A 48197-nucleotide genomic window follows, 5' to 3' on the forward strand; every position below is an offset into this window, starting at 1 on the left:
ATCGCAGCAAGACGCAGGGCTTCGCGTGCAACGGCATCGGTTACACCGTCGATTTCAAACATGACACGACCTGGCTTGACCTTGGCCGCCCAGAAATCAACTGAACCTTTACCTTTACCCATCCGAACCTCGGTGGGCTTCGATGTGACCGGGGTATCCGGGAAGATACGGATCCAGACACGGCCCTGACGTTTCATGTGACGGGTCATTGCACGACGGGCTGCCTCGATCTGACGGGCGGTGATGCGGTTAGGCTCCACTGCTTTCAGGCCGTAAGTACCAAAGTTCAGGGTCGAGCCGCCTTTGGCCTGACCGTGAATCCGGCCCTTGTGCATTTTGCGAAATTTAGTGCGCTTTGGCTGTAGCATTTTTCAATACCTCCTTAGCGACGGCCGCCGGCACCACGAGGTGCAGGGCCTTGCTGGAGTTGCTCTAACCTACGGTCACGCGCTTGGGGATCGTGCTCCATGATCTCGCCTTTGAAGATCCAGACCTTGATCCCGATGATGCCATAGGCAGTCATCGCTTCTGCGTGTGCGTAGTCGATGTCGGCGCGCAGGGTGTGCAGCGGCACACGACCTTCACGATACCACTCGGTGCGGGCAATCTCGGCACCACCAAGACGACCGGCAACATTCACACGGATGCCTAGGGCCCCCATGCGCATGGTGTTTTGAACCGAACGCTTCATCGCGCGACGGAAGGACACACGGCGTTCCAGCTGCTGGGCGATATTCTCGGCAACCAGTTGCGCATCCATTTCCGGCTTGCGAACTTCGACGATGTTCAGGTGCAACTCGCTGTCGGTCATTGCGGCCAGTTTTTTACGCAGAGTTTCGATGTCTGCGCCTTTCTTGCCGATGATAACGCCGGGGCGTGCTGTGTGAACCGTAACGCGGCATTTCTTGTGCGGACGCTCGATGATTACACGGCTGATACCAGCCTGCTTGCAATCTTCTTTGATGAACTCGCGCATTTTGATGTCTTCCAGAAGAAGATTACCAAAATCCTTGGATTCCGCGTACCAGCGGCTGTCCCAGGTGCGGTTGATCTGCAGGCGCATGCCAATTGGATTAACCTTCTGACCCATTATGCTTGCTCCTCAACTTCGCGAACCAGAATAGTCAGCTCGGCAAATGGTTTTAGAATTTTGCCAAACCGGCCACGCGCCCGAGGGCGACCGCGCTTCATGGTCAGGTTTTTACCAACCCAGGCTTCGGCAACGATCAGCTCGTCAACGTCCAGATTGTGATTGTTTTCTGCATTCGCGATAGCCGACTGAAGACATTTCTTCACATCGTCCGAGATCCGCTTTTTGGAAAATGTCAGGTCTGACAGGGCCTTGTCCACTTTCTTGCCGCGGATCATTTGTGCGACCAGATTCAGTTTCTGCGGGCTTGTACGAAGCATACGGGTTTTGGCCATTGCTTCGTTGTCTGCCACGCGGCGTGCGTTTTTTTGCTTACCCATGACTAGCTCCGCTTCGCTTTTTTGTCGGCGGCATGGCCACGATAGGTCCGTGTCGGCGCATATTCACCGAACTTCTGACCAATCATGTCTTCGCTGACGTTTACGGGGATGTGTTTACGGCCGTTGTAAACGCCAAACGTCAAACCCACAAACTGGGGCAGGATCGTCGAGCGGCGTGACCAGATCTTGATAACTTCGTTGCGACCGGATTCTTTCGACGCTTCGGCTTTCTTCAGCACATAAGAGTCGACAAACGGGCCTTTCCATACAGAACGTGCCATATTTAACGCCCCTTCTTCTTAGCGTGACGCGACCGGATAATCAGGCTGCTCGACGCTTTTTTCTTGTTGCGGGTCCGCGCACCTTTGGTGGGCTTGCCCCAAGGCGATACAGGATGGCGACCACCCGATGTACGACCTTCACCACCACCGTGGGGGTGATCAACAGGGTTCATGACAACACCGCGAACAGAGGGGCGGATGCCCTTGTGACGGTTCCGGCCAGCCTTACCAAAGTTCTGGTTGGAATTGTCGGGGTTCGAAACGGCACCAACGGTGGCCATACATTCCTGACGCACCATGCGCAGTTCACCCGAAGACAGGCGGATCTGTGCGTAGCCACCATCACGGCCAACAAACTGGGCATATGTACCGGCAGCACGGGCGATTTGACCGCCTTTGCCTGGCTTCAGCTCGATGTTGTGGATGATTGTGCCGATGGGCATGCCGGAAAAGGGCATTGCGTTGCCGGGCTTTACGTCGGCCTTGGCCGAAGCAATCACCTGATCGCCAACTGCCAGACGCTGAGGGGCCAGGATATAGGCCTGCTCGCCGTCTTCATATTTGATCAGTGCGATGAATGCTGTGCGGTTCGGGTCATATTCGATCCGTTCAACCGTTGCGGCAACATCCATTTTGTTACGTTTAAAATCAACAATCCGGTACAGACGCTTTGCGCCCCCACCTTTGCGACGCATAGTGATCCGTCCGGTATTGTTCCGGCCGCCTTTTTTCGTCAAACCCTCTGTGAGGGCCTTGACGGGGCGTCCTTTCCAAAGCTCCGAACGGTCGATCAGAACCAACCCACGTTGGCCTGGCGTCGTCGGTTTATACGACTTTAGTGCCATGCTTTCTGTCTTCCGTTAGCTTTGAGACCTTGATTTTCATACAAAAACCTTGGCCTCGGTTACAAATAGACTCAGCCCCGAGCGAGTCGGGGCTGAGCTAGATTCGGTGCTTACTATCAGAGGCCTGTAGAGACGTCGATAGTGTTTCCCTCTTCAAGGGTCACATAAGCCTTTTTGATGTCTTTACGTGTGCCCAGCTGCCCGCGGAACCGCTTGACTTTGCCTTTGGTGATGGACGTATTCACGGCCTTCACCTTGACACCAAACAGGCTTTCGACGGCCTCTTTGATTTGCGGTTTGTTGGCGTCGATCGCCACTTCAAAAACAACAGCGTTATTTTCAGACGCCATAGTTGCTTTTTCTGTGATGATCGGCTTGCGGATCACATCGTAATGTTCTGCCTTCGCGCTCATTTCAGTCGAGCCTCCAGTGCTTCGACACCTGCTTTGGTCAACACCAGGGTGTCCCGCTTCAGGATGTCATAAACATTTGCGCCTTGCGAAGGCAGGATATCCAGACCTTCGATGTTGCGTGCTGCCTTGGCAAAGTTTTCATTTACTTCGGCACCATCAATCACCAGCGCGCGCTTCCAACCCAGTTCCTTGATCGCTTTGGCCAGAACCGAAGTTTTTGCATCCTTCAGATCAGCCGTGTCGATCACAACCAGTTCACCCGCTGTCGCCTTGGCAGACAGTGCGTGACGCAGACCCAGCTTGCGGAATTTCTTCGTAAGCTCGTGGCCGTGGCTGCGAGGGGTTGGACCTTTGTAAACACCACCACCGCGGAAGATCGGTGCCGAGCGAGCGCCGTGGCGTGCGCCACCGGTACCTTTTTGGCGATAAATCTTCTTGGTCGAGTAGCTTACTTCAGACCGTGTTTTCACCTTGTGAGTGCCGGCTTGCGCGTTGTTACGCTGCCAGCGCACCACACGGTGCAAAATGTCGGCACGTGGTTCCAGACCGAAAATCTCGTCGCCAAGATCAACAGAACCGGACTTTTTGCCATCAAGTTTGATTACGTCAAGTTTCATTCTTCAGAACTCCCCTCGGCTTGCTCTTCAGCAGGTGCCTCGGCAACAGCGGCTGATTTCAGCGCTGCTGGAAAAGGAACACCCTCGGGCAGTTTCTTTTTGACGGCGTCTTTGATCGTGACCCAGCCACCTTTTGAACCCGGAACAGCGCCTTTGACCATGATCAGGCCACGGTCGGCGTCTGTGCGAACAACTTCAAGGTTCTGCGTGGTTACACGGGCAGCACCCATGTGACCGGCCATCTTCTTGCCTTTGAACACCTTGCCAGGATCCTGACACTGACCGGTCGAACCATGCGAACGGTGGCTGATCGACACACCGTGAGTGGCGCGCAGCCCCCCAAAGTTGTGACGCTTCATAGCACCAGCAAAGCCTTTACCGATCGATGTACCGGATACATCGACTTTTTGCCCTTCAACGTAATGGTCGGCGGAAATTTCCTCGCCAACACCGATTAGGTTATCCTCGGATACCCGGAATTCGGCGATCTTACGCTTGGGCGCCACTTTGGCAGCTGCAAAATGGCCGCGCATCGCTTTGGATGTGCGTTTTGCTTTTGCCGTGCCGGCACCCAGTTGAACAGCCGTATAGCCATCTTTTTCAACTGTGCGGTTGGAAACAACCTGCAAGTTGTCGAGAAGAAGAACAGTCACAGGAATCTGTTTCCCGTCCTCCATGAAAAGACGGGTCATGCCCATCTTTTTTGCGATTACACCAGAGCGCATCTGTGTTGCCCTCCTTAAACCTTGATCTCGACGTCAACACCGGCCGCCAGATCGAGCTTCATCAGCGCGTCAACGGTTTGAGGTGTCGGGTCGACGATATCCAACAGGCGCTTGTGCGTGCGGATCTCGAATTGCTCACGGGATTTCTTGTCTACGTGGGGACCACGCAGAACGGTGAATTTTTCGATCTTGTTCGGCATTGGAATCGGACCGCGCACTGTGGCGCCTGTCCGCTTCGCGGTGTTGACAATCTCTTGTGTGCTGGCGTCCAGTACACGATAGTCAAACGCTTTTAGCCGAATGCGAATAGTCTGGCTTTGCATTTAATTAGCCTTTCGCGGCTCATAAGTTGATAGGAGGATCACCGGCTCATCCGGTGACCCTCGTCGAACCCGTATCGTTGGATTACTCGATGATTTTGGACACAACGCCGGCGCCCACAGTGCGGCCGCCTTCGCGGATCGCAAAGCGCAGGCCTTCTTCCATGGCGATCGGCGCAATCAGTTCGACTTCGAACTTCAGGTTGTCGCCGGGCATAACCATTTCTGTGCCCTCGGGCAGCGTTACCGTGCCGGTCACGTCCGTGGTCCGGAAGTAGAACTGCGGACGGTAGTTCGCAAAGAACGGCGTGTGACGGCCACCCTCGTCCTTGGTCAGGATATAGGCTTCGGCCTCGAACTTGGTGTGCGGATTAACCGAACCAGGTTTACACAGGATCTGCCCACGCTCGACACCATCACGGTCGATCCCGCGCAGCAGAACACCGACGTTGTCACCGGCTTCGCCGCGGTCCAGCAGCTTGCGGAACATTTCAACACCGGTACAGGTGGTTTTCTTGGTGTCGCGAATGCCGACGATTTCAATTTCGTCGCCAACATTGATCACGCCACGCTCGATACGGCCGGTTACAACAGTACCACGGCCGGAAATCGAGAACACATCCTCGATCGGCATCAGGAACGGCTGGTCAACAGCGCGTTCTGGTGTCGGGATATATTCGTCAACCGCTTTCATCAGTGCGCGGATCGAATTTTCACCGATTTCAGGATCGCGACCTTCCATGGCGGCCAGAGCCGAACCAGGGATCACAGGAATGTCGTCGCCGGGGTAGTCATAAGAGGACAGCAGTTCGCGGATCTCCATTTCAACCAGTTCCAGCAGCTCTTCGTCGTCGACCTGATCAACCTTGTTCATGTAGACAACCATGTAGGGGATGCCAACCTGACGGCCCAGCAGGATGTGCTCGCGGGTCTGGGGCATCGGGCCGTCAGCTGCGTTCACAACCAGAATGGCACCATCCATCTGCGCCGCACCGGTGATCATGTTCTTCACATAGTCGGCGTGGCCGGGACAGTCGACGTGCGCATAGTGGCGGGTGTCGGTTTCATATTCGACGTGGGCGGTCGAAATCGTAATCCCGCGCGCCTTTTCTTCGGGGGCGCCGTCGATGTCGTCATAGGCCTGAAAATCACCAAAATATTTGGTGATCGCTGCCGTCAATGTGGTTTTACCGTGGTCAACGTGGCCGATCGTGCCGATGTTAACGTGCGGTTTCGTACGTTCAAACTTTTCCTTAGCCATGGTGGCCTCCTTATATTTTACCCCTCGCTACGGCGCGGGGGACTTACCTGATTAATTCTTGAGCCAAGCTACGAAGGCGTCCGAGAAGCCGCCCAGCAATTTGTTCAAATCCTCGCCACTTTTGGCGTCCGATGCATTGCGTCCCATATTGATCAAAAGACCAATCGGAAGACCATTAAACGTGCTCTCGTTACGCTTTGCCTGATCCCAGTATCGGACCTGATCGATTTCACGCAACACACGTCCGCGACTATCCACAATCCGAACATTGGCAACAATTTCGTTTGCACCGCCAAAAGAACGCGCACCGGCTTCCTTGAGCTTCATCGAAACTATCGTCACCTGTGCCGTAGCAGAAGTAGCGCCGCCGGGAACCATGGCTGCTTTGGCCTTAAGATCTGCCTTCAGAGCAGCAATTGCAGCATCCCGAACAGCCTGATCCTCGAACCGGCCCTTAGCAGCATCCTTTGCGACAGACACCTGAACAGTACGAACTGTATAGGCCTTGACAACAGCAGGCTGTGTGACCGGCTCCGAGCCGCTCACACAGGCAGTAAGGAACATCAGAACCCCAAACAGAAACGGCATACGCATAACAGTCATTCACTCAACTCCGATTACGCGTATTTCGCTTGGATTTCTTCCGAGATATTCTGCGGAACAGGGTCATAATGGTCGAACAGCATCGAGAAGTTCGCACGGCCCGAAGACATGGACCGCAGGGTGTTGATGTAACCGAACATGTTGGCCAGCGGTACAAAAGCATCGATCGCAATCGCGTTGCCGCGTGTATCCTGCCCCTGAACCTGACCGCGACGCGATGTCAGATCGCCGATGATGTTACCGGTGTATTCTTCCGGTGTGATCACTTCGACTTTCATAATCGGCTCGAGCATCTTCGCGCCGGCCCGTTTCAGACCTTCACGCATGCACATACGGCCAGCAATTTCAAAGGCCAGAACCGAGGAGTCAACATCGTGGAACTTACCGTCGATCAGGGCAACCTTGAAGTCGATTACAGGGAAGCCGGCCAGCGGGCCGCTATCCATAACAGACTGGATGCCTTTTTCGACGCCCGGGATGTATTCCTTGGGGATCGAACCGCCAACAATGCGGCTTTCAAAGCTGTAGCCTTCGCCCGGCTTTGTCGGTGAAATGATCATTTTCACTTCAGCGAACTGACCAGAACCACCCGACTGTTTCTTGTGGGTATAGCTGTGCTCGACTTCGTGGCTAATCGTTTCACGGTATGCAACCTGCGGCGCACCGATGTTGGCTTCAACCTTGAATTCGCGCTTCAGACGATCCACCAGAATATCAAGGTGAAGTTCGCCCATACCCTTCATGATGGTTTGACCCGATTCAAAATCGGTTTCCACACGGAAGGATGGATCCTCGGCAGCCAGACGGGCCAGACCGGCCGACATTTTTTCTTGGTCGGCTTTGGTTTTAGGCTCGACGGCAATCTCGATTACCGGATCAGGGAAGGTCATTGTTTCCAGAACAACCGGATCGTTGATATCACAAAGCGTATCACCTGTGGTGGTCTGCTTCAGACCAGCCAGTGCGATAATATCGCCAGCAAAGGCTTCGTCGATCTCTTCGCGGTTGATCGAGTGCATCATCATCATCCGGCCAACGCGTTCTTTCTTGCCTTTGGTCGAGTTCAGGATGCTGTCGCCTTTCTTCAGCACGCCCGAATAGATGCGTGTGAAGGTCAGCGAACCAACGAAGGGGTCGTTCATGATTTTAAACGCCAGCGCCGAGAACGGCATGTTATCGTCCGCACGGCGGGGAATATCACGCGTTTCGGTTTCGTCTCCGGGCTTAAAGCCCATGTAATCAACAACATCCAGCGGGCTGGGCAGGAAATCGATTACAGCGTTCAACAGCGGCTGAACACCTTTGTTTTTAAAGGCGGAACCGGCCAGAATGGGGACGAATTTCATTTCGATGGTGCCCATGCGGATCAGTTTACGCAGAGTTTCGACATCCGGTTCGTTGCCGTCCAGATAGGCCTCCATTGCGTCATCGTCCATGTCGACAGCAAGTTCGATCATGGTGGCGCGTCGGTCGTTGGCTTCTTCTTGCAGCTCGGGGCGAATATCATGCAGCTCCCAAGATGCACCAAGATCTTCACCAACCCAAACCCACTCCTGCATGGTGATCAGATCAACAATGCCTTCAAGCTCGGTTTCAGCACCGATCGGGAACTGGACGGGGCAAGGAATAGCACCCGTACGGTCTTTGATCATTTCCACACAATTCTGGAAGTTCGCGCCGATTTTGTCCATCTTGTTGACGAACACAATCCGCGGAACCTTGTAACGGTCAGCCTGACGCCAAACAGTTTCTGTTTGCGGCTCGACACCGGCGTTGGCGTCCAGCAGAGCAATAGCACCATCCAGAACGGCCAGCGAACGCTCGACTTCAATCGTGAAGTCAACGTGGCCGGGCGTATCGATGATGTTCATCCGGTGCTTTTCGGTCTCTTCGGATTTGCCATCCGTGGTCCGCGCCCAGAAAGTGGTGGTCGCAGCCGAAGTAATGGTGATGCCACGCTCCTGCTCCTGCTCCATCCAGTCCATTGTCGCAGCGCCATCGTGCACTTCGCCAATGTTGTGGGATTTCCCAGTGTAATACAGAATCCGTTCGGTACAGGTGGTTTTACCTGCATCAATGTGGGCCATGATACCAAAGTTGCGGTACCGTTCTAGTGGATATTCGCGTGCCATTTTCTCGGGCCTAACCTTAAAGTTTTACCAGCGGTAATGGCTGAAAGCTTTGTTCGCTTCGGCCATTTTGTGGGTGTCTTCGCGTTTCTTGACGGCTGTACCGCGGCTGGAAACCGCGTCCATCAATTCGCCCGCCAGACGCTCTTCCATTGTGTTCTCGTTGCGCTTGCGGGCAGCGATGATCAACCAACGGATCGCCAGCGCTTCGCGGCGCTCGGGGCGAACTTCGACAGGCACCTGATAGGTAGCACCACCAACCCGGCGCGAACGAACTTCGACCGACGGTTTAATGTTGTCGAGTGCTTCGTGGAAGACCTCGACAGGGGCGCGCTTCAGTTTCTCTTCAACGCGGTCAAAGGCGTTGTAAACGATGCGCTCGGCGGCAGATTTTTTGCCGTCGATCATCAGGTTATTCATGAATTTCGAAAGAATGCGGTCGCCAAATTTGGCGTCCGGCAAGATTTCGCGTTTTTCTGCAGCGTGGCGACGTGACATCTCGCTCTCTCCTTATTTCGGCTTCTTCGCGCCGTATTTCGAGCGGCGTTGTTTACGGTCTTTGACGCCCTGGGTATCCAGCACACCACGCAGGATGTGATAACGGACACCCGGAAGGTCTTTTACACGACCGCCGCGAATCAGAACCACAGAGTGCTCCTGAAGGTTGTGGCTTTCGCCCGGGATGTAGCTGATCACCTCGAAACCGTTGGTCAGGCGAACCTTCGCAACTTTCCGCATAGCGGAGTTCGGCTTTTTCGGTGTCGTTGTGTAGACGCGTGTGCAGACGCCGCGTTTTTGCGGGCATCCCTGCATATGCAGCGACTTCGAGCGTTTTACTTTAGGCTGCCGTGGTTTGCGGATCAGCTGTTGTATCGTTGGCATTCCGGTCTATCCCCGTGTTGCAACACATTAAAAATTTCACGCGGACCGTATGCCCGCACAGCGCAAAAGCCACATGCGCCCCCAATTTCAGGGACGATATGGCGGGTACCAGAGGATCGGAGCGCCAGCCCGGATCTTGACCACTACTAGTTCTGAGTCGGGCATAAAGGGAATACACCCTGCCCAAGTGGTCGCCGTATATGGGGAGTCGCAGCGTCTGTCAACAGAGTGTGTGCAATACATTTCACTTCGTAGACCAGAAGCATAGCACCGTCACTTAGCTTTGTCATAGCAGGGGCTTATTATAATCGTTTTACTGCTCATTTAAATCGCGGGTTTTTCCCGCAATCTGAGCCACCGTTTTTTTCAGCGAGTCCGCGATGTAATTTGCTATATCAGACGTGTCCACTGCTCTCGTAATATTTAACCCACCTGTAAGAACCGCAAGCATTGCCCAAGCCCGCCCAAGACGATTTGTTTTCGACCCATCCGCAAGCCCTTCCGCAAAGATATCAGCTATTTCGCTCATCTTTAATTCATAGATTTTGCGTAGTTCTTTGCTGGCCCGCGCCATCTCGGGGGTCAGAGTGGTCATTGCACAGCCACACGCCAAATCGTCACGGTGTGGTCTACCCAAATAGTAGTCCGCAAAATCGACAACCCACGATAGGCCGGATTTGCGCTGGAATATTGGCACCTCCGCAATAACCTCGTCCAAACCCGCGATCAGCGCCTCCTGAAAGGCTGCGTCTTTTGACCCGAAATGGGCGTAAAATGCACCGGATGTCACACCAGCGGCTTTGGCAATCCCATCAACTCCTATCCCGGCATAACCCTGGCTTCGGAAACCTTGCCCAGCTGCGTCCAGAATACGGTTTCTGGTTTGCTCTTTTTTTGTAAGTGGCTGCTCCATTCGTTTCTCCGCTATATAACGATCGTTATTTTTCCTTGACAATATAACGACCGCTATATTACCACAATATAGTGATCGTTATATATCTTGATACCCAGAACTGCAATCCCGCGGATATGGCCCTGCCCAATACGGAGAACCTGATAACCACACCACCAACCCATTGGATAAATCGACGCGAAGTGTTGCACGCAGCCGCTGCAACATTTGCCACAACCACCTTTGGCACAACCCGGTCGTTCGCCACAACAAAGCAAGAGGAAAGCACAATGAAGACCAAAGCCTTTGTATATACGGAAATGCAAAACTCAGTTCCCTTTAATGATGTGCCCTGGGCCGACCTAAACGAGCAAATCGCCCAAGAACCCGGAGAGGTGGTCGCGGAAATTCGGACTAGTTGTTAAGGTGGATCGACTTATGAGAAAAACGATTCAAAATGACGAAACGAAAGAACCATTCTCCCGAATTCAAAGCCCGCGTTGCGCTTGAAGCAATCCGCGAGGAAATGACGATGGCGGAGCTGTCGAAGAAGTATGGTGTGCATCCAACCCAGATTGGCACATGGAAACGAGCAGCGATTGAAAACATGGCCACGGCATTTTCCAGACGGGGCCGTGATCCTGATCGGGTTGATGAAGCCCAGATTGAGAAGCTGCACTCCAAGATTGGTCAGCTGGTCGTGGAACGGGATTTTTTAGCCAACGCCTCGCAACAGTTGCTCGGGAAGCGAGGCAAAAAATGGTGAGCCGTGAGCATGATCTGAGTGTGCGACGACAATGCGGGCTACTTTCTCTGGCGCGCTCGAACCTGTATTACCAGCCAAAAGGCGAAAGTGCTGAAAATTTGCGGTTCATGACAATAATCGACAAGCAATTCTTGCAGACGCCGTGGTATGGATCACGGCAAATGGCCCGGCACATGCAGCGCCAAGGTTACAAGTGTGGTCGCCACAGGGTCCGCCGTTTGATGCGGCTGATGCGGTTGGTTCCGATCTACCAGACGCCCAACACGAGCAAGAAACATCCGCAGCATAAGATCTACCCGTATCTGCTGCGAGACCTGACGATTGATCGTCCAAACCATGTGTGGTGCGTAGATATCACCTACATTCCGATGCAGCGCGGGTTCCTCTATTTGGTCGCGATCATGGACTGGCACAGCCGCAAGGTTTTGAGCTGGAGATTGTCAAACAGCATGGAGGCAGATTTTTGCGTTGAAGCCCTGAAAGAGGCTATGGCCAAATACGGCAAGCCCGATATCATGAACAGCGACCAGGGCAGCCAGTTCACCGGGTTTGAATGGACGCAGGCGCTGAAAGAAGCCGACGTGAAAATCTCGATGGATGGCAAAGGTCGCTGGGTCGATAACCGGATGATCGAGCGGCTTTGGCGATCCTTGAAATACGAATGCATTTACCTCAACGCATTTGAAACGGGTTCGCAGACCCGCGCCGGGATCGGGAAATGGTTGGCTTACTACAACACCGAGCGCCCGCATTCCACCCACGGAATATTGACCCCGGATGAAGCCTATGACAGAAAAACAAAACCAATGAGTTTGGCAGCCTAAATGAAACCCTGATCCATCTTAAACTGGCTGCTGACTGGTCAAAAAAGTGGGACCACCTCTCGGATTCCTGAACAAAACATGGTTTTCAGGAGTTGGCAGTCAGGCGGTTGGCGGTATTTATTCTTTTGATAGCGTTGAAAATGCACAGCATTATTGCACCCACTTCTTTCCCGCCGTCTCCAGACAATTCGGCGTTGCCCAAACCACCCGTTTGTTTGATGCAACCATCGTAAAAGATGCCAGCCTTGATATGGGGTCACCCCATTTTGGCACAAGACCCATCCGCAAACCGGGCGCATTCGTCTATACGGAAGTTCAGGTAAATATCCCTTTCGACAAAGCACCATGGCGGGATCGAAATCCAGTGCTGAAACAGCAAAAGGGCCTGATCTCGAAGCTGTGGTTAAGCGGGTTGCACACCAACACCCTAGGCGGTGTCGATGCCTTTGACACAATCGAGAACGCGCTTGCCTTTGCTATCGACGATTTTCCAAAAACCACGGCGAAAATGAACGCAGCTTACTACACGCGGGTTTTCGACGCCAACGCGACCGAAGCGGCAAGCCGGGGCCTGAATTCTCCCTACTACCTCTAACAAATACTGTGGCGAGCTGTGGGAGACACAGCCCGCAGGCTCTACCCCCAAAGGCCACAACTATGAATGCAAAAAACGACATATCAGCACAAACCATCCCCACACGCATCCTTTACACGATGATACGCGTTGCAAACCTTGAGCACTCACTTGCATTTTACCGCGATGTTTTAGGCATGCACGAGGTGCGGCGCGAAACCTTTACAGAAGGCCGTTTTACACTTGTGTTTGTTGGTTACAGGGCTGAAACAGAAAATGCCGTGATTGAGCTTACCTACAATTGGGACAAAACAAGTTACCTGCACGGCACGGGCTTCGGGCATATCGCACTTGAAGTCCCGGACATTCATGGAGCATGCGAACGGTTTTCCCGAATGGGGGTTAAAATCGTGAGAGCGCCGGGACCGATGACCTTGGCCGTTGATGAGACCGGACATCGTGAAACGATTGCTTTTATCGAAGACCCGGACGGGTATCGCATAGAGTTAATTCAGACATGAGGCCTACCCAAATATGCATGGATTAATGGAGACACCCGCCGTATCTTATCTACAGGCGTAAATGATCCACATCACATGATTGCCCCATTGTTATTGACCGGTATAAAAACGCCATGATAAATAGGAAAAAACCGAATACAGGACGATCGCAACATGCAAGGCAGCCTCGCTCTGACAGCAATGCGCAACGAGGGGCCGTTTATTCTGGAATGGGTGGCGTGGCAAAAGATGCTGGGCTTTGAAAACATCCTGATCCTGCACAATGACTGCACCGACCATTCCCCACAATTGCTGCGCCTGCTGGATCGTGTCGGCGAGGTATCGGCCAAACGCCACACCCCGCGTGAAGGCCACACCCCGCGTGAAGGCCACAGCCCGCAGGCCGAGGCCTATCGCACGGCCCGTCGCAACCGGCTGGTAAAACAGGCAGAATGGATGTTCACCAGCGACGTTGACGAATTTCTAGTGATCCACAAAGGCAACGGCAGCATTGGCGCATTATTGAACAATGGCGACGTGCCATTCGCCGCGATGGCAATCAACTGGCGCCTGTTTGGCGGGGCAGGTCACAGGAAGTGGCAGGATGCCCTTGTTCATCGACGTTTTACCTATTCCAGCGAACCCGGTTTCAGGCGCAACAGCGTGATCAAAAGCTTTGTGCACCATCCCCGCCTGTATGAGCGCCTGAATGCCCATTGCGCCAGCAGTTGGCGCGGCAAGGGGATATGGGGCGAAGGCGGGAATTACTGGGCGCTTAGTGACGGTTCACGGTTTGACGAATTCCACCCCAACAAACACCCGCAAAACGCCGTGCCCGATGATCGCAAGCTGCATCGCATTGCCGAAGTCCACCATTATGCCGTGCGCAGTCATGAGGAGTTCAGTTTCAAAAAAGGGCGTCCTGCGGCGTCCGATTTTGCGGACCGATATACAGACACCTTTCGCAAAACGCTGGATCGAAACGAGGTCGAAAACCTTGCCGTATCGACCTATCGCAAACGGTTTGACACGGAATATGACCGCCTGTGCCAGATCCCCGGTGTGATGCGGCTGCATCATCTGTGCTGTGCCGATTACGTTGCCGGTATGTGCACGAAACGCGGCGATGATCCGGCGGCGGATGAACGCTATCTATACCACAAGGAAATGGCACAAAAACTACCTCGCAATTAGCGTTTTGCGATCTGGCGTTCCCGATAAAAGGTAAAGGCCCCCATCGCCACAACAATCGCTATGCCCAGCATGGTCAGCCCGTCCGGCCAATCCCCAAACACCACGAACCCCAGCAACAAAGCCCACAACAGGCTGGTATAGCGGAATGGTGCAATGAAACTGATTTCGCCTAACCGCATGGTCATCACGCTGCACAGATAGCCGCCGATTATGAAAAACGTCGCCCCTGCCAACAATGCGGCCGACTGCCGCTGACGGGTACCCATTCGCCCCCTATGGCGCCAATGGCGGCGAATGTCACCACACCGGTTGCGCCGATCAGGGCAATTGTGACCGAAGACACACCGGCAGACAGCCGCCGGGCGCATAGATCGCGAACAGTAACAAAGGCAACGGCAATCAGCGCGTAAAACGCATAGCTGTTAAACCCGTCCACACTGGGGCGCACGATGATCATCACCCCGACAAAGCCGATCATAATCGCCACCAGTCGTCGCCAGCCCAAAGGCTCGCCAAACAGCATCGCGCCGGTCAGGGTGACGGTCAGCGGCAACACCTGCAGAATGGCCGTGATATTGGCAATCGGCATTTCCCGCAGGGCGGTGATAAAGAAATAGGTCGCCCCAACATCCGCCATAGTGCGCAGCGCAACCAGAAACCAGTCTCGCCGTGGCAGGCGGAAATCCAGCCCGCCCAGCCAGCGCGAGACCAGCACCATGAAAAATACCGTCGCCAGACCACGCAACAGGATGGCCTGAAACAGCGGCAAATCCTTTAACACCACTTTCATGCAGGCATCGTTAAAGACAAAGGCCGCCATACTGCCCATCATCAAAAGCGCACCGCGCATATTGTCCGAGAGTGCCCGCATCACGTGTCGTCTTTCATGTCAGAATTGCAGCCGCCCCGTATTATTCGGGCCGCCCGGCGGAACTCTAGCGGGGAATTTAGCCGCTGGGTATCCCTGAAATGCAAAAGGCCCCCGCACATTCATGCAGGGGCCTGTTTGAATTTTATGCGCTGCGTTTTTACTCGCGGCTTTCCGGTGTATCCACCAGACCGCTATCAAACACGTTATCATCGTCAACAACGTCGGCACCGCCGCCAATATCTTCCGTCGGCGCAACCAATGCGGCAGCAGCTTCGGCTTCTTTGCGGCGGGCTTCGATCACCACATTATCGCGCTCTTGTGCAATCTTGCGGGTCTGCATCGTTGCCCCGCCGGTCCCGGCAGGGATCAGACGGCCAACGATCACGTTCTCTTTCAAACCGACCAGCTTGTCTTTCTTGCCCTGAACCGATGCTTCGGTCAGAACCCGCGTGGTTTCCTGGAACGAGGCCGCCGAGATGAACGAACGGGTCTGCAAGGACGCCTTGGTGATCCCCAGCAGGATCGGCTCGCCTTTGGCCTCGCGAACGCCTTTGGCTTTCGCCTTTTCGTTGGCGGCGTCAAACTCGGCCTTGTCGACATGTTCGCCTTTCAGCAATGTGGTTTCACCGCTGTCCAGGATTTCCCATTTCTGCAGCATCTGGCGCACGATCACTTCGATATGCTTATCGTTGATCTTCACGCCTTGCAGACGGTAAACATCCTGAACCTCGTCCACCATGTAGTTGGCCAAAGCCTCGACCCCCATAACCGCAAGAATATCGTGCGGGGCAGGGTTGCCGTCCATGATGTATTCACCCTTCTGGATGAAGTCGCCCTCGGCCACAGGAATGTGCTTGCCTTTGGGCACCATGTATTCAACCGGCTCCATCGTTTCATCGGCTGGTTCGATCGAGATGCGGCGCTTGTTCTTGTAGTCGCGGCCATAGCGCACATAACCATCAATTTCAGCGATGATTGCGTGGTCTTTGGGACGACGGGCTTCGAACAGTTCGGCCACACGCGGCAGACCACCGGTGATGTCCTTGGTTTTCGCACCTTCACGCGGGATACGCGCAATCACGTCGCCAGCCTTGACCTCTTGACCGTCTTCAACCGACAGAATGGCATCTACCGACATTGCATAGGTCATCGGGTGACCGGCTGCGTTGGTTACAGCTTCGCCTTTCTTGTCCAGAATGATGATTTCCGGCTTCAGGTCGTTGCCTTTGGGCGCGGTGCGCCAATCGACAACGATCTTCTGGGTCATGCCTGTGGCATCATCGGTTTCTTCACGAACGGCCACACCGGCAACCAGATCAACGTATTTCACGGTACCTGCCTTTTCGGTGATGATCGGCAGGGTGTATGGATCCCATTCGTACAGCTTGTCGCCGCGTTCGACCTTCTGGCCTTCTTTCACATGCACCTTCGAGCCGTATGTCAGCTTGTGATGGGCACGTTCCTGGCCGTTTTCGTCGGTGATCACCAATTGCATGCTGCGGCCCATGACGATCATCTCGCCATTGGCGTTTTTCAGCAGATTGGCGTTTTTCAGCAGATTGGCGTTTTTGAAACCGACTGTGCCGGCTTGCGATGCTTCCTGGAACGACTGTTGGCCACCCTGCGCAATACCGCCAATGTGGAACGTCCGCATTGTCAGCTGTGTGCCGGGTTCACCAATCGACTGCGCCGCGATAATCCCGACCGCTTCGCCCTGGTTCACCAGGGTGCCGCGGGCAAGGTCACGACCGTAACAGGCCGCACATACGCCCTCTTCCGCTTCGCACGTCAGCGGTGAGCGCATGCGGATCGAGGCCAGATCGGCTTTTTCGATCCGGTCTGCCATATGCTCGTCGATCAGCTCGTTCTTGCGGACGATCACTTCGTCGGTGCCCGGAACCAGAATGTCTTCGGCAGCCACACGGCCCAGAACACGTTCGGACAGCGTTGCAACCACTTCGCCATCATTCACAGCCGCCGATGCGGTAATCGAGTTTTCAGTACCGCAATCATGCTCCCGCACGATACAGTCCTGCGCAACGTCCACCAGACGACGGGTCAGATAGCCCGAGTTCGCCGTTTTAAGCGCCGTATCGGCCAGACCTTTACGCGCGCCGTGGGTCGAGTTGAAATACTCAAGCACCGTCAGGCCTTCTTTAAAGTTCGAGATAATCGGCGTTTCGATAATCTCGCCCGAAGGTTTGGCCATCAGACCACGCATACCGCCCAGCTGTTTCATCTGCGCGGGGGAACCACGTGCGCCCGAGTGGGCCATCATGTAAACACTGTTCGGCTCCATCTCGGCGCCCGCATCATCCACACGCATCGCCGACATTTCCGACATCATCGCTTCCGCAACTTCGTCGGAACATTTCGACCAGGCATCCACAGCTTTGTTGTATTTTTCGCCCTGTGTAATCAGGCCGTCCATATACTGCTGTTCGAATTCTTTAACCTGTTCGCGAACACCATTGACGATGTCCCATTTGTTGTCCGGGATCAGCATGTCGTCTTTACCAAACGAAATACCGGCCTTGAACGCTTCGCGGAAACCGACAGTCATGATCTGGTCACAGAAAATAACCGACTCTTTTTGACCGCAATAACGGTAAACCGTATCAATCACCTGCTGCACTTCTTTCTTGCGCAGCAAACGGTTGACCAGATCGAACGGGGATTTGGCGTTCAGCGGCAGCAAGGCCCCCAAACGCATCCGGCCCGGTGTGGTTTCAAAGCGCTTCAGCACTTCGTTGCCTTCTTCGTCGATCTGTTTGATCCGCGCGGTGATCTTGGCGTGCAGGTGCACTTCGCCCGCATCCAGTGCGTGTTGCACTTCTTCGACGCTGGCAAAGATCATGCCTTCGCCTTTCATGCCCTTACGCTCCATCGTGACATAATAAAGTCCAAGGATCATATCCTGCGACGGTACGATAATCGGCGCGCCGTTGGCAGGGGACAACACGTTGTTGGTCGACATCATCAGCACGCGCGTTTCTAGCTGGGCCTCAAGGCTCAGCGGGACGTGGACCGCCATCTGGTCACCGTCAAAGTCGGCGTTGAACGCGGAACAAACCAGCGGGTGCAGTTGAATGGCCTTACCTTCGATCAGCGTGGGTTCAAACGCCTGAATGCCCAAACGGTGTAGCGTTGGCGCACGGTTCAGCATCACTGGGTGTTCGCGGATCACTTCGTCCAGAATATCCCAAACCTCGGGGCGTTCTTTTTCGACCAGCTTTTTCGCCTGCTTCACGGTCGAGGACATGCCTTTGGCTTCAAGCCGCGAGTAGATGAACGGCTTGAACAGTTCCAGCGCCATCTTTTTGGGCAGACCACATTGGTGCAGCTTCAATTCCGGTCCGGTCACAATCACCGAACGACCGGAAAAGTCGACACGTTTCCCCAAAAGGTTCTGACGGAAACGGCCTTGCTTACCCTTCAACATGTCGGACAGCGATTTCAGTGGGCGTTTGTTGGCCCCTGTAATCACGCGACCACGGCGGCCGTTGTCGAACAGCGCATCCACGGATTCTTGTAACATACGTTTTTCATTACGCACGATGATATCGGGCGCACGCAGTTCGATCAGGCGTTTCAGGCGGTTGTTCCGGTTGATCACGCGGCGATACAGATCGTTCAGATCGGATGTCGCGAAACGGCCACCGTCCAGCGGCACCAGCGGGCGCAGCTCGGGCGGGATCACAGGCACAACGGTCATGATCATCCATTCCGGGCGGTTGCCCGATTCAAGGAAGGCCTCAACAATTTTCAGACGCTTGATGATCTTTTTCGGCTTTAGTTCGCCAGTGGCCACGGCCAAATCGGCACGCAGGGCTTCGGCTTCGCCTTCCAAATCAATCTGGCTCAGCATTTCACGGATGGCTTCGGCGCCAATGCCCGCGGTGAATGCGTCCATGCCATAGGCATCCTGCGCATCCATGTGTTCCTCTTCCGACATCAACTGACCATATTGCAGGTCGGTCAGGCCGGGTTCAATCACAACGTAGTTCTCGAAATACAGGATACGTTCCAGATCACGCAGGGTCATATCCAGCATCAGGCCGATGCGCGATGGCAACGATTTCAGAAACCAGATATGCGCAACAGGCGCGGCCAACTCAATGTGGCCCATGCGTTCGCGGCGCACTTTTTGCAGCGTCACTTCGACACCACATTTCTCGCAGACAACGCCGCGATACTTCATGCGCTTGTATTTACCGCACAGACATTCGTAATCTTTGACAGGGCCAAAGATACGCGCGCAGAACAGGCCGTCGCGTTCGGGCTTGAACGTGCGATAGTTGATGGTTTCGGGTTTCTTGATTTCCCCGAAAGACCACGAAAGGATGCGCTCGGGCGATGCCAGCGATACCTTGATCTCGTCAAACACCTTGGGGGGTGTCAGCGGGTTAAACGGGTTGTTTGTCAGTTCCTGGTTCATTTTGATACCTCAAATTGGGTTGCAGATGGGTGGGGGGATCGGGGCGCTTGCCCCTTAATCCTCACCCTCCGCATCCAGGAGTTCCATGTTCAGGCCCAAACCGCGGACCTCTTTTACCAGCACGTTAAAGCTTTCTGGCACACCGGCTTCAAAGTTGTCTTCACCTTTGACGATGCTTTCGTAAACTTTGGTCCGCCCTGCAACGTCATCCGACTTGACTGTCAGCATTTCCTGCAGCGTATACGCCGCACCATATGCTTCCAGCGCCCAGACTTCCATTTCCCCGAAACGCTGGCCACCGAACTGGGCTTTACCACCCAGAGGCTGCTGCGTGACAAGGCTGTAAGGACCGGTCGAACGCGCGTGAATTTTGTCATCCACAAGGTGATGCAGTTTCAGCAGATACTTCATGCCAACCGTCACAGGGCGCGCGAATTGCTCGCCTGTGCGGCCATCATAAAGGATCGACTGTGCACTGCTGGTAAAGCCGGCCCGCGCAAGAGAATCGTTGATGTCCTCTTCCTTGGCACCATCAAATACCGGCGTGGCAATCGGCACACCGCGGGTCACGTTGCCTGCCGCTGTAAGCAGTTGATCCTCATCCATATCCTTGATGCCTTCTTCGTAGGCACCTTCGCCATAAGCGTTTTTCATGGCTTCACGAACCGGGGTCAGATCGCCGGAACGGCGATAGGCCTGCAGCGCGTCATCAATCTTCAGACCCAGACCGCGCGCGGCCCACCCCATGTGGGTTTCAAGGATCTGCCCGACGTTCATACGCGACGGCACACCCAGCGGGTTCAGACAGAAATCAACCGGCGTCCCGTCTTCAAGGAACGGCATGTCCTCCATCGGGACAACGCGGGAAATAACACCCTTGTTCCCGTGACGACCAGCCATTTTATCACCCGGCTGCAGCTTGCGCTTGACCGCGATGAACACCTTGACCATTTTCATCACACCCGGAGGCAGATCATCGCCACGGCGAACCTTTTCGACCTTGTCTTCAAAACGGGCATCCAACACGCGTTTCTGCGCCTCGTATTGCTCGTTCAGGGCTTCAACCTCGGCGGCGTCTTTTTCGTCGCCCAGTGCCAGCTGCCACCACTGGCCCTTGGACAACATGCCCAACAGCTCTTCGGTGATTTCAGACTTGGGTTTTACACCTTTGGGGCCTTTCACAGCCACTTTGCCCAGAATCATGCCTTTCAAACGCGCATAGGTGTTGCGGTCCAGAATGCCCAATTCGTCATCACGGTCACGGGCAAGGCTTTCAACCTCTTCCCGCTCGATCTGCAAGGCGCGTTCATCTTTTTCCACACCATGGCGGTTAAACACGCGCACCTCGACAACCGTGCCGAAATCGCCAGGTTTGACCCGCAGCGATGTATCGCGAACGTCGGATGCCTTTTCCCCAAAGATGGCCCGCAGAAGTTTTTCTTCGGGTGTCATCGGGCTTTCGCCCTTGGGGGTGATTTTACCGACCAGAATATCGCCCGGCTGAACTTCGGCGCCGATATAAACGATACCGGCTTCGTCCAGATTGCGCAGGGCTTCTTCGCCAACGTTCGGGATGTCGCGGGTAATTTCCTCGGGGCCGAGTTTCGTATCGCGTGCGGCGACTTCGAATTCCTCGATGTGAACCGAAGTATAAACATCGTCACGAACGATACGTTCCGAGATCAGGATCGAGTCCTCGTAGTTATAGCCATTCCACGGCATAAACGCGACCATGATGTTTTTGCCCAGTGCCAGTTCCCCCATATCGGTGGACGGACCATCGGCGATCACTTCGCCTTTGCCAACCTTGTCACCCACTTTGATCAGCGGGCGCTGGTTGATGCAGGTGTTCTGGTTAGACCGCTGGAATTTGCGCAGACGGTAAATGTCAACACCCGGATCACCGATTTCCAAATCCTCGGTTGCGCGGACCACGATACGCGTAGCATCGACCTGGTCAATCACACCACCACGACGGGCCATAATGGCCGCGCCGGAATCGCGGGCAACGACTTCTTCAATCCCTGTGCCAACCAAAGGCGCTTCGGCCCGCAGCAGCGGCACAGCCTGACGCATCATGTTCGAGCCCATCAGCGCACGGTTGGCGTCATCGTTTTCAAGGAACGGAATAAGCGAGGCCGCAACAGATACCAGCTGTTTCGGGCTAACGTCGATCAGGTCCACGTTTTCACGCGGACTAAGCAGGTAGTCGCCGGATTTACGGCTGGAGACCAGATCGTTTTCGAACCGGCCTTCGGCATCCAGATGCGCGTTGGCCTGCGCCACGGTGTGGCGCATTTCTTCGGTCGCGGACATGTATTGCACTTCGTCCGTTACCTGCGCATCGACAACCTTGCGATAGGGGGTTTCGATAAAGCCGTATTTGTTCACACGCGCGAAGGTGGCCAGAGAGTTGATCAGACCAATGTTCGGACCCTCGGGTGTTTCAATCGGACACATGCGGCCATAGTGGGTTGGATGCACATCGCGCACCTCGAAACCGGCACGTTCGCGGGTCAGACCACCCGGCCCAAGCGCGGACAGGCGGCGTTTGTGCGTCACCTCGGACAGCGGGTTGGTCTGGTCCATGAACTGCGACAGCTGCGACGAGCCGAAGAATTCGCGAACCGCAGCCGCGGCCGGTTTGGCGTTGATCAGATCCTGCGGCATCACTGTGTCGATTTCAACCGACGACATACGCTCTTTGATTGCGCGCTCCATGCGCAGCAGACCAACGCGGTACTGGTTTTCCATCAACTCGCCAACGGAACGGACACGACGGTTTCCAAGGTGGTCAATATCGTCGACCTGACCCTTACCGTCGCGCAGTTCAACCAGCGCCTTGATGCAGGCAATGATGTCTTCGCGGCGCAAGGTGCGCTGGGTGTCGTCAGCATCCAGGTTCAGACGCATGTTCATTTTCACACGGCCAACGGCGGACAGATCGTAACGCTCGCTGTCAAAGAACAGTGTGTCAAACAGGGCCGAAGCGGATTCAACGGTGGGCGGCTCGCCGGGGCGCATCACACGGTAGATGTCCATCAGCGCGGTGTCGCGACCCATGTTTTTGTCTACCGCCAGCGTGTTGCGGATGTAGGGGCCAACATTGATGTTGTCGATATCCAGAACCGGAATATCGGTGATACCAGCATCCAGCAGTTCCTTCAGGGTGCCGCCAATGACTTCGCCTTCTTTATCCAGCTCTTGCGTCAACTCGTCCCCGGCTTCGACGTAAATCGCACCGGTTTCTTCATTGATGATGTCCTTGGCAACGAATTTGCCGACAATCTGGTCAAACGGCAGCAACAGGTTTGTGACCTTGCCTTCGTCAATCAGCTTTTTCACTGCACGCGGGGTGACCTTTTTACCGGCTTCGGCAATAACCTTGCCGGTTTTGGCATCCACCAGATCAAAGGTGGGACGTGTGCCGCGCACACGGTCGGGGAAGAACTTGGTGACCCAGCCCTTGTTCTTCTTCAGTTTGTAATCAACGGTGTCGTAATAGGCATCCATGATGCCTTCCTGATCCAGACCCAGCGCATACAGCAGGGTTGTCACGGGCAGCTTGCGACGACGGTCGATGCGGGCAAAAACGATATCTTTGGCATCGAATTCGAAATCCAGCCACGAACCGCGGTAGGGAATAATGCGGCAGGTGAACAGCAGTTTGCCCGACGAATGGGTTTTACCCTTGTCGTGGTCAAAGAACACACCGGGCGAACGGTGCATCTGCGAAACAATCACCCGTTCAGTGCCGTTCACAACGAATGTGCCGTTCGGAGTCATCAAGGGCATGTCACCCATGAACACGTCTTGTTCCTTGATGTCTTTGACCGATTTGGCGCCTGTATCTTCGTAGATATCAAACACGATCAAACGCAGAGTGACTTTCAGCGGGGCCGAATAGGTCATATCGCGCTGCTGACATTCCTCGACATCGTACTTTGGCTTTTCCAGGTCGTATTTCACGAATTCCAGAATGGCAGTTTCGTTGAAATCCTTGATCGGGAAAACCGACTGGAAAACACCGTTGATGCCTTCACCGTCCATCGGTTCCAACTGATCGCCGGACTTCAGGAACAATTCATAGGAAGATTTCTGAACCTGAATCAGGTTCGGCATTTCCAGAACTTCACGGATTTTGCCGTAATATTTACGCAGCCGCTTTTGGCCAAGATAAAATTGCGCCATTTGTATTGTCGCCTTTCAATTTGCTCGCGGGTGCGCTGGCTGTCTGGGCCACAGCAACGCGCCGCACATGCAACTGGATCACGGTCTATTCTCGCAAGCCTCCCATTGGCTTGCTCTCGTACCTTGAACCAAGTCTTGGAAAACGCTTTGGACAAAAGCCCTTTCCAAGACAGGTTCGGCTGAACCCGGATTTCTCCGGATTCAGCCAGATCTAAATACCAGCAGACCGCCGCAGCGCCCTGCCCTGAATTACTTCAGTTCGACTTCGGCGCCAGCTGCTTCCAGCTTGGCTTTGATTTCTTCGGCTTCGGCCTTCTCGACGCCTTCTTTGACAGCTTTGCCGCCAACTTCGACCAGGTCTTTTGCTTCTTTCAGGCCCAGACCAGTGATGGCGCGGACTTCTTTGATGACAGCAATTTTCTGACCGCCAGCGGCAACCAGAATAACGTCAAAGTCGGTTTTCTCTTCTGCAGCAGCGCCACCAGCGTCACCACCAGCGGCCATCATTACAGCGCCACCAGCAGCAGGCTCGATGCCATACTCGTCTTTCAGGATAGTTTTCAGTTCTTGTGCCTCGAGAAGGGTCAGACCCACAATCTCTTCAGCCATTTTTTTCAGATCAGCCATTTTACTGTTTCCGTTCGTTTAAGATGTGTTCCAACGTCATGGGATATCCATACGCCGGTCTTACTTTGTTGCTTAGGCAGCCTTGTCTTCGATTGTAGACAGGATACCGGCGATGTTGCTTGCAGGCGCGCCAATGGCACCGGCGATGTTGGAAGCAGGCGCCCCAATGCAACCCGCGATCGAGCTGATAAGCTCTTCGCGCGAAGGCATGGCAGCGACGGCCTTAACACCGGCGACGTCCAGAACGTTTTCACCCATAGCCCCGCCAAGGATTTCGAACTTGTCGTTCTCCTTGGAATAGGCTTGAGCAACCTTGGCCGCAGCCACAGGATCCTCGGAATAGGTTAGAACGGTCATACCCGTCAGAAGGTCGGCAATGCTTGCGCAGGGCTTTCCGTCAAGGGCGATTTTGGCAAGCCGGTTTTTGGCAACACGCACATGGCCACCAGCTTCGCGCATTTGCGCCCGCAAGGTTTCCATATCCGCAACTGTAAGACCCGCGTAGTGGGCAACCACTACAACGCCAGAGCTTTCAAAGATTTCGCCGAGTTCAGCGACTACGGCTTCTTTTTGTGCTCTATCCACAGTTTCACTCCAATTATGGAAGGGTTTCCCCTTCCGGCTCAGTTTGTGCCCCGTATCAGTGGGGCGTTTCGGGTCCAATTCAGGGTCCCGAGGCCAAAATCACCCGAGGAAACACTCCCCGTGAAATTCGTCTCGTTTCCCATCTCGGGAAGGACTTCCAGAAGCCGGATCAAATCCGGCTCATGCCCTCCGTCTCGGACAGAACAGAACCTTTCGGCCCTGCTATCTGGCAGCCGCGAACGCCTGCCAAATTTCGTAGGGCGGGGTTCACCCCGCCGTAAATCTTAGTTGCCGGCAGCGTTGTCGATGTTCACCGACACACCAGGGCCCATGGTCGAGCTCAACACGATTTTCTTCATGTATGAGCCCTTCACACCCGAGGGACGGGCCTTTTGAACGGCATCCACAAAGGCGCGAACGTTTTCAACCAGCTTGGCTTCGTCAAAGGACGCTTTGCCAACACCGGCGTGAACAACACCTTCTTTTTCCGCCTTGAACTGCACTTCACCGCCTTTGGCAGCTTTAACAGCAGCCTCGACATCCATGGTTACCGTGCCCACTTTGGGGTTCGGCATCAGGTTGCGCGGGCCAAGTACCTTACCCAGACGGCCAACGATCGGCATCATGTCGGGGGTTGCGATACAACGGTCGAATTCGATCTTGCCGCTTTGAACGATTTCCATCAGATCCTCGGCACCAACGATGTCCGCACCGGCCTTCTTGGCTTCTTCGGCTTTGGCGTCACGGGCGAATACAGCTACACGAACTGTTTTCCCTGTGCCGTTCGGCAGACCGATAACACCGCGAACCATCTGGTCGGCATGGCGCGGGTCAACACCCAGGTTCATTGCAATTTCAACCGTTTCGTCAAATTTTGCAGTTGCGTTGGCTTTCACCAGTGCAACAGCTTCTTCAACACTCAGGTTTTCTTTACCGGCGAATGCCTCACGGGCTGCCTTGATACGTTTTCCAAGTTTAGCCATGATTATTTCACCTCGATGCCCATGGACCGTGCCGAGCCCATGATGATTTTGATCGCAGCTTCGATATCGTTCGCGTTCAGGTCTTTCATTTTCGCTTCGGCAATTTCCTTCACCTGAGCGACCGAAACAGTTGCCACGGTTTCGCGGCCAGGCAGGCTTGCGCCGGACTTCAGTTTCGCAGCTTTACGCAGGAAATAAGACGCAGGCGGCGTCTTGATGTCCATGCTGAACGACTTGTCCTGATAATATGTGATCACGGTCGGACACGGTGCGCCCGGCTCCAGATCCTGCGTTTTGGCGTTGAACGCCTTACAGAATTCCATGATATTGATGCCGCGCTGACCAAGCGCCGGACCCACGGGGGGGGACGGGTTTGCTTGACCTGCAGGCACTTGCAGCTTCATTGTGCCAGCCAGTTTTTTAGCCATCAGGCTTCTCCTATTTCAACATTCCCACCGACGCGTCGGCAGGGGTTAGGGTTGCGTGGTCCGGTTTGATGGGCGCGCCCACCGTTCCTCCCACATGCTTCTTGCTAGGTCTCTTTTTTGACCTGCGTGAATTCCAGTTCAACCGGAGTTTCCCGGCCAAAGATCGATACAGTCACCTTCAGGCGCTGGTTGTCTTCGTCCACTTCTTCGACCATGCCGTCGAAACCTTCAAACGGGCCGTCTGCAACGGCAACTTTTTCGCCAATTTCGAAAAAGATCAGCGTGCGTGGTGATTCGGCCGTTTCCTCGACACGGTTCAACAGCGCGTTGACCTCGGCATCGCGCATCGGCATCGGTTTGCCTTGCGGACCCAGAAATCCGGTGACGCGGTTGATCGAGTTGATCAGGTGATAGCCCTGGTCCGACATTTCCATCCGCACCAGAATATAACCGGGCATAAAGCGGCGTTCGGTCGTAACCTTCTTGCCGCGTCGCACCTCGATCACCTCTTCGGTGGGCACCAGAACTTCTTCGATTTCATCTTCAAGGCCCGCTTCAATCGCAGCAGTTTTTACCTGCTCGGCAATCTTTTTCTCGTAATTCGAGAGAACGCTAACCGAATACCACCGCTTCGCCATCTTGCCTTAGCCCTTGTGCCAGCCGCACCGAAGCGCGGTAAATTCCAAATATTTCAGACGGTTAACCCGCCTACATCCAAAACAAAAAACAGCGCGCAACCCGAATCGCTGCACGCCTGTCATTGTGGTGCCGCCCGCTCTACAACTGAAACCCAACCTTTTCAAGTGCGTAGACGGCAGTTTTTATTAACCGAACATTCCCAGAACCGCGGTCAGGGCCGAACGGATCGAAAGATCAACGATCGAAAAGAATATAGCTGTCAGCGCCGCCATGATGAAAACCATGATGGTTGTCAGCATCACTTCGCGGCGGGTTGGCCATACAACTTTGGCAATCTCCGCGCGGACCTGCTGGAAAAACTGGATAGGACTGGGGATTTGTTTGGGTTTAGCCATCGAGCTGCCTGCCTTTGAATTGATCTGGTTGCAGATACGCGCAAACTGGGGGTTTTTCAAGGTGTGAATCTCGACAGGCTATATTCAGCCCTATTCTTGCCGATAAAGCCGCTATTCGCCTTGCCCAGCAATCACAACTTCAACCCTCGCAACCCCAAGCGCCTGCGCCAGATCAGCGGGCGGAGCCGTATCACAGACCAGACGGTTTATACTGTCTAGCGAACACACCCCGAAAGACGCCATCGCTCCAAATTTGCCGTGATCCGCAAGAACAGTCACCGAACCGGCCCGCGCGATCATCGTCTTGGCCACTTGCGATTCTTCCAGATTGTAATCGGCCACACCCGTATCAACACCCAGCGCCCCAACTGTCAAAACCGCGTGATGGGCATGAAATCCGTTAATCTGCTCAAGTGCCATTGTGCCGACTGTTTGCCGATTGTCCGCACTGAATTGCCCGCCCAGCAGGTAGGCCCCAGATTGCCCGCCCGCCGAAATCGCCGCCGCCACATCGGTGGAATTGGTGATGATATTCACCCCCTGCACCTGTGCCATCTGCTCCGCGAAATACTGGGTGGTTGATCCGGTATCGACTAACAGGGTTTCACCTGCATGAAACAGTGCGGCTGCCGTTTTGGCGATGCGCAACTTGGCGTCGACATTCTCGCTCATCCGCTGTTGTAGCGCCCCTTCCCCGAACAGGCGCGGCAACATCGCCCCGCCGTGGAACTTGCTGATTTTCCCTTGCCGCTCCAGATCAGTCAGATCGCGCCGGATGGTTTCGCGCGATGCCCCCAGAAGTTCAGCCAGATATTCCACCGTCGCCTTTTCACGGCTGCGGACTTCGGCAAGGATACGAGACTGGCGGTTCTGGACTTTCATGGTCATACTTTTATTTTGACTGTTAGGGCATTTATAATTACTGAATAGTCAAAATCAACTCTAACCACAAGAACCCGATTCCCTATGAACACACCCTCCTCCCCCTATGACGTCGCCATCATCGGTGCCGGTATCGTTGGCTGCGCCATGGCGCGGCGGTTCACGCTGGAAGGGGCGCGGGTGGTTCTGCTGGAAAAAACCACCGACATTCTGGATGGCGCCAGCAAAGCCAACAGCGCGATCCTGCACACGGGGTTTGACGCGCCGGTTGGTTCAATCGAGGTTGGCTGCGTGCAGGCCGGTCACGAGGAATACCGCCAGATTTACCGCGATTTTGGCCTGACGCTGGACGAATGTGGCGCGCATGTTGTTGCCTGGAGCGATGAAGAAGTGGCCAAGCTAGAGCAAATCCAGCAGCAGGCCGTTGATAACAACGTCATGGACACCCGCCTGATCACCGGCGACGAGTTGCGCACAGTCGAACCAAACCTGTCCGACCGCGCCCTTGCCGCCATTGCGGTCCCGAGCGAAAGCCTGATTGACCCATGGTCCTCGCCCTATGCCTATTTGCATCAGTCGTTGATGAATGGCGGCGAGGTGATGTTGTCTTGCGAAGTGACCGGAGGGCGGTTTGACGGTAACGGGTGGAAACTGGAAACCACGCAAGGGCTGGTGTGGGCAAACCATGTAGTCAATTGCGCCGGTCTATATGGTGATCTGGTCAACAGTTCCGTGTTCGGACAAGCGTCGTTCACCATCACCCCGCGCAAAGGCCAGTTTGTGGTTTACGACAAAGCGGCCAGCCGGTTGGCCCGTTCGGTTATCTTGCCGGTCCCCACCGCCCGCACCAAAGGCATCGTGCTGTTTCGCACCGTATTCGGCAATCTGGCCGTCGGCCCCACCGCCGAGGATCAGCAAAGCCGCACGGATTCCTCCATCGACACCGAAACCCTGCAAAGCCTGATGGCGGCGGGCGAGGCAATCATGCCCGCCCTGAAAGGAATGCCTGTAACGGCCACCTACGCGGGGCTGCGGCCCGCAACGGAATTCAAGGATTACCAGATCAGCGCCGATGCGGCGAACAACTGGATCACGGTGGGCGGCATTCGCTCGACCGGCCTTAGCGGGGCACTGGGCATCGCACAGTATACCTATGGCCTGTATCGCGACATGGGGGCCGACCATACAGCCCTGACCGATCCGGCAATCCCCACCGCCCGCGTGCTGACCGACGTTGCCAATCGCGACTGGAAGGAAAAGGATCACGGCGAAATTGTTTGCCATTGCGAACTGGTCACCCGCCGCGAGATCGAAGCGGCGCTAAGTGGGCCACTGGCCGCAAAATCACTGGCCGGGTTGAAACGGCAAACACGGGTAACGATGGGGCGTTGTCAGGGGTTCTTTTGCTCGGCCCGTCTGGCGGAACTGACCGAAGGGCATTTTGCGATCCCGATGGCCGAGGGGGTAGACAAATGATTGACCTGACCACCCCGATCGACGTTGCCATCATCGGCGGCGGCCCCTCTGGTCTGGCGGCGGCAACCACGCTGAAGGCCGCAGGCGTGACCCGCGTGGTTGTGCTGGAACGCGAATCCGATGCGGGCGGCATCCCGCGCCATTGCGGCCATCCGCCGTTTGGTGCGCGGGAATTCAAACGCGTCTACACCGGCCCGTCCTATGCCCGCAAACTGGTGCAAACCGCCCTTGCCGCCGGTGTGGAAATTAATTGTCTGACCACCGTGGTTCAGGCCCGTATCGGGGGCGAACTGCTGTTGGCAGTACCCGAGGGGCAGCAGGTTATTACAGCCCGCCGCGTGATCTATGCCACCGGCGTGCGCGAAACCCCGCGCTCGGCCCGATTGCTGGGCGGGATGCGGTTGCAAGGCGTGGTGAACACTGGCGCGTTGCAATCCATGGTGTTTCTGAAACACATGCGTCCGTTCAAACGCCCCGTGATCGTTGGCACCGAACTGGTCGCCATTTCAGCCGTTTCCACCTGCGCCCACGCCGGTATCCGGCCCGTGGCAATGGTGGAACCCGACCCGCGCCCGACCGTCCGCTGGCCCTTTACCTTGTACCCGCGCCTGAAAGGCGTGCCGCTGCATCTGAACACCCGCCCCGTGGCAATCCATGGCGATAAAACCGTATCCAGCCTTGAAGTACAGGATGCTGATGGCACCCGCAGACGTATAGGCTGTGACGGGGTGATCCTGTCTGGCATGTTCACACCGGAATCCACCCTTGGCCGCATGGGTCATCTGGAAGTTGACCCCGCAACCGGCGGTCCCGTGGTGGATCAGTTCGGGCGTTGCACAGACCCGGCCTATTTTGCAGCAGGCAACCTGCTGCGGCCTGTGGAAACGGCAGGCTGGAGCTGGAACGAAGGATGCCTGACCGGTGCGCGTGTGGCGGATGATCTGGCAGGGAAGCTGCCTGAAGGCATGGAAACGGTACCTGTTTGCGTCGAAGGGCCGGAGTTGAAATATGTCATGCCTCAACGTCTGAACCTTAAGACTTCCGGCGGTATGTATACCCTGCAATTACGCCTGAACGACATTGCCAAAGGGCATATAATCGCCACCAGCAATGGCAAGGTCGTCGGGAAATGGCCTGTAAACAGCCGCAAGGAACGCCGTATATTGTTGCCAATCAGCGAACTGGACCAAGCGGCCATTACCGGCCCCGTAACCCTGACATTTGCACTGGAATAATCCGCACAAATTCCATCCCCTAACAGAATAGTCCCACAACCGTGGGTTTTTCCGGTATACTTGCCCAAGGGAAACAATAATCCGAACAGGGAGAAAAACATGTGCGATATATGTGTAATGAACGCGGTGAAGGGTAAAATGCTGTCACGCCGCAGCTTTTTCAAAACAGCCGCAGGTGCGGGTGCGGCGGCAACCGTTGGCGCGTCCATGACGGGCACGGCAGCAATGGCGGCGGGGCATGAAACGGTTATGGATTTGACGCATACTTATGATGCCGAATTCCCGACCTATTTTGGCGCGCCCGGGATCAGCGAAGAACAAATGTTCAACTTTGCTGAACACGGGTTCAACCTGAAAGTGCTGACCGTAAATGAGCACACCGGCACACATATCGATGCCCCCTTGCACTTTTCTGCGGACGGGGCCTCGGTTGATGAAATTCCGGTCAACAATCTGGTTGCGCCGCTTTGTGTGATCGACATCGCCGCCCGTGCAGCGGATAACGCGGATGCGCAAGTCACGCCGGATGATATAAAAGCATGGATCGCGACAAACGGAGACATACCGGACAATGCCTGTGTGGCCATGCATTCGGGTTGGGCCGCACATGTCACCAGCGACAAATTCCGTGGCTTTGACGGCGAGGCACAGCATTTCCCCGGCTTCCACGTCGATGCCGTAAAGATGCTGATGGAAGAGACCGGTGCAATGTCGATCGGGGTGGATACTCTATCACTGGATTTCGGGAAATCCGCCGATTTTGCGACACATTATGCATGGTTGCCATCGGGGCGTTTCGGCATCGAAAACCTGCTGAATCTGGACAAAGTGCCCGCAGCAGGCGCAACCCTGATCGTTGGTGCACCAAAACACCGGGGCGGCACTGGCGGCCCCTCACGCATTTTTGCGATGGTATAGCTGTCTTGTTCCCTCCCCCGTGAACGGGGGAGGGTTGGGATATTATCCTTTGGCCCATTCCCAATACAGATCCCGCGCCAGTTTCGTCACCGGCCCGATTTCAAACTCTGTATCCTCGATTTTTACAATCGGTGTCACCTTGGAAATATTGCCGGTCAGGAACACCTCGTCCGCGCCCTCGAAATCCTCGAATTTCAGCGTGCATTCCTCGATCGTCTTGCCCGCATCGCGCAACAGCCCGATAATCCGCTGACGGGTGATACCGTTCAAAAACGTCCCGTTGGGAACCGGTGTTTTCACCACCCCGTCCTTGACCATGAAAATGTTTGCTGTGGCTGTTTCCGCAATATTGCCCAGCGCATCCTCGACAATCGCATTGTCATAGCCGCGCGCCTGTGCCTCGCGGATCATCCGGCCGTTATTCGGATACAGACAAGCCGCCTTGGCATTGACCGGTGCCATACTTTGCATCGGGCGGGTGAACTGGGTTTTGCACAGCGATTGTGCCGCATCGGCCGGTGCCATCGGGATTTGCTCAAGACACAGACAGAACACGGTCGACTCGGGATCGGGGATAACCACGCCTTTGCCGCCCTCTTTGGACCAGTACATCGGGCGGATGTAAACGGCGGCGTCATCATCGAACTTGTCCAGCCCTTCCAGCACCAGTTCTTGCATTTCAGCAACACTCAGGGTCGGCTTTAGCCCCATCACATAAGCGGAATCATTCACCCGCGCGCAATGCGGTTCCAGATCAGGCACCAACCCTTCAAACTTGCGTGCGCCGTCAAACACCAGCGACCCCAGCCATGTGCCGTGATCGGCGGAATTCATCACCGGCATATCGCCCTGATGCCATGCCCCGTTGAACCACGTCCAGATTACGCTTCCGACTGCCATATTCCTAATTCCTTATTTACGGGATCAAAACGGTTGATCCGGTTGTCTTTCGCCCCTCAAGCGCGATATGCGCCTCGGCTGCTTTGGCCAGAGGGTAACGCTGATTGACGTTGATCTTCAATGTGCCATTTTCGATCATCGAAAATAAATCCGCCGCAGCGCTTTCCAGATAGGCGCGATCCGCCGTGAAGTGGAACAACACGGGGCGGGTGACGGTATAAGAGCCAACCGCCAGATCGGACAGTTTGAAATCCAGATAGGGGCCGGATGACTGACCGAAATTCACCAGCGTGCCAAAGGTTTTCAGACAGCTCATGGACCCGGCAATCGTGTCATGCCCGATGCTGTCATAAACCGCATGCACGCCTTCGCCGCCGGTGATCTCTTTAACCCGCTCGACAAAATCCTCGGATTTATAATCAATCGTGTGGGTATAGCCATGCTGTGCCGCCAGCGCACATTTCTCCGGCCCACCAGCGGTGCCGATTGCTGCCACCCCCTTGGCCGCCAGCCATTGCCCCGCGATCAGGCCAACGCCGCCCGCCGCTGCGTGAAACAGAACCGTCTGGCCCTTTTCTACCTTGAAGGACCGGTGCAACAGGTAATGCGCCGTCAGCCCCTTTAGCATGGCGGCCGCTGCCACCTCGTCGCTTACCCCGTCGGGTAACCTGACCAGATGCCGCGCCTCGATCACCCGTTCGGACACATAGGCACCATTCGGAATGGTATAGGCCACGCGATCACCCACGGCGAAATCCGTCACCCCGTCGCCCAGTGCGGTAACAATTCCGGCGGCTTCGCTGCCCAGCACCAGATCCTTATCCACCGGCCACGGATACAGCCCGCTGCGAAAATAGGTGTCGATAAAATTCACGCCGATGGCGTTGTGTTTCACCAGCACCTCGCCCGCCTTGGGCGCGGGCGTTGGCAGGTCGATTTCATGCAGAACATCGGGACCGCCCGCTTTGGCGGCAGCAATGGCTATGGGCATCTTTTATTCCTCGCCAACGATAAACACAGGATCAACCGGCACCTGCATCGCATTTGACAGGTGGTTGGTTTTGGCAGCCAGCGACACGATCTTCAACACCTCGGCATGCTGGGCCGGTGTCATTCCCTTGGCCCGCGCGGCGGCAGAATGAGAATGGACGCAATATTCGCAATTGTTGATGATCGATACCGCCAGATACAGCAATTCCTTGGTCAGCGGGTCCAGATCGGACGGGGTAGCCATCACCGCCTTGACCTCTTCCCAAGTGCGCTCCAACAGATCCGCGTCAAACGCCAGGTAGCGCCAGATGTTGTTGATGAAATCCGAATTGCGTGTGGCGCGGATGTCGTCGAATACGGCTTTGACGCGCGGGTCTGATTCCGGATCTTTGGGGGGCTGGACGGCAGGCATGTCATGGTTCCTTGTCATATGTGTTCTAATGATAACTTGTCGGGTTTTGACCGAAAATTCAAGGTTTCTATCCGGATTGACAGGATCGCACCATTAAACCGGTTTAATCCCTGCGCCTGCCGCGCTACCCTTGGCGCAAACCCACAGGCGAAATGGATCCAACCCATGCCCCACATCATCGTTATCGGCGCCGGTCAGGCCGGGGCCTCGCTTACTGCCAAACTGCGCACCCTTGGTTATGAGGGCGACATCACCCTGATCGGTCAGGAACCCGTGCCCCCCTATCAACGCCCACCACTGTCCAAGGCCTATCTGCTGGGCGATATGGAGCGCGAGCGGCTGTATCTGCGGCCCGAACAATTCTATGCCGACCAGAATATCACCCTGCGGCTGGGGGAAACCGTGACCGCGATTGATGCGGACGCGCAAACCGTGACTGTGGGCGGAGACGTATTGGCCTATGACGAGTTGGCCATCACCACCGGTTCCACCCCGATCCACCTGCCCAATGCCATCGGCGGCAATCTAGGCGGGGTGCATGTAGTGCGCACGCTGGCCGATATTGATACGCTGGAGCCGGAATTCGCCAAGGGCCGCAAGGTTCTGATCGTTGGCGGTGGCTATATCGGGCTTGAGGCCGCAGCGGTGGCCGCAAAACTGGGGCTGGATGTGACACTGGTGGAAATGGCCGACCGGATTTTGCAGCGGGTGGCCGCACCCGAAACCTCGGACTATTTCCGCGATCTGCACACGGCCCACGGGGTAAAGATCATCGAAGGGGTCGGGCTGGACCATCTGTCGGGCGATACCCGTGTGACAAGTGCCACCCTGACCAACGGCGATGCCTTGCCGGTTGATTTCGTGATCACCGGCATCGGTATACGCCCCGCCACCGCGCTGGCCGAAGCGGCGGGAATAACGCTGGACAACGGGATAAAAACCGATGCACAGGGACGCACTTCGGCCCCGCATATCTGGGCAGCCGGCGATTGCGCATCCTTTCCGTACAAAGATACCCGCATCCGGCTGGAAAGCGTACCAAATGCGATTGATCAGGCCGAAGTGGTGGCCGAAAACATGCTGGGCGCGGGCAAGGATTACATCGCAACCCCGTGGTTCTGGTCGGACCAGTTCGACGTGAAACTGCAAATCGCGGGGCTGAACACCGGCTATGACAAGGTGGTCACGCGGGCAGGGGACAAGGAAGGCACACAGTCGCACTGGTATTACGCTGGCAACACGTTGCTGGCCGTGGATGCGATGAACGACGCGCGGGCCTATATGATCGGCAAGCGGCTGATCGAAGGCGGTAAATCCCCCGCGCCCGATGTTGTCGCCAACCCCGAAACCGAACTGAAATCCCTGCTGAAGGCATGAGGATCATTGCCGGACAGCATCGCGGACTAACGCTTGCCTCGGTCGGCAAGGGGGATACGGCGGCGCATTTACGCCCCACCTCGGATCGGGTGCGCGAAAGCCTGTTCTCGGTGCTGCTGGGCGGGGCCTATGGCGATCCGGTGCGTGGCGCAACTGTGCTGGACCTGTTCGCAGGCACCGGCGCGCTGGGGCTTGAGGCCCTATCACGCGGGGCGGCGCATTGCACCTTTGTCGATGACGGGCGCAAGGCCCAAAGCCTGCTGCGTGAAAACATCAACCTGACCCGCCGGATGGACGACACAACTATCCTGAAAACCAGCGCCACCCGCCTGCCCGCCAAGAAAAGCCCCGCTTGCACACTGGTCTTTATGGACCCGCCTTATGGCAAAGGGCTGGGCGAACAGGCCCTGCTGTCGGCGCGTGATAACGGATGGCTGGCCGATGGCGCACTGATCGTCTGGGAGGAAAACAGCGCACAGTTTCCACCGGACGGGTTTGAATTGCACGACCAGCGGCGGTACGGGGATACATGGGTAACGATTGTGGAATTGGTATGACGGATGTAATCGAAATCAAACGTGACTGGGGCAAGATCAAGCGCCCGCAAATTGCCCGGTTTTTGACCAGACGGTACTATAGGCTATGGCCAAGCCTAGCTATCTGGGGTGTGGCTTTGGCGGTGCTAATGGGCGGAATGCAGATTGTGGATCACCTGCTGCCCAACCGCTATCAGCAACACAACTGGCTTGCCGCAATAGCCCCAATGTATTTTGCGTTTCTCGCTATGACCATTCTGAACGGTATCTGGAAAAAACGTCTGTTTCATGAAATTACACAAGCCCCTTTACGCCGCAAAAACCGCGCTGTGTTTCTGTCTAAATACGGTGTGTCCGACTTTGGCCCGCCACAAGAAAACAACCTGATCTGGGATTACATCACCGAGGTCGTCCCCTACAAAAACCTTGTGCTTTTGCTGCTGTCCCCCGTCGAGTACATACCGCTTCAAATGGACGGACTGCCCGATGGGATGACCCGTGAATCACTGCTTGAACAGATTGAGAAATGGCGGAACACCTCAACTCTAAATGAGCGCAGTTAATACAACCGACGCTTTACCGGCAATTTACGACACATCATTCCATGGCAATCACGCTTATTGCAAGGATTGCGGCGTTAAACCCTTTACATACACGCGCCCCGCAAGGTTTACTGTGCCCGAACAATGAATTTTCACCTAGGGAGAGACTAAATGAAGAAACTACTACTTGCCTCGGCGATGATGGCAGCCAGCATGACAGCAAGCAGTGCGTTTGCTGAATGTGGCAGCATCAAAATGGCCGAATTTAACTGGGCCTCTGGCGAATTGATGGCCAATGTCGACAAAATTATCCTTGAAGAAGGCTACGGCTGCGAAATCGAACTGGTTGTCGGTGGCACATCGGCAATTTTCACATCCATGAACGAAAAAGGCGAACCGCAAATCGCGGGCGAGCAATGGGTTAATGCCCTGCGTGACGTTCTTGACCCTGCCTTGGAAGAAGGCCGCATTCACGCCGTGAACAAAGGCCCGATCACTGGCCTGGGCGAAGGCTGGTGGATCCCGCCATATACCGCTGAAGCGCATCCTGAATTCAAAACAGCACTGGATATCATCGAGCACCCGGAATTGTTTCCGGATTCCGAAGACCCAAGCAAAGGCGCATTTGTCGGCTGTCCTGCCGGCTGGGGCTGTCAAGCTGTGAATGCCAACCTGTTCAAAGCGTTTGACATGGAAGCCAAAGGCTGGAAGCTGATTGATCCGGGTTCGGCTGCGGGTCTGGACGGCTCTATCGCCAAAGCAAACGAACGTGGCGAAAACTGGTTCGGCTACTACTGGTCACCTACCGCCATTATCGGCAAATACAACCTGCATTCGGTGCCATTCGGTGTGCCCTTTGTCGGCAAAGAGGAATGGACCAACTGTATCGCAAAAGAAGATTGCCCCAATCCTCCGAAATCCGCCTGGATCAAATCCGAGGTCTTTACACTTGTGACTGACGATTTTTACAAAGGCAACGCGGATATCAATGCATATCTGGAAGCCCGCGTATTCCCCGGTGACGTCATGGGCGCAATGCTAGTATACATGGCTGACGAACAGGCCGACGGCGGAGATGCCGCGATCGAGTTCCTGACAAAATATCAGGACGTCTGGACCAAGTGGGTTTCACCAGAAGCCGCTGAAAAAATCAAAAGCTCACTTTAAGAGCTGATTAAGAACAAGGCTGAGCCGCTCAATCTGGGCGGTTCAGTTTTTTGGAAGACAAAAATAGGGGATGGGGAATGTCACTTAAGGACATGCTACCCGACTATCTGGCCGAATTTCCCAAAATGGGACGCGCCGATCTACGGGATTTGAAAAAGGGGATTGATGAATCATTTCGAGTTTTCACCCGCGAAAACGGCGAAGCGATCGAGAATTTTTTCTATCCGCTAAAGATGTTTATGGTGTGGTTCGAGAAATTGTTGCTGGGAACACCCTGGCCTCTGATGATCGCGGTATTGTGCCTGCTGGTCTGGTTCGGCGCCCGTAGCATTACAATGGTAATCGGAACAGCCGTCGCATTATTGCTGATCGGGTATCTTGGTATGTGGGACGATACCATGCGCACGCTGGCACTGGTTTCGGTTTCTACATTCGTCTGCATCGCTATCGGTATACCGGTTGGAATTCTAATGTCGAAATCCGACCGCATTCAGGCTGTGATTGTGCCCATTCTGGATATCATGCAAACCATTCCGGCCTTTGTGTATCTTATCCCCGTGCTAATGCTTCTGGGGATCGGCAAGGTGCCGGGTCTGATTGCCGTTTGCATCTATGCCATTCCGCCGGTTGTTCGGCTAACCAATCTGGGAATTCGGCTTGTGGACAAAGATGTGCTTGAAGCAGCAGATGCCTTTGGGGCCTCACCAAGGCAAAAGATGATGAAAGTGCAACTGCCGCTGGCGTTGCCCAATCTGTTTGCCGGTGTGAACCAGACAATTATGATGGCCTTGGCGATGGTTGTTGTAGCGTCACTGATCGGGGCGCACGGGCTTGGCTCGAATGTGTTGAAGGCAGTGAACAACCAATATCTGACCCTTGGAATGATGAATGGCCTTGCCATTGTTGCAATTGCAATTGTGTTTGACCGCGTCAGCCAGAAATTCGGCAAACGCCTGCAAAAACATTCGGAGACGATCCATGGCTGATAACAGTATCGAGGTTAAAGGCCTTTACAAAATCTTCGGGCCGCATGGCGAGAAGTATATCCAGATGGTCAAGGACGGCATGTCCAAGGATGAACTGAACGCCAAATACGGGCATGTTTTGGGCCTGAAGAACATCAATATCAAAATGCCATCGGCCAAAATACAGGTGATCATGGGGCTGTCGGGGTCAGGAAAATCAACGATGATCCGCCATATTAACCGCCTGATCGAACCCACTGTCGGCGAGGTGATCTATCAGGGGCAGGACATTTGTAAAATGTCCAATTCCGACCTTCTGGCATTCCGCCGCCATAAAACAGCGATGGTATTTCAGAAATTCGCCCTGCTGCCGCACCGCACAGTGATTGACAATACCCTTTTCGGGATCGAGCTACAGGGCGTTGACCGCGGCGAAGCCGAAGAACGTGCGCGTCACTGGCTTAGCCGTGTGGGACTTGACGGGTTCGAGGACAACTATCCCAATCAGTTGTCCGGCGGCATGCAACAGCGTGTGGGCCTTGCCCGCGCCCTGACCAATGATGCCGACATCCTGCTGATGGACGAAGCATTTTCAGCGCTGGACCCGCTGATCCGCATGGATATGCAAACCATCCTGCTGGAACTACAGGACGAATTGCACAAGACCATCGTCTTTATCACTCACGATCTGGATGAAGCCCTGCGTCTTGGTGATCGCATCGCCATCCTGCGTGACGGCGAGGTGATCCAGCAAGGCACGGGACAGGACATTGTGTTGAAACCGGCAGATGCCTATATCGCGGATTTTGTAAAAGAAGTGAACCGAGGGCGGGTGATCAAGGTGGATACGATCATGTCCCCCAAAGCATCATCGTCAGCATTGCAGATACCGACCGGTAGCAGCCTCGAGTTCGCAGCACAAAAACTGACGTACTCAAATGAAAACGCGGCTGCGATTACCAATACATCAGGAGCAGCAATCGGCGAGATCACCATGAAGGCTGTTATTGACGCAATGGTAACACCGGCAACCCACTAACAAATTGCCCATCATGTCTGCGGATGTGGTGGGCGATTTTCCTTGGTATTCACCTGCGCTCTTGGGCAACAGCGGCACAAGGGTGCCGTCTGCGGCGGCGATGCGCGGGGTGATGATATATATGGGTTTTCTCGGGCACCCCCACACGGCACTTGATAAAAGAACGCCGAACGAGGCGTACTTTGATAGCAATGAATTGAAGAAAACGGCATGAAAACCAAACTGGATACTCCATAACTCGGCCGCAACCCTGTTCGTGAAGAGCTATGCCCAAAAGTTGGTGACGCAGTAATCAGGCGGCATGTTTTTCCTGCTTGATCCCGTCCTTAAATTCAACCCCTTCGATGATTTCCGGCAATCGGAATGCGCCGTCGAGTTTACGCCATTTCTTCTTTGCCGACATCATCAGGCGGAAGGTCATTGCCAAGGCGGTCTTGCGCCCGAGGCAGCCTTTGGTCTTCTTCGTTCGGTGCCGCACGGTGGCAAATATGCTTTCGATGGGGTTGGATGTGCGGATGTGTTTCCAGTGCTCGGCAGGGAAGTCGTAGAAGGTCAGCAGCACGTCCCGGTCCTTGGTCAGCTTCCCCACGGCACGCTCGTATTTCACGCCATAGGCTTCGATGAAGAAATTGAACGCGGCCTCGGCGTCCCGTTTGTTCTCGGCCATCCAGATGTCCTGTAGATGGCCCTTGGCTTTGGCTTGCAGCGACTTCGGCATGGCATTCAGGACGTTGCCGGTTTTATGCACCCAGCAGCGCTGCTCCCGGGTCTCACCGAACACCTCCCGCAAGGCGTTCCAGAAGCCGAGCGCGCCATCACCAACGGCCAGATCAGGGGCTTTTCTGAGGCCACGACGTTGCAAGTCCAGCAGCAGTTCACGCCAGCTCTGGCTGCTTTCTCGATACCCGTCCACGAGGCCCAGAACATCCTTGTTACCCCACTCGTCCGCGCCGATGATCACCAGCATGCATTGCTTGTCAGCATCCGTGCGCGGCTTGAAATAAACCCCGTCGGCCCAGAAATACACATAGCGTTTGGCCGACAGGTCACGCCGGTTCCAACGCTCGTATTCTGCCCACCACTCCGCCTTCAGGCGCGAAATCGTGCTCGATGTCAAACCACCCGCATCAGGCCCCAGAAGGGCCGCCAGTGCTTCGCCGAAATCACCCGTGGAAATACCTTTGAGATAGAGCCAGGGCAACAACTCCTCGACCGACTTTGCCCGGCGCAGATACGGCGGCAGAAGCGTCGAGGTGAACCTGATCTTCTCCGCCCCCGTGCCACGATCACGCACCCGAGGCACATTCACCGGGACAGGGCCGATCCCCGTCATCACCTCGCGCTCCGGCAGGTATCCGTGGCGAACAAGGCGCTGGCGACCGGCCGAATCCCTCAAATGCGCGTGTTGCGCCATCAGATCACAAACCTCGGCCTCGACCGCCTGTGCCAACAGATCCCGCGCGCCTTTGCGCAAGATATCCGTCAGCGGATCAGGTGAAATTCCGGCTGGATCGGTAAACTCCAAAATAGTATCGTCTTCCATGTGGCATATCCTTTTCTCTCTGAGAATCGCGGCGCGTCAACACCGCCATGATATGCCACCCAATCACCCCATCACCAACTTTCGGGCATTACTCGTTCGTGAAGGCGGGCCACTTCAATGAATTATCTAAGTTTTCCCATTCAGAAAGGTAAAACTCACCATCAATCCACCGAGTTTCTCTGATTTATCCAAAACCAATTCCTGCCCGTATGATTGCAAAAGGTCTGAAGCAATAGATAGCCCTAATCCATGACCCGGTTTGCCAACGTCCAATCGCTCGCCCGCCATTATAACTGTCTTCGCACTTTCTTTTGGAATACCTGGCCCGTCGTCTTCAATCATCACAATATTATTGTTGTCATTCTGAACAGCGGAAATTGATACGCTTTCATCGCACCACTTGAGGGCATTCTCAAACAGATTGCCAATAATCTCTTCAAAATCTTGCTGTTCCGCAAGAATGATGAGGTCCTCGGCAACATCTATTGGGAACCTCTGTAAATTCCCGTTTTCGCCTTCTTCGCGGCGGGGTGGACGGTTTTTCGCCTGTCCCGCCTGATTGCTTCGGATCATAAACCCATTTTCACCGGTTTCAAGCCGGTTTTGGGTATTTCAGGCACACCTCACCCCATGAACCCTTATCCCGGCGCCGCCAGGCCGCATTCGAACTGGACGAAGCGCTTCATGTTGTAGACCAGGTTCATCATCCCGATGCGAAATCGCGCCCGCTTCAGGCCGATGGAGCGGATCAGCTTGCCGCCCATGGAGCGCTCCTGAAAAGCGAATACATGCTCGACCCGGACCCGCACTTTCGAGCGCCTCCGGTTGGCCTTTTGCTGGCGCTCGCCAAGCGGCTTGCCGCGCCTGCCCTTGTGATGGATATGGCTGTGAAGCCCCCGCTCTTCCAGCTCGCTTTCGATCTTTTGCGAGCGATAGGCGCTGTCGGCCCACAGGTCCGATGAGGTGTTGCTCGCATCAATCAGACCGGCAAGCGCCTGGCTGTCATGCACGGCGGCATCGGTGACATCATAAGCGCGGATGAATTTGTGCCGCCGGTCGACATTGATGTGGTTCTTGTAGCCGTAATAGCTCTTGCCGTGCTTCTTCGTCCAGCGCGCATCCACGTCCTTCTGGCGCTTCTTGTGGGGTTTTTCCTCCCACTCTTCAGGCGTTTCGCCCGCCTTGATTTTCTCGTTCTCGTCCCTTTTGTTGTGCTGGCGCGGCGCCGGAACGATGCTCGCATCAACAATCTGCCCGCCCATCGCCAGATAGCCCTTTTCGCGCAGAAAGGCATCGAACTTGTCAAACAGCTCCTTCATCTTCCCGGCCCCGGCCAGCCTTTCACGGTAGGCCCAGATGGTCTTGGCGTCAGGTACGCTGTCTTCAATGCCAAGGCCGAGAAACCGCATGAACGACAGGCGGTCGCGGATCTGATACTCGATCTGATCGTCAGAGAGGTTGTAGAGCTGCTGCAAAACCATCGTCTTGAATATCAGCACCTCATCCCAAGGCGGGCGGCCAGCGTTGGATTTGCGCTGTTCGGGCGGCGTGCGCCATATGGCCTTCAGCTCGTCCCGGTAATCCTCGAACGGCACCATGTCGTTGAGCAACACCAGCGGATCACCAGATTTGTCCAGTCCCGCGTATCGGCTGGAAAGATCAAAAAATCCCATCTGACCCATGACAAAACCCCGTCGGTCGAATCATTTTCATCCTGATGACGATTCTACCCCGTCAGGCCGGATTTTGGGGGATTTTTAGAGGTTCCCTATTGAAACCCTTATATTTTCGTTTCCGGGAACATTCATTAGAAACCGTGTAATTCTATCCACTGATTTCCGTAAAGATATCGGAAAGAGGTGGTCCCACTTTTTTGACCAGTCAGCAGCCAGTTTAAGATGGATCAGGGTTTCATTTAGGCTGCCAAACTCATTGGTTTTGTTTTTCTGTCATAGGCTTCATCCGGGGTCAATATTCCGTGGGTGGAATGCGGGCGCTCGGTGTTGTAGTAAGCCAACCATTTCCCGATCCCGGCGCGGGTCTGCGAACCCGTTTCAAATGCGTTGAGGTAAATGCATTCGTATTTCAAGGATCGCCAAAGCCGCTCGATCATCCGGTTATCGACCCAGCGACCTTTGCCATCCATCGAGATTTTCACGTCGGCTTCTTTCAGCGCCTGCGTCCATTCAAACCCGGTGAACTGGCTGCCCTGGTCGCTGTTCATGATATCGGGCTTGCCGTATTTGGCCATAGCCTCTTTCAGGGCTTCAACGCAAAAATCTGCCTCCATGCTGTTTGACAATCTCCAGCTCAAAACCTTGCGGCTGTGCCAGTCCATGATCGCGACCAAATAGAGGAACCCGCGCTGCATCGGAATGTAGGTGATATCTACGCACCACACATGGTTTGGACGATCAATCGTCAGGTCTCGCAGCAGATACGGGTAGATCTTATGCTGCGGATGTTTCTTGCTCGTGTTGGGCGTCTGGTAGATCGGAACCAACCGCATCAGCCGCATCAAACGGCGGACCCTGTGGCGACCACACTTGTAACCTTGGCGCTGCATGTGCCGGGCCATTTGCCGTGATCCATACCACGGCGTCTGCAAGAATTGCTTGTCGATTATTGTCATGAACCGCAAATTTTCAGCACTTTCGCCTTTTGGCTGGTAATACAGGTTCGAGCGCGCCAGAGAAAGTAGCCCGCATTGTCGTCGCACACTCAGATCATGCTCACGGCTCACCATTTTTTGCCTCGCTTCCCGAGCAACTGTTGCGAGGCGTTGGCTAAAAAATCCCGTTCCACGACCAGCTGACCAATCTTGGAGTGCAGCTTCTCAATCTGGGCTTCATCAACCCGATCAGGATCACGGCCCCGTCTGGAAAATGCCGTGGCCATGTTTTCAATCGCTGCTCGTTTCCATGTGCCAATCTGGGTTGGATGCACACCATACTTCTTCGACAGCTCCGCCATCGTCATTTCCTCGCGGATTGCTTCAAGCGCAACGCGGGCTTTGAATTCGGGAGAATGGTTCTTTCGTTTCGTCATTTTGAATCGTCTTTCTCATAAGTCGATCCACCTTAACAACTGGTCCGAATTTCCGCGACCACCTCTGAACTGGTATCTTTGCTTTGCTATTATCTGCGCGTAGTTGTGCCAACGGTAGTGTCGCGAGTTTAGTGGAAATTCGAGGACGGCGTAATCTCCGGGTGCATCGAAGCCACCCAACCGGCGGCTGGAACCGCCAAGGAGATCACGCCATGACAAAGAATACAGCAACATCGACATCCGCGCTACTGGCCAATGAAGCAGGCTATGACCCGATTGAAGACCGGCTGCGCCAGAACATCCGCGCGACGATCGAGGCGGTTTTCGAAGAGGAGCTGGAGCAGTTTCTGGGCCGTTGCCGGTATGGCCGCAGCGGCGGGGCAAAGGCCGGATACCGCCACGGGCATCGCGAGCGGCAACTGGTCGGAACATTTGGAACCGAAACGGTGCGCGTGCCGCGTGCGCGGATCACAGGCGAGGCCGGCAAGGCCAGAGAATGGCGCTCGAAGGCATTGCCCCGCTACCAGCGGCTGACGAAGAAGGCCGAGGCGCTGATCGCTGCTGTCTACCTTTCGGGCACCAACACACGGCGGGTAAAACGCGCCCTGTTCGGCCTGTTTCAGGGGGCGGTCAGCAAGGATGTGGTGAGCCGCGCCTGGCGCAAGGTGAAGGTGGACTGGCAGGCGTGGTGCGCCCGCAGCCTTGCGGATGAAGACATCGTGCGGCTGATCCTGGACGGCACCGTGATCAAAACGCGGATTGACAGGAAGGCCACCAATATCTCGGTTCTGGCCGCGATTGGCGTGCGCCGGGATGGGCAGAAGGTCTTGTTATCACTGATGAATGTGAATCGGCGTGCAAAACTGACCCACTTGGGTGGGTTATGAGCGAGTAAAATTGACCCACCTGTTTCGTTAACATCCGCGCAAAATTGTGCGGAGGAAAGAGCAGGTGATATTGATGGAAAGCGTATCGAAGATCCGGCGCTGGGTGCTGGTTGAAGGGCGCAGCATCCGGTCTGTGGCGCGGGCGACGGGACTGTCGCGGAACACGATCAAGAAGTATTTGAAGGACGAGAATCCGCCGAGCTACCAGCGCCATGCGCCGCCAGTTCGGCACAAACTGTGCAATGGGTTTGATCTTCGGCTGCAGGAACTGTTTGATCAGGACTCGAGGCGACCACGCCGGGAGCGGCGGACGGCCCAGAAGCTATACGAGCAGCTTGTGGCAGAGGGCTATACCGGGTCCTATTCGCCGGTTCAGCGTTTTGTTCGTGAGTTGAAGCGCGCCGGGGCCTGTTCGGGAGATGCGTTTATCCCGCTGCATTTTGCGGCGGGTGACGCGCTGCAATTTGACTGGAGCGAAGAACGGGTCGTACTGGGTGGTGTCGAGCAGAAGGTGAAGGTCGCTCATTTCCGCCTGTGTCACAGCCGCAAGCCTTTCGTGATTGCCTATCCCGGTGAAGCCCAGGAGATGGTGCTGGATGCTTTCGTGCAGGCGCTGTCCTTTTACGGAGGCGTTCCGCGCAGGGTGATCATCGACAACCCCAAGACCATGGTGACCTACGTTTCGCGCTCGAAGGAGCGGATATTCCATCCCCGGTTCCTGGCCTTGATGAACCACTATGTGATGGAGCCGGTGGCCTGCACGCCCGCTGCGGGCTGGGAGAAGGGACAGGTCGAGAACCAGGTCCAGTTCTTGCGGGGCCGGTTGTTCGTTCCCGAACCGGCCTTTGATGATCTCGAGGCGCTGAACGCGTGGCTGCGTCTGCGTTGCGAAGATCTGGCAGAGCGTCCCCATCCCGAGCAGCAGGATCGCACGATTACCGAAGTGTTCGAAGACGAGCGCGCCGAACTGCGCCCCCTGGGTCGGGCCTTCGACGGCTACGTGGAAAAGACCGTCCGTGTCCGCTCCACCTGCCTGGTTCAATATGCCAGCAATCGCTACAGCGTGCCCTCCCGCTTTGCCGGGCATCATGTGTCGCTACGCGCCTATGCCGGCCGGATCGTGGTGGTCTCCGGTCAGGATGTGATTGCCGAGCACAGGCGTCATTTTACCCGCAATATCAGCTATTTCGAGCCCTGGCATTACGTTCCCCTGCTGGACCGCAAGCCTGGTGCCCTGCGCAATGGCGCCCCCTTTGTGGGCTGGGAACTGCCCGAGGCCATGCATCGGATCAGGGAACATTACATGGCTGGTAAAGGCGGGGATCGGGAGTTCGTCGACCTGCTCCTGCTGGCACAGGATCACGGGATCGAGGTGGTCGAGACGGCCTGCAATCTGGCGGTGGCACAAAACACCCTGCGGCTGCCCGCCATCATCAATCTGATCAACCAGTTGGTGGAACCGGTCATCACACCGCTCAGCGATGCCTGCGCTTATCCGCAGCTGACCTTGCGGCCCGAAGCCGATTGCAAACGCTATGAGACCCTGTGCTCGGCTGAGGAGGTTGCCGTATGAATGCCTTGATCGACCAACTGACAGCCCTCAGGTTGCATGGAATGGCAGCTTGCGCCCATGATCTGCTGTCCGCGCGCAAGCCGCCAAGTCTGACCACAGCGATAAGGCAACTGATCGACGCCGAGACTGTAGAGCGCCGGGTGCGCTCCATCCAGTATCAAATGAGGGTTGCGAAGTTCCCCCATCACAAGGACTTCGCAACCTTCGATTACAGCGCCGCCGCCCTCACCCAGGCCCAGATCGAACCATTCTGCACCGGCCAGTTCACAGAGGAGGCCCATAACCTCATCCTGGTGGGCGGAACCGGCACGGGCAAAACCCACATCGCCATCGCGCTGGGAACGACGCTGATCAACAACGGCAAGAAGGCGCGCTTCTTCAACGCCGTCGATCTGATCAACGCCCTGATCAAGGAACAGGCCGACGGCAATGCAGGGAAGATCATCCGGCAGCTCTCGGCTTTGGACTGCGTCATCATCGACGAGCTGGGCTACATCCCGTTTCCCAAATCCGGTGGCGCGTTGCTCTTCCATCTGATCAGCAAGCTCTACGAGAAGACCAGCATCATCATCACAACCAACCTTGAGTTCGGTGAATGGGTCTCGGTCTTCGGGGATGCCAAGATGACAACCGCCCTTCTGGATCGCGTCACTCATCACTGCAACATCATCGAAACCGGCAATACCTCATACCGGTTCGCCCAGAGTAAACGCCGTAGAAAAAACTAGCCGTTCCGCAAGCAAAGCCCCCAGACGGACTCGCTACATGAAGGCGGCCCGACTGGGGGCTTTGCGCCACAAAGGGGGGGGCAAATTTAAATGCCGAAACCGGGTCAGTTTTAAATGCTCATTGACAGATGAACATGGGCGGCGAAAGCACCTCCGCCTGGCGTCAGTTCATCAACGATCTGGATGCGCGCGGGTTGAAACGGCCCGAATTTGTCATCGTGGACGGGGCAAATCGCCACCCGCCGCAAGGCATTTCTGCGAAAATGGCGGCTGAAATGCAAGGCCGTCGCTGACAGCTTGGAAGAAGCAGGAGATAAGCTTTTCACCTTCACGCGTCTGCCACAAGGCCAGTGGAAATCGGCCAGAACGACAAATGCGATCGAACGCCTGAACGAGGAATTCCGCCGCCGCATCAAGACCCAGACCGTGCTGCCATGCGCCGAGACCGTGCCGATGCTGCTTTGGGCTCTGATGGCCTCGGGGCAGATCGTCATGCGAAAGGTCGATGGCTGGGAAACGCTCGCTC

General features: G+C 55.4%; 49 protein-coding genes and 2 pseudogenes (1 of these 51 only partly in view). 18 read left to right on the top strand and 33 right to left on the bottom strand.

Annotated elements, in window-relative coordinates; translation table 11 throughout:
* The 15 genes from rplP to ACQY4M_RS20620 all read right to left on the bottom strand — a co-directional run.
* Positions 1-368 carry the 5' portion of a 50S ribosomal protein L16 gene (gene rplP, locus ACQY4M_RS20550; RefSeq protein WP_118941220.1) on the bottom strand. Its footprint begins 46 nt before the window's first position, so the window shows 368 of its 414 coding nt (coding positions 1-368); the start codon lies at positions 366-368; its stop codon lies beyond the left edge, outside the window.
* Between the two features lie 14 nt (positions 369-382).
* On the bottom strand, positions 383-1090 hold the full coding sequence (rpsC, locus tag ACQY4M_RS20555) for a 30S ribosomal protein S3 (protein WP_118941219.1): 708 nt from the start codon (positions 1088-1090) through the stop codon (positions 383-385).
* On the bottom strand, positions 1090-1470 hold the full coding sequence (gene rplV, locus ACQY4M_RS20560) for a 50S ribosomal protein L22 (RefSeq protein ID WP_428548094.1): 381 nt from the start codon (positions 1468-1470) through the stop codon (positions 1090-1092). Before rplV ends, rpsC begins: the two co-directional genes overlap by 1 nt.
* 2 nt (positions 1471-1472) lie before the next feature.
* Complete coding sequence (gene rpsS / locus ACQY4M_RS20565; protein WP_428548097.1) at positions 1473-1751, bottom strand: 30S ribosomal protein S19; 279 nt, start codon at positions 1749-1751, stop codon at positions 1473-1475.
* Positions 1752-1753: 2 nt separating this feature from the next.
* Positions 1754-2596: a 50S ribosomal protein L2 gene (gene rplB, locus ACQY4M_RS20570; protein ID WP_428548100.1), complete on the bottom strand. Its 843-nt coding sequence runs from the start codon at positions 2594-2596 to the stop codon at positions 1754-1756.
* Positions 2597-2712: 116 nt separating this feature from the next.
* Positions 2713-3009, bottom strand: a complete 297-nt coding sequence (locus ACQY4M_RS20575; RefSeq protein ID WP_428548103.1) for a 50S ribosomal protein L23 — start codon at positions 3007-3009, stop codon at positions 2713-2715.
* Positions 3006-3626 (bottom strand): 50S ribosomal protein L4, encoded by a 621-nt coding sequence (rplD, locus tag ACQY4M_RS20580; RefSeq protein WP_428548106.1) that lies wholly within the window; start codon positions 3624-3626, stop codon positions 3006-3008. Before rplD ends, ACQY4M_RS20575 begins: the two co-directional genes overlap by 4 nt.
* The gene (gene rplC, locus ACQY4M_RS20585; RefSeq protein WP_118941213.1) at positions 3623-4351 is read right to left on the bottom strand and encodes a 50S ribosomal protein L3; all 729 of its coding nucleotides are present in this window, start codon (positions 4349-4351) and stop codon (positions 3623-3625) included. Before rplC ends, rplD begins: the two co-directional genes overlap by 4 nt.
* Positions 4352-4365: 14 nt before the next feature.
* Positions 4366-4674 carry a 30S ribosomal protein S10 gene (gene rpsJ / locus ACQY4M_RS20590; protein ID WP_118941212.1) on the bottom strand — a complete coding sequence of 103 codons (309 nt, stop codon included), beginning with the start codon at positions 4672-4674 and terminating at the stop codon, positions 4366-4368.
* An 82-nt stretch (positions 4675-4756) separates the two neighbouring features.
* Positions 4757-5932 carry an elongation factor Tu gene (gene tuf / locus ACQY4M_RS20595; protein WP_428548110.1) on the bottom strand — a complete coding sequence of 392 codons (1176 nt, stop codon included), beginning with the start codon at positions 5930-5932 and terminating at the stop codon, positions 4757-4759.
* A gap of 51 nt (positions 5933-5983) precedes the next feature.
* Positions 5984-6535 carry a hypothetical protein gene (locus ACQY4M_RS20600; protein ID WP_428548113.1) on the bottom strand — a complete coding sequence of 184 codons (552 nt, stop codon included), beginning with the start codon at positions 6533-6535 and terminating at the stop codon, positions 5984-5986.
* 14 nt (positions 6536-6549) lie between these two features.
* On the bottom strand, positions 6550-8667 hold the full coding sequence (gene fusA, locus ACQY4M_RS20605; RefSeq protein WP_428548116.1) for an elongation factor G: 2118 nt from the start codon (positions 8665-8667) through the stop codon (positions 6550-6552).
* 24 nt (positions 8668-8691) lie between these two features.
* Entirely contained in the window at positions 8692-9162 is a 471-nt protein-coding gene (gene rpsG / locus ACQY4M_RS20610; RefSeq protein WP_118941209.1) for a 30S ribosomal protein S7, read from the bottom strand.
* A gap of 12 nt (positions 9163-9174) precedes the next feature.
* Positions 9175-9546, bottom strand: a complete 372-nt coding sequence (rpsL, locus tag ACQY4M_RS20615) for a 30S ribosomal protein S12 (protein ID WP_118941208.1) — start codon at positions 9544-9546, stop codon at positions 9175-9177.
* 313 nt (positions 9547-9859) lie between these two features.
* Positions 9860-10459, bottom strand: a complete 600-nt coding sequence (locus tag ACQY4M_RS20620; protein ID WP_428548120.1) for a TetR/AcrR family transcriptional regulator — start codon at positions 10457-10459, stop codon at positions 9860-9862.
* Between the two features lie 436 nt (positions 10460-10895).
* On the opposite strand from ACQY4M_RS20620, the gene ACQY4M_RS20625 reads away from it, so the two are divergent.
* The 4 genes from ACQY4M_RS20625 to ACQY4M_RS20640 all read left to right on the top strand — a co-directional run bounded on the left by ACQY4M_RS20625 (position 10896) and on the right by ACQY4M_RS20640 (position 14296).
* Positions 10896-12028, top strand: a protein-coding gene (locus ACQY4M_RS20625; RefSeq protein WP_428539245.1) for an IS3 family transposase whose coding sequence is annotated in 2 segments (ribosomal slippage) — positions 10896-11148 and positions 11148-12028 — 1134 coding nt in all. Because the reading frame shifts where the segments join, the coding sequence is not laid out codon by codon here.
* Between the two features lie 46 nt (positions 12029-12074).
* Entirely contained in the window at positions 12075-12623 is a 549-nt protein-coding gene (locus ACQY4M_RS20630) for a hypothetical protein (RefSeq protein WP_428548123.1), read from the top strand.
* A 62-nt stretch (positions 12624-12685) separates the two neighbouring features.
* Positions 12686-13123 (top strand): lactoylglutathione lyase, encoded by a 438-nt coding sequence (gene gloA, locus ACQY4M_RS20635; RefSeq protein WP_428548126.1) that lies wholly within the window; start codon positions 12686-12688, stop codon positions 13121-13123.
* Between the two features lie 153 nt (positions 13124-13276).
* The gene (locus tag ACQY4M_RS20640) at positions 13277-14296 is read left to right on the top strand and encodes a glycosyltransferase family 2 protein (RefSeq protein WP_428548129.1); all 1020 of its coding nucleotides are present in this window, start codon (positions 13277-13279) and stop codon (positions 14294-14296) included.
* Here ACQY4M_RS20640 and ACQY4M_RS20645 read toward each other — a convergent pair.
* The 11 genes from ACQY4M_RS20645 to ACQY4M_RS20695 all read right to left on the bottom strand — a co-directional run bounded on the left by ACQY4M_RS20645 (position 14293) and on the right by ACQY4M_RS20695 (position 28335).
* On the bottom strand, positions 14293-14562 hold the full coding sequence (locus ACQY4M_RS20645; protein WP_428548132.1) for a hypothetical protein: 270 nt from the start codon (positions 14560-14562) through the stop codon (positions 14293-14295). The two genes, ACQY4M_RS20640 and ACQY4M_RS20645, sit on opposite strands and share 4 nt — an antisense overlap.
* On the bottom strand, positions 14505-15167 hold the full coding sequence (locus tag ACQY4M_RS20650) for a DMT family transporter (RefSeq protein ID WP_428548135.1): 663 nt from the start codon (positions 15165-15167) through the stop codon (positions 14505-14507). The genes ACQY4M_RS20645 and ACQY4M_RS20650 overlap by 58 nt, the downstream gene beginning before the upstream one ends.
* 157 nt (positions 15168-15324) lie before the next feature.
* Entirely contained in the window at positions 15325-19605 is a 4281-nt protein-coding gene (gene rpoC / locus ACQY4M_RS20655) for a DNA-directed RNA polymerase subunit beta' (protein WP_428548138.1), read from the bottom strand.
* 54 nt (positions 19606-19659) lie between these two features.
* A complete protein-coding gene (gene rpoB / locus ACQY4M_RS20660) occupies positions 19660-23796 on the bottom strand; it encodes a DNA-directed RNA polymerase subunit beta (RefSeq protein WP_428548141.1) in 4137 nt (1378 codons plus the stop codon).
* A gap of 249 nt (positions 23797-24045) precedes the next feature.
* Entirely contained in the window at positions 24046-24423 is a 378-nt protein-coding gene (gene rplL, locus ACQY4M_RS20665; protein ID WP_428548144.1) for a 50S ribosomal protein L7/L12, read from the bottom strand.
* Between the two features lie 72 nt (positions 24424-24495).
* Positions 24496-25008: a 50S ribosomal protein L10 gene (gene rplJ / locus ACQY4M_RS20670; protein WP_428548147.1), complete on the bottom strand. Its 513-nt coding sequence runs from the start codon at positions 25006-25008 to the stop codon at positions 24496-24498.
* Positions 25009-25292: 284 nt separating this feature from the next.
* Positions 25293-25991 carry a 50S ribosomal protein L1 gene (rplA, locus tag ACQY4M_RS20675; RefSeq protein ID WP_428548150.1) on the bottom strand — a complete coding sequence of 233 codons (699 nt, stop codon included), beginning with the start codon at positions 25989-25991 and terminating at the stop codon, positions 25293-25295.
* 2 nt (positions 25992-25993) lie between these two features.
* Positions 25994-26419 (bottom strand): 50S ribosomal protein L11, encoded by a 426-nt coding sequence (rplK, locus tag ACQY4M_RS20680; RefSeq protein ID WP_118941201.1) that lies wholly within the window; start codon positions 26417-26419, stop codon positions 25994-25996.
* A 104-nt stretch (positions 26420-26523) separates the two neighbouring features.
* Entirely contained in the window at positions 26524-27057 is a 534-nt protein-coding gene (nusG, locus tag ACQY4M_RS20685; protein ID WP_428548154.1) for a transcription termination/antitermination protein NusG, read from the bottom strand.
* A gap of 186 nt (positions 27058-27243) precedes the next feature.
* Positions 27244-27453 (bottom strand): preprotein translocase subunit SecE, encoded by a 210-nt coding sequence (gene secE / locus ACQY4M_RS20690; protein ID WP_428548157.1) that lies wholly within the window; start codon positions 27451-27453, stop codon positions 27244-27246.
* Positions 27454-27564: 111 nt separating this feature from the next.
* Positions 27565-28335 carry a DeoR/GlpR family DNA-binding transcription regulator gene (locus ACQY4M_RS20695; RefSeq protein WP_428548160.1) on the bottom strand — a complete coding sequence of 257 codons (771 nt, stop codon included), beginning with the start codon at positions 28333-28335 and terminating at the stop codon, positions 27565-27567.
* 84 nt (positions 28336-28419) lie between these two features.
* On the opposite strand from ACQY4M_RS20695, the gene ACQY4M_RS20700 reads away from it, so the two are divergent.
* From ACQY4M_RS20700 to ACQY4M_RS20710, 3 genes are all read left to right on the top strand, one after another.
* Positions 28420-29811, top strand: a complete 1392-nt coding sequence (locus ACQY4M_RS20700; RefSeq protein WP_428548163.1) for an NAD(P)/FAD-dependent oxidoreductase — start codon at positions 28420-28422, stop codon at positions 29809-29811.
* Complete coding sequence (locus tag ACQY4M_RS20705; protein ID WP_428548166.1) at positions 29808-31046, top strand: NAD(P)/FAD-dependent oxidoreductase; 1239 nt, start codon at positions 29808-29810, stop codon at positions 31044-31046. Before ACQY4M_RS20700 ends, ACQY4M_RS20705 begins: the two co-directional genes overlap by 4 nt.
* A 99-nt stretch (positions 31047-31145) precedes the next feature.
* Positions 31146-31964, top strand: a complete 819-nt coding sequence (locus ACQY4M_RS20710; RefSeq protein WP_428548169.1) for a cyclase family protein — start codon at positions 31146-31148, stop codon at positions 31962-31964.
* 42 nt (positions 31965-32006) lie between these two features.
* Here ACQY4M_RS20710 and ACQY4M_RS20715 read toward each other — a convergent pair whose 3' ends face one another.
* Genes ACQY4M_RS20715 through ACQY4M_RS20725 form a run of 3 tightly spaced genes read right to left on the bottom strand, consistent with a single transcriptional unit; the run spans position 32007 to position 34266 of the window.
* The gene (locus ACQY4M_RS20715) at positions 32007-32864 is read right to left on the bottom strand and encodes a branched-chain amino acid aminotransferase (RefSeq protein WP_428548172.1); all 858 of its coding nucleotides are present in this window, start codon (positions 32862-32864) and stop codon (positions 32007-32009) included.
* Between the two features lie 16 nt (positions 32865-32880).
* A complete protein-coding gene (locus ACQY4M_RS20720; protein WP_428548175.1) occupies positions 32881-33855 on the bottom strand; it encodes a quinone oxidoreductase family protein in 975 nt (324 codons plus the stop codon).
* Between the two features lie 3 nt (positions 33856-33858).
* The gene (locus tag ACQY4M_RS20725) at positions 33859-34266 is read right to left on the bottom strand and encodes a carboxymuconolactone decarboxylase family protein (protein ID WP_428548178.1); all 408 of its coding nucleotides are present in this window, start codon (positions 34264-34266) and stop codon (positions 33859-33861) included.
* Between the two features lie 165 nt (positions 34267-34431).
* Here ACQY4M_RS20725 and ACQY4M_RS20730 point away from each other — a divergent pair, with 165 nt between their 5' ends.
* The 7 genes from ACQY4M_RS20730 (at position 34432) to ACQY4M_RS20760 (ending at position 40106) form a co-directional block, all read left to right on the top strand.
* Positions 34432-35643: an NAD(P)/FAD-dependent oxidoreductase gene (locus ACQY4M_RS20730; RefSeq protein WP_428548181.1), complete on the top strand. Its 1212-nt coding sequence runs from the start codon at positions 34432-34434 to the stop codon at positions 35641-35643.
* A complete protein-coding gene (gene rsmD, locus ACQY4M_RS20735; RefSeq protein ID WP_428548184.1) occupies positions 35640-36200 on the top strand; it encodes a 16S rRNA (guanine(966)-N(2))-methyltransferase RsmD in 561 nt (186 codons plus the stop codon). Before ACQY4M_RS20730 ends, rsmD begins: the two co-directional genes overlap by 4 nt.
* Positions 36173-36742: a hypothetical protein gene (locus tag ACQY4M_RS20740; RefSeq protein WP_428548187.1), complete on the top strand. Its 570-nt coding sequence runs from the start codon at positions 36173-36175 to the stop codon at positions 36740-36742. Before rsmD ends, ACQY4M_RS20740 begins: the two co-directional genes overlap by 28 nt.
* 150 nt (positions 36743-36892) lie before the next feature.
* Positions 36893-37888 carry a glycine betaine ABC transporter substrate-binding protein gene (locus ACQY4M_RS20745; RefSeq protein WP_428548190.1) on the top strand — a complete coding sequence of 332 codons (996 nt, stop codon included), beginning with the start codon at positions 36893-36895 and terminating at the stop codon, positions 37886-37888.
* A gap of 77 nt (positions 37889-37965) precedes the next feature.
* Entirely contained in the window at positions 37966-38874 is a 909-nt protein-coding gene (locus ACQY4M_RS20750; RefSeq protein WP_428548193.1) for an ABC transporter permease, read from the top strand.
* Complete coding sequence (locus ACQY4M_RS20755) at positions 38867-39892, top strand: quaternary amine ABC transporter ATP-binding protein (RefSeq protein ID WP_428548196.1); 1026 nt, start codon at positions 38867-38869, stop codon at positions 39890-39892. The genes ACQY4M_RS20750 and ACQY4M_RS20755 overlap by 8 nt, the downstream gene beginning before the upstream one ends.
* Positions 39893-39905: 13 nt before the next feature.
* Positions 39906-40106 (top strand): hypothetical protein, encoded by a 201-nt coding sequence (locus ACQY4M_RS20760; protein ID WP_428548199.1) that lies wholly within the window; start codon positions 39906-39908, stop codon positions 40104-40106.
* Positions 40107-40184: 78 nt separating this feature from the next.
* Here ACQY4M_RS20760 and ACQY4M_RS20765 read toward each other — a convergent pair whose 3' ends face one another.
* The 4 genes from ACQY4M_RS20765 to ACQY4M_RS20780 form a co-directional block, all read right to left on the bottom strand.
* On the bottom strand, positions 40185-41435 hold the full coding sequence (locus tag ACQY4M_RS20765) for an IS256 family transposase (protein WP_428539230.1): 1251 nt from the start codon (positions 41433-41435) through the stop codon (positions 40185-40187).
* Positions 41436-41561: 126 nt separating this feature from the next.
* A complete protein-coding gene (locus ACQY4M_RS20770) occupies positions 41562-42008 on the bottom strand; it encodes an ATP-binding protein (protein WP_428548202.1) in 447 nt (148 codons plus the stop codon).
* A gap of 65 nt (positions 42009-42073) precedes the next feature.
* Positions 42074-43117 carry an IS5 family transposase gene (locus ACQY4M_RS20775; RefSeq protein WP_428539227.1) on the bottom strand — a complete coding sequence of 348 codons (1044 nt, stop codon included), beginning with the start codon at positions 43115-43117 and terminating at the stop codon, positions 42074-42076.
* Positions 43118-43350: 233 nt separating this feature from the next.
* A protein-coding gene (locus tag ACQY4M_RS20780; RefSeq protein WP_428539245.1) for an IS3 family transposase occupies positions 43351-44483 on the bottom strand; the annotation gives its coding sequence in 2 pieces (ribosomal slippage) (positions 43351-44231 and positions 44231-44483; 1134 coding nt in all).
* Positions 44484-44695: 212 nt separating this feature from the next.
* On the opposite strand from ACQY4M_RS20780, the pseudogene ACQY4M_RS20785 reads away from it, so the two are divergent.
* The 4 genes and pseudogenes from ACQY4M_RS20785 to ACQY4M_RS20800 form a co-directional block, all read left to right on the top strand.
* Positions 44696-45331: pseudogene (locus ACQY4M_RS20785) on the top strand (transposase); the annotation flags it as partial.
* A 112-nt stretch (positions 45332-45443) separates the two neighbouring features.
* Positions 45444-46943: an IS21 family transposase gene (gene istA / locus ACQY4M_RS20790; protein WP_428539289.1), complete on the top strand. Its 1500-nt coding sequence runs from the start codon at positions 45444-45446 to the stop codon at positions 46941-46943.
* Positions 46940-47671, top strand: coding sequence for an IS21-like element helper ATPase IstB (istB, locus tag ACQY4M_RS20795; protein WP_428539322.1), 732 nt, complete (start codon positions 46940-46942; stop codon positions 47669-47671). The genes istA and istB overlap by 4 nt, the downstream gene beginning before the upstream one ends.
* Before the next feature lie 131 nt (positions 47672-47802).
* A pseudogene (locus ACQY4M_RS20800) lies at positions 47803-48197 on the top strand (transposase); the annotation flags it as partial.

This window comes from Profundibacter sp. (assembly GCF_965277155.1).
GTDB lineage: Bacteria > Pseudomonadota > Alphaproteobacteria > Rhodobacterales > Rhodobacteraceae > Profundibacter.

Bases quoted from the DNA above. Each gene is read 5' to 3' on its own strand.
- rpsG (WP_118941209.1), bottom strand. From the start codon at position 9,162: ATGTCACGTCGCCACGCTGCAGAAAAACGCGAAATCTTGCCGGACGCC.
- ACQY4M_RS20770 (WP_428548202.1), bottom strand. From the start codon at position 42,008: ATGATCCGAAGCAATCAGGCGGGACAGGCGAAAAACCGTCCACCCCGC.
- rplB (WP_428548100.1), bottom strand. From the start codon at position 2,596: ATGGCACTAAAGTCGTATAAACCGACGACGCCAGGCCAACGTGGGTTG.
- ACQY4M_RS20575 (WP_428548103.1), bottom strand. From the start codon at position 3,009: ATGAGCGCGAAGGCAGAACATTACGATGTGATCCGCAAGCCGATCATC.
- ACQY4M_RS20740 (WP_428548187.1), top strand. From the start codon at position 36,173: ATGGGTAACGATTGTGGAATTGGTATGACGGATGTAATCGAAATCAAA.
- rpoB (WP_428548141.1), bottom strand. From the start codon at position 23,796: ATGGCGCAATTTTATCTTGGCCAAAAGCGGCTGCGTAAATATTACGGC.
- ACQY4M_RS20755 (WP_428548196.1), top strand. From the start codon at position 38,867: ATGGCTGATAACAGTATCGAGGTTAAAGGCCTTTACAAAATCTTCGGG.
- tuf (WP_428548110.1), bottom strand. From the start codon at position 5,932: ATGGCTAAGGAAAAGTTTGAACGTACGAAACCGCACGTTAACATCGGC.
- rpsS (WP_428548097.1), bottom strand. From the start codon at position 1,751: ATGGCACGTTCTGTATGGAAAGGCCCGTTTGTCGACTCTTATGTGCTG.
- ACQY4M_RS20775 (WP_428539227.1), bottom strand. From the start codon at position 43,117: ATGGGTCAGATGGGATTTTTTGATCTTTCCAGCCGATACGCGGGACTG.
- ACQY4M_RS20620 (WP_428548120.1), bottom strand. From the start codon at position 10,459: ATGGAGCAGCCACTTACAAAAAAAGAGCAAACCAGAAACCGTATTCTG.
- ACQY4M_RS20720 (WP_428548175.1), bottom strand. From the start codon at position 33,855: ATGCCCATAGCCATTGCTGCCGCCAAAGCGGGCGGTCCCGATGTTCTG.
- rplA (WP_428548150.1), bottom strand. From the start codon at position 25,991: ATGGCTAAACTTGGAAAACGTATCAAGGCAGCCCGTGAGGCATTCGCC.
- rpsJ (WP_118941212.1), bottom strand. From the start codon at position 4,674: ATGCAAAGCCAGACTATTCGCATTCGGCTAAAAGCGTTTGACTATCGT.
- rplV (WP_428548094.1), bottom strand. From the start codon at position 1,470: ATGGGTAAGCAAAAAAACGCACGCCGCGTGGCAGACAACGAAGCAATG.
- ACQY4M_RS20750 (WP_428548193.1), top strand. From the start codon at position 37,966: ATGTCACTTAAGGACATGCTACCCGACTATCTGGCCGAATTTCCCAAA.
- rpoC (WP_428548138.1), bottom strand. From the start codon at position 19,605: ATGAACCAGGAACTGACAAACAACCCGTTTAACCCGCTGACACCCCCC.
- ACQY4M_RS20765 (WP_428539230.1), bottom strand. From the start codon at position 41,435: ATGGAAGACGATACTATTTTGGAGTTTACCGATCCAGCCGGAATTTCA.
- ACQY4M_RS20600 (WP_428548113.1), bottom strand. From the start codon at position 6,535: ATGACTGTTATGCGTATGCCGTTTCTGTTTGGGGTTCTGATGTTCCTT.
- rplL (WP_428548144.1), bottom strand. From the start codon at position 24,423: ATGGCTGATCTGAAAAAAATGGCTGAAGAGATTGTGGGTCTGACCCTT.
- secE (WP_428548157.1), bottom strand. From the start codon at position 27,453: ATGGCTAAACCCAAACAAATCCCCAGTCCTATCCAGTTTTTCCAGCAG.
- ACQY4M_RS20710 (WP_428548169.1), top strand. From the start codon at position 31,146: ATGTGCGATATATGTGTAATGAACGCGGTGAAGGGTAAAATGCTGTCA.
- ACQY4M_RS20645 (WP_428548132.1), bottom strand. From the start codon at position 14,562: ATGGGTACCCGTCAGCGGCAGTCGGCCGCATTGTTGGCAGGGGCGACG.
- rsmD (WP_428548184.1), top strand. From the start codon at position 35,640: ATGAGGATCATTGCCGGACAGCATCGCGGACTAACGCTTGCCTCGGTC.
- ACQY4M_RS20725 (WP_428548178.1), bottom strand. From the start codon at position 34,266: ATGCCTGCCGTCCAGCCCCCCAAAGATCCGGAATCAGACCCGCGCGTC.
- rpsL (WP_118941208.1), bottom strand. From the start codon at position 9,546: ATGCCAACGATACAACAGCTGATCCGCAAACCACGGCAGCCTAAAGTA.
- rplK (WP_118941201.1), bottom strand. From the start codon at position 26,419: ATGGCTAAAAAACTGGCTGGCACAATGAAGCTGCAAGTGCCTGCAGGT.
- ACQY4M_RS20700 (WP_428548163.1), top strand. From the start codon at position 28,420: ATGAACACACCCTCCTCCCCCTATGACGTCGCCATCATCGGTGCCGGT.
- ACQY4M_RS20760 (WP_428548199.1), top strand. From the start codon at position 39,906: ATGTCTGCGGATGTGGTGGGCGATTTTCCTTGGTATTCACCTGCGCTC.
- istA (WP_428539289.1), top strand. From the start codon at position 45,444: ATGGAAAGCGTATCGAAGATCCGGCGCTGGGTGCTGGTTGAAGGGCGC.
- gloA (WP_428548126.1), top strand. From the start codon at position 12,686: ATGAATGCAAAAAACGACATATCAGCACAAACCATCCCCACACGCATC.
- istB (WP_428539322.1), top strand. From the start codon at position 46,940: ATGAATGCCTTGATCGACCAACTGACAGCCCTCAGGTTGCATGGAATG.
- rpsC (WP_118941219.1), bottom strand. From the start codon at position 1,090: ATGGGTCAGAAGGTTAATCCAATTGGCATGCGCCTGCAGATCAACCGC.
- nusG (WP_428548154.1), bottom strand. From the start codon at position 27,057: ATGGCGAAGCGGTGGTATTCGGTTAGCGTTCTCTCGAATTACGAGAAA.
- ACQY4M_RS20745 (WP_428548190.1), top strand. From the start codon at position 36,893: ATGAAGAAACTACTACTTGCCTCGGCGATGATGGCAGCCAGCATGACA.
- ACQY4M_RS20650 (WP_428548135.1), bottom strand. From the start codon at position 15,167: ATGCGGGCACTCTCGGACAATATGCGCGGTGCGCTTTTGATGATGGGC.
- rplD (WP_428548106.1), bottom strand. From the start codon at position 3,626: ATGAAACTTGACGTAATCAAACTTGATGGCAAAAAGTCCGGTTCTGTT.
- ACQY4M_RS20640 (WP_428548129.1), top strand. From the start codon at position 13,277: ATGCAAGGCAGCCTCGCTCTGACAGCAATGCGCAACGAGGGGCCGTTT.
- ACQY4M_RS20730 (WP_428548181.1), top strand. From the start codon at position 34,432: ATGCCCCACATCATCGTTATCGGCGCCGGTCAGGCCGGGGCCTCGCTT.
- fusA (WP_428548116.1), bottom strand. From the start codon at position 8,667: ATGGCACGCGAATATCCACTAGAACGGTACCGCAACTTTGGTATCATG.
- ACQY4M_RS20705 (WP_428548166.1), top strand. From the start codon at position 29,808: ATGATTGACCTGACCACCCCGATCGACGTTGCCATCATCGGCGGCGGC.
- rplC (WP_118941213.1), bottom strand. From the start codon at position 4,351: ATGCGCTCTGGTGTAATCGCAAAAAAGATGGGCATGACCCGTCTTTTC.
- ACQY4M_RS20695 (WP_428548160.1), bottom strand. From the start codon at position 28,335: ATGAAAGTCCAGAACCGCCAGTCTCGTATCCTTGCCGAAGTCCGCAGC.
- ACQY4M_RS20715 (WP_428548172.1), bottom strand. From the start codon at position 32,864: ATGGCAGTCGGAAGCGTAATCTGGACGTGGTTCAACGGGGCATGGCAT.